The sequence below is a fragment of the Methylobacterium sp. GXF4 genome, assembly GCF_000272495.1.
In the GTDB taxonomy this organism is placed as follows: Bacteria; Pseudomonadota; Alphaproteobacteria; order Rhizobiales; family Beijerinckiaceae; genus Methylobacterium; species Methylobacterium brachiatum.
This window is the reverse complement of sequence record NZ_AKFK01000010.1, coordinates 1-54,930: the sequence shown is the minus strand read 5'-3', so window position 1 is coordinate 54,930 and position 54,930 is coordinate 1. Positions and strand designations below refer to the sequence as shown.

The window sequence follows — 54,930 nt, the reverse complement described above, 5'->3', positions numbered from 1 at the left end:
AGTACGAATGGGACGAGGCCGCCGGCCGGCGCGGCCTGGAGGATTCGCTGGCCGAGATCGAGGCCGCGCAGGTGCATCCGAGCGGACGGCTCTTCGGCATGCTCTGCCCGGCGCAGGTGGACACCTGCACGGCGGAGTTGATGCGGGACGCCCATGCCGAGGCGGTACGGCGCGATCTGCGCTTCCACACCCATGCGGCGCAATCCCTGTCGGAGTTCCACGAGATCACCCGCCGCACCGGGATGACGCCGATCGAGTGGCTCGACGATCTCGGAGTGCTCAGCGAGCGCACCATCGTGGGCCACGGGATCTTCCTGGACGACCATCCCTGGACACACTGGCACAGCCCGGGCTCGGACATGCGGCGCCTGGCCGAGCGCGGCGCTACGGTCGCCCATTGCCCGACGGTCTTCGCCCGCCGCGGCATCGCGCTCAATCATTTCGGCCGCTACGTTCAGGCCGGCGTCAACATGGGCATCGGCACCGATGTCTACCCGCACAACATGCTCGACGAGATGCGCCTTGTCTCGTACCTCGCCCGGGTCGTCGCCGAGAACCCCCGCGACACCCGCGCGGCGGACGTGTTCCACGCCGCCACAATCGGTGGGGCCCAAGCGCTGGGGCGCTCCGACATCGGCCGGCTCACGGCGGGCTGCAAGGCCGATTTCGTGCTCGTGGACTGCACGCATCCCGCCATGCGGCCGTGCCGCGACCCCGTGCAGTCGCTGATCTATTCGGCCGCCGACCGCGCAGTACGGCAGGTCTTCGTCGATGGCCGCGAGATCGTGCGCGACGGTCGCGTCCTGACGGTCGACTACGCCGCCGCAGCCGCAGCCCTTGAGGAAGCGCAAGGTCGCGCGCTCGCGCAGATCCGGCAGCTCGACTGGGCGGGGCGCGGCCCCGACGCCATCGCACCACCGACCTTCCCGGGGCTGTGAGGCCTCGGCGCCGCGAGCTTCAGGCGGGCCGCACGTTCCAGAAAGTCGGAAACCCGTCGAGGATCCCGGTGAGGCCGGAGCGATAGGCGGTCGGCTGCAGGTACTGGCCAAGGGGATAGTAGGGCACGTCCTCCATGGCCTGGAGCTGGATGTCCCGGCAGAGGGCGGCGCGCGCCGCCTCGTCCGGGGCCGTGAACCACGCCTCGCGCAGGGCTTCGATCCGCGGCGTCGTGGCCCAGCCGGCATAGCCGGTCTCGCCGGTTCCCCGCAGGGCGATGTAGCCGGCGGGATTGAGCCAATCCGTACCGGACCAGTTCGTGACGAAGGCGCTCCAGCCGCCCTCGGAGACCGGCCCCTTGCGGTTGCGCCGCTGCAGCATCGCGTTGAACTCGACCGCGTAGACCTCGACATTCATGCCGACGCGTTGCAGCAGGTCGGCGGCGACTTGGCCGAGTGCCAGGAGCGGCGCCGAGTTCGACGGCACCATCAGCAGCACGGTCTCGCCGGCATAGCCGGCAGCCTTGAGGTCGGCGCGCACCTGTGCCGGATCGCGTGGCGTCGTGAGCGGCGCGAGCCCGTCCGTCGAGGCCATCGGCGTGTCGGGACAGAAGAAGCCGAGCGGCACGTGGAACAGGCCGGGATTGTCGGCGCCCACGACGCCCTGCATGCAGGAGGTCTGGTCGATCGCCCCCCAGAGCGCCCGCCGGATGGCCGGGTTGTTGAAGGGCGGCTGCAAGTGGTTGACCCGCAGCATCGTCACGAAGCCGGTCGAATCGAGTACGCGGGTGCTCACGCCCTTGGCCGCTTTCAGCAGACCCAGTTGGTCGTGCGAGGCGTATTCCTGCCAGTCGGCCTCGCCGGCGATCAGCGCGGAGGTCGCCGTGGAGGTGTCGCCGATGACGCGCCACTCGACTCGGTCGTAGTGAGCGACCTTTGGACCTGAGGTCCAGGTGAGCGGGCCGTCCTTGCGGGGCACGTAGCCCTCGAAGCGGGTGTAGACGGTCCGGTCACCGGGCACCCGCTCGTCCGCCTTGAAGCGGAACGGCCCGGAGCCGATGAGTTCGGGCACCTGTTGGAACGGGTCCGTGACGGCGAGGCGCTCCGGCATCATCGCGCAGACCGGCACCGAGGCTTTGCCCAGCGCGATCGGCAGGAGCGGGAACGGGCGCTTGAGGTGGAACCGAATGGTCCGATCATCGGGCGCCGACAACTCGTCCGTCGCCTCCAGGAGCGAGCCACCGAAGGGGTCGCGCTTGGCCCAGCGCCGCAGGGAGGCCACGCAGTCGCGGGCGAGCACACGGGTTCCGTCGTGGAAGAGGAGGCCGTCGCGCAGGGTCAGATCCCAGCGGCGCCCATCCGCCTCGACACGATGGCCATCGACCATCTGGGGCGTGGCGCGGAAAGAGGCGTCCATGCCGTAGAGCGTGTCGAAGACCATGTAGCCATGGTTGCGGGTGATGTAAGCGAAGGTCGTGACCGGATCGAGGGTCACGAGGTCCTGCTGCGGGATGAAGCGCAGGGTCGAGGCGGTAGCCGCCCGGACCAGGGCTGGAGCCGCAACCGCGTTGGCGACCACGGCGCCCGCACCCTGCAACAGCGTCCGTCGCTTCATGGAAGGCTTCCCGATCTATCTCGGCGTGATCGTTGTGCGTTGATCCCAGCCTGGACCCACCGAGCGATCCAGCTCGCGGGCGCTTGCAGGAATGGGGCCGAACAACGGCACTTGGATCAGGAGAAAATGAATTTCGGTCATTCCAAGCGTTAAGGCGCGATCAAGCAAGCCTCACACAATGATCGGGCGTGCTGTGGGATAAGATGAGGCGTCAAAACACTACCTTTACTGCGCCGGCATACGCCGCCCGCGCAATCCCCAACTTCTCTGGACCTAACTGTTCCTCTCTATCGGCCGGGTTCAAAGCCAACGGTCAGATCACCTGCGTGACGTCATCCAAGCTGTGCCGACCTCAGAAGTCGTGTGCGCTTGGCGCGATCCGATCCAGACCGCATGCGCTGCCGGTCACGTTCTTGCGGATGGGGCCTTCGCGCGCTGCGCTCTCAGGGTATCGGCGATGACGACACCGGTGCGCAGCACGTGCCGATAGGCAATGGCGCCCGCTTCCGTGGCATCGCGCGCGTCGAGAGCCGCGAACAGATCGCGGTGTTCCCGAGCCGATTCCGCCCAACGGCTGCCAGTCGAGAGCGCCCGCAGGCGTGCCCATTGGGCCCGGGCCTGGAGCGGCGCGTGAGCCTCGGCCAATGGCCGGTTGTGGGCAGCGGTCACGATCGTCCGGTGGATCTCTTGGTTGAGGGCGAAATAAGCGTCGAGCACCTTGTCCCGGTGCATGCAATCGAGCTGCGCCTGCTTCTCGCGCAGTTCGTCCAAGAGGGCGTCGGAGATCCGAGTCGCGGCGAGTTCCGCGGTCAGCCGCTCGATGCCCGCCAATGCCTCGAACAGTTCGAGGACCTCTTCCGGCTCCCAGTCCGGAACGCGCGCGCTCCGGTTCTGATGCAGCTCGACCAGACCCTCTGCCGCCAGGAGCTTGAGGGCTTCCCGCAACGGCGTGCGGGAAACCCCAAGCGCGATCGAGAGGTCCTTCTCGACCAGGGGTGCGCCCGCCGGCAGCACGCCGCGGACGATCATGTCCTTGAGCCGGCTGGCTGCCCGCTCGTGTAGGCCGGTTCGCGGGAGCGGGGCGGCCGGGACAATCAGGGCCTTGCGGGGGCGGCCCCTTGGGCGTGCGACATCGTCCATCGGTTTTCCAACTCCACGCGACCGCTCTACCGCATCCGAGCGCCGGGCCCGTGATCCATTTTTGGCGTCTTTGCGGTGCCGTAACAGGCATTTGCGCAAATTGCATGCAGCATGCAGAAAATACCTTGTTGGTCGGACGCGCCTGGATGATGCTCGCCGCATCGGAGACATATGCGATGGCGGAACCGAACGGGACGACGCGTCTGGGCATGCTCACGCCCTCGTCGAACAGCGTGCTGGAGCCGGTGACCGCGCATCTACTCGCCGGCTGCGCGCAGGTCAGCGCGCATTTCTCACGCTTCCGGGTCACGCAGATCGGCCTGTCGCAGGCGGCCCTGGGGCAGTTCGACCCCGAGCCGATCCTGATGGCGGCCGAGCTGCTCGCCGATGCCCGGGTGGCGGCGATCCTTTGGAACGGCACCTCCGGCGCGTGGCTGGGCTTCGACGCGGACGAGCGCCTGCGCGACGCGATCGAGGACCGGACCGGTTGCCCCGCCTCCACCGCCGCGCTCGCCTTCCGCGATCTGTTCCGCGCTCGGGGCTATCGCCGGATCGGTCTCGTGACGCCCTATACGGGCGACGTCCAGCGGCAGATCCAGGCGAATTGGGGGGCGGCCGGCCTCGACTGCGCCGCCGAGCGCCATTGCGGCCTGTCGGAGAATTTCGCCTTCGCCACGGTCGGCCCGGAGGCGATCGCCCAGATGGTCCGCGCGGTGGCGGCCGAGGGCGTCGATGCGGTGGCGATCGTCTGCACCAACCTCGCGGGCGCGGCGCTGGCCCCGGCTTTGGAGGCCGAACTCGGCGTGCCGGTCCTCGACTCGGTCGCCGTCACCCTCTGGAAGGGCCTGGACCTCGCCGGCTGCACCCATGCGGATCTCGCCGCGCGGGGCCGCGTGTTCGCGGAGGCCCGACCGTGAGCGCCCCGGCCGGAGGCGGGACCTCCCTGATCCTCGACGGGATCACCCAGCGCTACGGTACGGTGCTCGCCGTCGACACCGTGACCCTCGACATCAAGGGCGGCGAACTCGTCGCCCTGCTCGGCCCCTCCGGCTGCGGCAAGACCACCCTGCTGCGCGCGGTGGCCGGCTTCCTGAAACCCACGGAGGGGCGCGTCATCATCGGGGGGCAGGCGGTCGATCACCTGCCGCCGAACCGGCGCACCGTCGGCATCGTGTTCCAGAACTACGCCCTGTTCCCGCACATGAGCGTGGCTGAGAACGTCGCCTACGGGCTCGCCGCCCGGGGCGTCGGGCGTGCCGAGCAGAAGGCGCGCGTGGCCGAGATGTTGGCCCTCGTGCGCCTGGAGCATCTGGCCGAGCGCTACCCGCGGGCGATGTCGGGCGGTCAGCAGCAGCGCGTGGCGCTCGCCCGGGCGCTCGCGGTGCGGCCCTCGATCCTGCTCCTCGATGAGCCCTTCGCGGCCCTCGACAAGAATCTGCGCCTCGACATGCAGATCGAGATCAAGCGCATCCAGCGCAGCGCCGGCACCACCACGCTGATCGTCACGCACGACCAGGAGGAGGCCCTGTCGATGGCCGACCGGGTCGCGGTGCTCAATGCCGGCCGCCTGGAGCAGTTCGCCCCGCCGACCGACATCTACGACCGCCCCGAGACGCTGTTCGTCAATACCTTCGTGGGCACGGCCAACGTCCTGCACGGTCAGCTCGCGACCGGGCCGGATGGCGGCCGCGCGGTGGCGCTCGCCTGCGGCGGTCTTCTCCCCACCGTCACCGCCCTGCCGGACGGGACGCGCGTAGCCGCCTGCCTGAGGCCCGAGCACGTCGCCTTCGAAACGGATGGGGAGGGACTCGATGGCGTCGTCGAGATCGGCCTGCCGCTCGGCGCCACGCTGGTCCACGAGATCCGCTTGGACGGCGGCGCACGCCTGAAGACTGCCGAGGCCCGTGCGGCGGGCGCCGGCCCGCGATCGCCCGGCGCGCGCGTGCGCCTGCGCCCGACCGCGCCGGAGCGGGTCGGCGTCTTCCCCGACCCCCGCCACTGAAGCCGAGCCGCCCGGAGATTCCGACCATGATCCTGCACCGCCGCAGCCTCCTCGCCGGCGCCTTAACTCTCGGCGCGACGCAGGCCTTCCCCGGCCTGTCCCACGCGCAGGCCCGCAAGCTCGTCTTCGCGACCTTCACGGGCAGCTGGGAAGAGGCCCACCGGGCGGTGCTGGTCCCGGCCTTCCGTAAGAGCACGGTCGGCGACATCATCCTCGATCCGATGCTCTCGGTCGATCAGATCGCCAAGGTCCAGGCGGCCCGCACCAACCCGCCGATCGACGTGATGCTGCACGATCCCGGTCCCGCGCTCACGGCGATCGCCCAGGACCTCGTCGAGCCCTATCCGGTGGCCCAGTCCGCCCACTATGCCGACCTGATCGCGGATGCGCAGGAGCCGATGGGCCCGGCCCCGTTCTTCCAGATCGTTGGGCTGACCTACAATCCCGAGAAGGTGAAGACGCCGCCGACCTCCTGGGCCGATCTGTGGAAACCCGAATACAAGGGCCGGGTCGGCATCACCAACCTGAACTCGACGCTCGGCACCGGCTTCCTCGTGGAGATCGCGCGGATGCACGGGGGCTCGGAGACCAATGTCGAGCCAGGCTTCAAGGCGCTGGAGGCGCTCAAACCCAACCTCGCCGCCGTCGCCGCCAATCCCGGCGCCCTGGCGGCGCTCTACCAGCAGGAGCAGGTCGATATCGGGCCTGGCAATTTCAACGCGATCCAGATCCTGAAAGCCCGCGGCGTGCCGGTGGAGTTCGCCGCGCCGAAGGAGGGCATCATCGCCTTCAAGACAACGATCCACATCGTCAAGAACACCCCGGTGAAGGATCTGGCCTTCAGGCTGATCGAGGCCGCCCTCTCGCCGGAGGTGCAGGCCAAGCTGATGCAGAGCCCCTATCTGATCGTCCCGACCAACCGGAAGGTGGCGATGGACGGCGAGGTCGCGAAGGTTCTGGCCAAGGACGCCGAAGATCTGAAGCGCAAGGCGGTGTTCCAAGATTGGGCCGCGATCAACCACAGCCGCGCAGCCTGGATCGAGCGCTTCAACCGGGAGATCCGGGTGTGACCGCGGTCTTCGCGCCGATGGTGCCTGACCCGGTCGCGGCGCCGGGCCGCCCGGGCCGTCCCTGGATGGCGGCCTACGACATCCGCCTCGCGCTGCCGCTCGGGGCGTTCTTCCTCGTTTTCTTCCTGGCGCCGTTGGCGCTCTTGGTGCTGGTAAGCTTCTACACCGATCCAGTCATGACCCGCTTCGGCCTCGACCAATACGCCCGGTTCCTGCTCGACCCGTTCTCCCTGCAGGTACTCGGCGCGACCCTGTGGCTCGGCGTCGAGGTCACGGCGCTCACGCTGCTGCTCGGCCTGCCGCTGGCACTGCTCCTCACCTGGGCGCCCGCCCGGCTGCGCGGCCTGCTGACCTTGATCGTGCTGCTGCCGCTGCTTACGAGCGTGGTGGTGCGGACCTTCGCGTGGATCGTGATCCTCGGGCGTCAGGGCATCGTCAACGCGAGCCTCCTGGCCCTCGGGCTGACCGACACGCCGCTGAAGCTGCTCTACACCGAGGGCGGCCTCGTCCTTGCGCTGGCGCAGGTGCAGATGCCCCTGATGGTCCTGCCGCTGGTGACTGCCCTGTCACGGATCGACCCGAACCTCGCCGACGCCTCGGCGGCTCTCGGGGCTGGGGCGTGGCGCACCTTCCTCCGGGTGACGCTCCCGCTCTGCCTGCCCGGCATCGTGGCCGGCTGCCTGCTCACCTTCGCGGCGGCGATCACCGCCTTCATCACCCAGTCGCTGATCGGCGGCGGGCAGATGCTGTTCATGCCGATGTACCTGTACCAGCAGGCCTCGTCGCTCAACAATTGGCCGTTCGCGGCGGCGATCGCGATCGTCTTCCTCGTGGCGGTGCTGGCCTGCGTGACCGTCTTCAACCTCGTGGGCCGCCTGTCGCGCGGCTACGCGCAAGCCTGAGGGCCGCCGATGAGGACGAGCATGCGGCGCGACTTCGACTGGTTCAGTTTCCACGCTGCCGTGCTGCTGCTCGCCGGGCTCTGCCTCGTCCTGCTCGTGGCGCCGACCGTGATCGTCGTGGTGGTCTCGTTCACCAGCGGCTTCTCCCTGCGCTTCCCGCCGCCCGGCTACTCCCTGCGCTGGTACGCAGCGCTCATGGAGGCGGAGCAGCTTCGGGCCGCCGCCTGGAACAGCCTCGTGGTGGCGGGGTGGACGACCCTGCTGTCGGTGGTGCTGGGCACCGCCGCCGCGCTTGCCATCGCCCGGTCGCCGCGGCTCTCAGCGCGGCTCCTCGACAGCCTGTTCCTGTCGCCGCTCGTCCTGCCGGCCCTGGCCTTCGGGCTCGCCGCCCTGATGCTGTTCAGCCTCGCCGGTATCCCGGTCTCGCCGTTGACCCTCGTCCTCGGCCACACCGTGGTCTGCGTGCCCTTCGTGGTTCGCACCACCGTGGCGGCCCTGTCACAGATGGACCCGGTGCTGCTCGAGAGCTCGACCTCTCTGGGCGCGTCACGCCTGTACACGTTCCGCCGGGTGACCCTTCCGCTGATCCGGCCCGGCATCCTCGCCGGCGGCTTCATCGCCTTCATGGCGAGCTTCGACAACGTCCCGGTCTCGCTGTTCCTGCGCGACGCGGCCACCGACATGCTGCCGATCCGGATGTGGCAAGATCTGGAGGGGCGCCTCGACGTCACGGTGGCGGCGGCTTCCAGCCTGCTGATCCTGGTCGCCGTGGTGCTGGCGGTCGTTATGGAACGGGCCGCCGGCCTGTCCCGCCGGTTGGCCGGCTAAGGACGACCACCCATGCGGATCCTGCTCCTCAACCCCAACACCTCGGCGGCCATGACTGCCCGCATGGCCCAGGCGGCCGAGGCGGCCCTCGCCCCCGACGTCCAGATCATCGCTCTCACCGCGGCGACAGGCTTGCCCTACATCGCCAGCCGGGCCGAGGCGCAGCTCGCCGGCGCGGCCGTGCTGGAGACGCTGGCCGCGCATCACGCCGGCCACGACGCGGCGGTGATCGCTGCCTACGGCGATCCCGGGCTGATCGCGGCGCGCGAGTTGTTCGACCTGCCGGTGGTCGGCATGGCCGAGGCCGCGATGCTGACCGCCTGCCAGCTCGGGGCGCGGTTCGCGATCGTGACGTTCTCGCCCGCGCTGCTGCCCTGGTACGAGGATGCCGTGGCGCTGGCCGGTCTGTCGGCGCGCTGCGTCGGCCTCTATGCGGTCCGCCGGCCGTTCCAGGTCGTAACCGCGGTTCAGGACGAACTGCGTCCGGAGATCCTCGCGCTGGCCGAGCGCGTGGTCGCGGACGGGGCCGATGCGGTGATCCTGGCGGGAGCGCCGCTGGCCGGTCTGGCCACCGTCCTGCGCCGGGCGGTGCCGGTTCCGCTGATCGATCCGCTGGCGGCCGCTCTGGGCCAGGCACAGGCGCTGGTGCGGCTCGGGACACGCCCGCCCATGGCCGGGCGCTTCGCCCGTCCGCCTGCGAAACCCGCCACCGGTCTGACCGGTCCGCTCGCTCGGTGGATCGCGCATCGCGAGGGAGAGGCATGACCCGGACCGATCGGATGGGCGATAGCGGTCCGCTCTGGACCCTCTCGGCGACCGACCTGTGCCGCCGTTACGCGGACGACACGGCGAGTCCCGTCGCGGCCGCGCGGTCCTGCCTGGAGCGCGCCGAGGCCGTGAACCCGACCCTCAACGCCCTCGTCGCCATCGATCCCGATGGGGCGGAGCGCGCCGCCGCGGCGAGCGCGGCGCGCTGGCGGGCGGGCACCCCGCTGGGCCCCCTCGACGGCGTGCCGGTCACCATCAAGGACAGCCTGAACGTCGCGGGCTTCGCGACGCGCTGGGGCAGCCGGCTCTATGCGGACCATAGGGCCGACCAGGACGAGACGCCGGTGCGCCGCCTGCGCGTGGCCGGGGCGGTGATCCTCGCCAAGACCAACGTCCCGGAACTGACCGTCCAGGGCTATACCGGCAACCCGGTCTTCGGCGTCACCCGCAACCCGTGGGATCCGGCCCTGACGCCGGGGGGCTCCAGCGGCGGCGCAGTCGCGGCGGTGGCTGCCGGGATCGGGCCGCTTGCGCTCGGGACGGATGCGGGCGGCTCGATCCGCCGGCCCGCCTCCCATACCGGCCTCGTCGGTTTGAAACCCACCACCGGCCGGGTGCCGCGCCGGGGCGGCCTGCCGCCGATCATGCTCGATCTCGAAGTGGTCGGACCGATGGCCCGCACGGTCCACGACCTCGCGGCGGCGATGCGGATCCTCGGTGCGGCCGATCCGGATTCCGTCGCGCCGAATGGCTTCGGCCCGTTCGGGACCCCTGCGGTGCCGGAGCGCCCGTTGCGGATCCTCTACGTCCCGGCCTTCGGGACCGCCCCGGTCGATCCCGAGATCGCCGACAGCGTCGCCGAGGCGGCCGGGCGCCTGGCCGGCCTGGGGCACCGGGTCGAGACCGGCCGTTTCGACGCGGCGATAGCCATCACGGAGGCATGGCCAATTCTCGGCCAAGCCGGCATCGCCTGGCTGATGCGCGCGCATCCGGGCCGGAGCGACGCGCTGGGTCCCGACATCCGCGCCCTGGCCGAGGCCGGCGCGAACCTGTCGGCGGGCGATCTGTTCGACGTGCAGCGGATGGCGCTGGCCCTGCGCCAGGACCTCGCCGCGCTGTTCGCGGGCCACGACCTTATGATGACTCCCACGGCCGCCGCGCTGCCCTGGCCGGCGCAGGAGACCCACCCGGACCGCATCGCCGGCATGCCCGTAGGTCCCCGGGGTTCGGCGACCTTCACGGGCTTCGTCAACGCCGCGGGCTGCCCCGGGATCTCCATCCCGTGCCGCCCCTCCGGCGCGGGGCTGCCGATCGGATTTCAGCTCGTGGCGCCCTGGGGCGGTGACGAGACCCTCGTCGCGGTGGCCGCCGCCTACGAAGCGGCCCAACCCTGGTCGATGCTCTGGGCGGGCACCGAACCATGACGGGCCTGTCCATCCACGCCGTCGATGCCGCGACCGGTCGAGCGGCCGAAGGTCTGCGCGTGCGCGTTCTGACCGTGGGCGCGCGCGGTGCGGTGATCGCGGAGGGCGAGATCGGGGCCGATGGCACGCTCGCGCATCCAATCGTGCGAACGCGGCTCGCCGTCGGTCTCTACGAGGTCGCGTTCGACATCGGGGATTTCATCGGGGAGGCTGGCGGCGATTTCCTGGATATGGCGTCGATCCGCTTCCGGATCACCAATCCCGCCAGTCATTGCCATTTGCCCCTGAAGTTCACCGCGTTCGGCATAGCCTTGTTCCGCGGCTGCTGAGGCAACACAAGCAACACGCGTGGGACTGGCCTTGGACACCGGGACGGCTCGCCCCGCGCCGCACAAAATATGCGCGCCGATAAACCGGTTTCGAAAAGGACGTCGACGGACATCTCCCCCGAACCCGGTGTGGGTGCGGTGTGTCCGCTTCAGCCTCTTCGCCACTCCAAACCGGACCAGCGGCTTTCGGCCAGACTCCGTCACCCCAATTTGGCAGCGTACGCATAACCAGACATTCGGCTTGGCGCCCATTCCGGACATTCGACGGCTTTCAGTTGCACCTCTAAAGCGGACATCCTGACCCGCCGGCGGTGCGCATCTCCCACTAAAGCTATGTTCTGGAAAAGGACGATACTGACGACTTCGAACTAGTGCGCAAGTCCTAATTGACCGATCAGGTCGTAGGGATCTACGCGTAGCCGCGGCGCGCAATTCGAAGGTGCGTAATAACGGGGGTCGGCCTTGCAAATTGCGCCACCTGCCAGACTGTTTTGCTTTTGGACCTTATTGTAGGCTAATTACCGCCTAGATTGGCGCGCAAAAAATCCTCAATGCAGCGACGGCGCTTGATATACAATTTAGATTTATTGTCATCTAGATCGATATGTTATATTTATATCACACTGGGTCATGTTCACTGATTTCTGTCTGTAAAGCATTGATTTTAGCAGCCAGTTTCTATCGATTTGTAAATTGAGATTGCAACAGAGGAATCAAGACAGTGCTGCAAGCTGTTACGCAGCAATTTGCCGCCGCCTTTTGCTTGGCGGCCTTAGCGGCATGCGGGGTCACGGTTCCTGCTAAATTCGTATCTGAGCCGCCGGGAGAGAGGCGCCTGCCGGATGGGCGCCCAGAATTGTCCGAGAACGGCAAGATCGAAAGTGCGATCATTTCGAATATTAGATGTGAAATCCGTCGCGGCCTTTACAGGTCGATCAAATTCGGGACGATGCCTTATCTCCAGCGCTGGGGAACGAAGGTCACTCTTACCATCACATTCGACGAGTTGTCTGGTCTGACCCCGAGTCTGGCGCGCATCAGCCCTCTCTTAGGCTCCGAGGTGTTCTCGCTCGCATTTGGCGCGTCAGCTACCGCCCACGCTACTCGCGAAGAGAAGATCACGTTCACGCTAGCCAATCGCAGCTTGCTAAAACAAGCCCAAGACCGTGATGTTCAGGGAATTGGGAACAACTGCGATCAACTTGAAAATGGCGCATTTGTCGAAAGCGATTTACAAATCGATCAGTTCATTTTCGACAAATCTTCCATCGCGTCCGGTGGAGAGGCTACGACGAGTGTCATCAGCCATCCGCAATTCAGCGTTTTTCAAGAAACAATTACCTTCGTAGCGTCGATCGGCGGAAACGTAACTCCCTCGTGGAAGTTCACGAAACTAACAGCGAACACCGCGACCTCGCTGGTGAATGCGACCCGAACGGTGACAAGTGTTGTCCTGATCACGCTCGGCCCGCTTGAAGATCAATTTTTAGCACAAGCACCCGAACTGAATGGAGAGGGCACGGCGCAGCACCAAATCGGTTTGATTGGCGGATCGGTAGGGTCGTCGATCATCAGTCAAATGCCGCGCTAATCAGCGTTGCCCGACCCATCTCGAATCTAGAAAAAATACTGGAGATGATATCATGTCAAACGAGTGTGTCGGCAAACCGGACGGGACCAAATGCGGCGGCGGCATCTGCATCGGGGGGCAGTGCTATTTCCGCGTGGTCGAGATTCAGTGGTTGGCCGCCTGCACCGATGGTCAGCCATGCGGTTACGGGAATAAAGGTATCTGCGTTCAGGGGCAGTGCCTTTATACGAGAAGCGCCATAGACGAATTTAAACTCACCATCCGCCCAATCGAATAATCAATGCTTAGTCATTTCACCAACGGTCTTGCTACCGCTAGTATTTTGATGTATGCGCCGGCTCACAGCGCATGGTCCTTTTGCACTAATGGACGCCTTTTACGATGATCAGAAGGGTGCATCGCACAGGCGATCGGATCACCCCCGCCAAGGACCCCGCCCCTCGACAGCCTGGTCCCATGACAAAGAGCGTCGAAGAGCAACACGCGGAGGCCGAAGCCGCCCTGAGCGCCGTCGAGTGCAACGGGCAGCGCAATGCGATGGGCGAGCGCGAGTTGTGGCGGGCGGATCATAGCTTGCTGGCGACGCGGGTCGACAAGCTCGAACGCCGCGTTAGACGCGAGGCATGCGGCGGAGTCCACGTGACGCGCGTTGATCCCACCCAATTGAAGTGGTCCGCCCTTTGGTATGGCTTTTGAGCCTAGAGGATGGACGACAGCTTTCGAGCAGCATTTGATCCGATGCGGGGAAATTCATGCGGCTACGAAGTGCTGGATGAACGACCGGCGAGTTTCGAGATTGAGCCGATCTAATTGAACGGCGAGGATAGGCGCATCACCGTCATAGTAGCAGCGGAACAAGCGTCCGCCTTCGAGATCCGCACGGTCACGCATGAATGACTGCGTTGAGTCGGTAGCAGGCCTGCCGCTTGTCTGGAGGCCCCGCCTCGAAGCAGCCGTTCCGCTTTCGGCCAGCTCCAGCCGCGTGAGCGGACGCCCTCGAACGGCTGGGTTGGGTCGGTAGCGGGAAGACCGCTTGGGTAGGATTGCTTACGGTGCGCGGCGGGGCAGATCCTGTGGCAAAACGGACCTCGCAGCCGGAGCCATTCACAACCGTTCCAGATAGTTGGAAAGGTCGACCCTGAGTGAACTCCACAAGCTCGGACTATCGCTCGCAGAGCTGAAGTGATCCTGAGTTGGACCCGGCGTTCGCCCGCCGCGTTGGCCGTTGTGGTCGCTCGCATCAACCGAACGGCTCGAGTGGTCAGGTCTGCCAAACAGACACTGAGCCAAGAACGGCGAACACGAGGCGGGAAACGATGTCAGGGAACCGGCGACTTTTCGAGGACGGGTTACATCTGCTCCACGAAGCGCATCGGCAGGGGGCGGCACAGGCGGCACGCAACTACAAGACGTCGACGCTGCCAAAGCTCAAGCAGATGCTCGAGGCGGGATCTAAGCAGAACATCGTTCAGCAGAAGCGGTTGGACGAAGTATTTGAATTAATCAGCATCAGGCCCGATCCCAAACAAGATCCAGCCATGCAGGGCATCTGCGATCTCAACGAAGCAGAAATAGCCAAGCACAGGAGCGCCGCCGACCGCGATCTCATCAACATTGAGTACGGTCAAGTTGCGGCTCATTTCTACATCGCCCGGTATGGGACGCTACGTAGTGCTGCACAGGCGCTCGGACACGCCAAAGCCGCCAAGCTTTTAGATCGTACGCTTGTCGAGACCCGCGCGATCGATCAGGCTTTCACACAGCTCTACAATCATCTACTGGCACGCCGCACCTCGACTAGCTATCCGGACGAGACCGCGCTCGCCACCACGGCGTACATGCACCCCCGCCTTACGGTTGGGCTAGCGCTTGGCGGTATCTTGGTTGCGGTCGCGCTCTTGGAAGCAGGGCGATCCAAGCGACGCTGAAGGGCGGACGCAGCATGGCTCTTATGTGGGGCCTGCTGCCGTCTGCTTCAGGGGACGGGCGAATATATCTCGAATGGCCGGGTTGGGTCGGTAGGAGGCAGTCTGCTTTTCCGGCCTGCCTTCCCCGAAGCGGTCATTCCGCTTCCGGCCAGCCTACGCCATGCCGGATCTCCGATGGGCGCAAAAGCGGTCGTTCCGCTTTGCGCCCATCCAAGCCATTTAATCTTCTGACGTTGTATCCCGTAAGCGGACCTTCGTGCGCCGCTGCGAGCCATTCACATTAGGATCGCGAACTGGCCGAGGTTGAAACCGCTAAGCTTACCTCCGACTGACCGAGGGCATTTCGACCTGTATCCGGCTCGAAAAATTCAGATGTAGGCTGAGGCGAGGGCCGGCGAGCCTTCGAGGGCGTGGGCGAGCACTTCCAGGCCGTGCGTGATCTGCTGCCGGGTTGAGGGGCCGCCCAGACAGAGACGGACCGCTTCCGGCGGCGTCCCCGCGACGCAAAACGGGTCGCTGGCGATGACGCCGAGCCCGGCCGACCGACCTTGGCTGGCGAAGGCCGAGCGCGTCCAACCCTCCGGCAGCGTGATCCAGACGTGGAAGGCATGCGGATCGGCGGTGTAGGTCCCGGCGGGAAGCATCGCGGTTGCGATGCGTTGGCGCGCGGCCGATTCCTCGCGAACGAACTGCACGATGGCCTCCGCCGTGCCGTCCATGATCCACCGCGTCGCCAGGGCCGTCGCGATCGGTGAGGCCATGACCGTGGCCGTGCGCAGGGCGCCGCCCAGTGGCAGGGCGGACCGGGCGCTCGGGGCGACCAGGAAGGCGAGCCGAAGTCCGGCACCCAAGCACTTGGCGAGACCTGCCACGTAATAGGTGATCTCCGGCGCGAGTTCCGCAAAACTCGGCGGCGGGGTCGGGCAGATGCGGGCGTAGGCGTCGTCCTCGATGATGGTGACGGCGTATCGCCGCGCAACCGCGATCACAGCCTCGCGCCGCGTCCTGGGCAGGGTCGCGGTGGTGGGGTTCTGTAGCAACGGGTTCAGGTAGATGGCCTTCGGTGCCACTTTGGTGCAGGCGGCGGCGAAAGCATCAGGATCGACGCCGTACCGGTCCATGGGCAGATCGACGAGGCGAAGGCGCAAATGCGCCGCAAGCGCGCGGATGCCGGGATAGGTGATCCGCTCGGCGCAGATCGTGTCGCCCGGCCGGGCGACCTGCCCCAGGATGCTGAACAGGGCGCTGTGCGCCCCCGGGCAGATCAGCAGACGCTCCCGGGACGTGACGACCCCGCGGCCTTTCAGCCAGCGCAAAGCCGCCTCCTTGTCCTCCTCGGTCCCGCCGAAGCCCTGATAGCGCAATAGGTTGGTGAGATTGCCGGACAGATCCACGAGTGCGGCCTGCATCCGGGCTTGCAGGGCCGGCGTGTCAGGCTCGGGGGGCAGGTTCATGGTGAAATCGACCGGACCGATCCGACGCGCGGGCGCGGCGGCAGGCGAACGGGGCGGGCGAGCCGGATCGACCACGAAGGTCCCCTGGCCGACGCGCCCCTCGATCAGTCCGCGCTTATGGGCCTCGACGTAGCCGCGTGAAACCGTCGTGAAGTTCAGATCGAGCGCCTCGGCGAGGGCGCGCTGGGTCGGGAGGCGCGTCCCCGCCGTCAGGCGCCCCGTCCGGATGTCGTCGGCCAAGGCCTCCGCAATCGCGAGGTAATGAGGCTTGCCCCACCGCTTTAGATCCGGCGTCCAGGCGCCGGTCCCTCCAATCTGCGCGTTCAGTCGTTCGTCTCGCTCGGGCGAAGTCATGCGTGGCGGCCCAGATCATGATGCGATCAATGCTTGATTGTATGGTCTGCAATAGCCGTACCGCGATCAAGCTCCGCAGGACCATTCTCCGGCATCCATACAATGCCGACAATCTTCGATCCGCAAACAGCCATCCTCTGGTGATTGTGTACTCATATTTCGCTCAATAACTAGGCGGCAGGCGCAAGGCCTAATATACTCGAGCCAGCTGCATTGATCGCATTATTGTATGAATATCGCTCCGACACCTTGTATGGCTGATTGATCGAAGTCCTCTGGCACACCGCTTGCCATGAATGGTTTACGGCCGCTCGAAGTTCAGTCTTCCGCGGTCCAATCCTTCGAGGAGAGAAATCAATGCCTGCTGTGAACCGCGAGCATCACAAGAAGGGCGACTTCCTGGTCGATTACGAGGAGAAGGTCTTCGAGGACGTCAAGGCCGAGCCGGGCCAGAAGGCGCTGGTGACCTTCCATACCGTCGCGTTCGAGGGTTCGATCGGCCTTGTGAACCTGCTCCAGGCCACGCGCCTGCAGCGCAAGGGGTTCGAGACGTCGATCCTGCTCTACGGTCCGGGCATCACGCTAGGCGTCCAGCGCGGCTTCCCACGGCTCGGCGACGAGGCCTTTCCGGGCCACCTCAACTTCAACAACCAGCTTGAAAAGTTCATGGCCGAGGGTGGCAAGGTCTATGCCTGCCGGTTCTCGACCCAGGCTCTCTACGGCCACGGCGAGGCCGCCTTCATCGAGGGCATCCGCATGATCAACCCTCTCGACGTCCTCGACTGCATCCTCCTGCACAAGCGCGACAACGCGGTGATCATCGACACCTGGACCGTCTGATCGGCCCTTTGGCTTCCAGTCCGGGACGTCGCATCCGGCGGCCGCGCGCGACGTGGCCGCCGTTCACAGCCGGAGGATCGCCCATGTCAGACAGCCGGATCGTGCGGGCCGCCGCCGTCCAGATCGCGCCAGACCTCGACCGGCCGGAGGGCACTCTGGAGCGGGTGCTCAATGCCATCGATGAGGCCGCCGCCAAGGGCGCGCGCTTCATGGTCTTTCCCGAGACCTTCGTCCCCTATTACCCCTACTTCTCGTTCGTGCTGCCGCCGGCGATGCAGGGCGCCGAGCACCTGCGCCTCTACGAGCGGGCCGTGACGGTGCCGGGACCCGTGACCCAGGCGGTCTCCGTCGCCGCACGCCGTCACGGGGCGGTCATCGTGCTCGGGGTCAACGAGCGCGATCACGGCTCGCTCTACAACGCGCAGCTGGTCTTCGACGCCGACGGGAGCCTCAAGCTCAAGCGCCGCAAGATCACGCCGACCTATCATGAGCGGATGATCTGGGGTCAGGGCGACGGCGCCGGCCTTACCGTGGTCGATACGGCGGTGGGGCGCGTCGGCGCGTTGGCCTGTTGGGAGCACTACAATCCGCTCGCCCGCTACGCCCTGATGGCGCGCCACGAAGAGATCCACGCGGCGCAGTTCCCGGGCTCCCTCGTGGGCCAGATCTTCGCCGACCAGATGGAGGTGACGATCCGCCATCACGCCCTGGAGGCGGCCTGCTTCGTGGTGAACGCCACGGGCTGGCTCACCGACGAACAGGTGGCGCAGGTCTGCCCGGACGAGCGCCTGCGCGGCGCCTGCCACGGCGGCAACTGCACCGCCATTGTCTCGCCGGAAGGCAAGCACCTCGCGGAGCCGCTGGGCGCTGGCGAGGGTATCCTGATCGCCGACATGGACCTGGCGCTGGTGACCAAGCGCAAGCGGATGATGGACTCGGTCGGCCACTACGCCCGGCCCGAACTTCTCAGCCTGCTCCACGACGACCGCCCGGCCTCGTTCGTGCACCAGCCGATCCGTTCCCAGACCGATTTCCGGAGTCTCGACCATGAGCAGCAGCCCGCTTCCGACGAGCCTTCCCGCGTTCCCGCCGGTGGTGGCGGGCTTGGTCGGGATGCCGACGGAGCGCCTGATCAACGCATTGCAGTCCTACGGCGTTAGGCTCGCCGACAGCCGCGCCGGGGCGCCGAGCCGCCGCGGCGGGGCCGGTCCGTCGGACCACAAGGCCATGACCATCGCGGGCCGGACCGTGATGGTGCCGGTCCACACCGAGGCCGCCTTTGATTCGCCCTTCCTCGTCCGCCGCCCGGACGACAACGGGGTCTCGGTGATCGAGCATGACGGCGTGGTGATCGGGCAGGCGACCTTCCCGGGCAAGCCGCGCTTCTACGCGCTCTCGACCTTCGACGGCGTGCCGTATTCGAAGATCGCCGTTCTGCACGGGCGGGACGTGCTGGCCACCACCGTGCTCCAGACCTGTATCCGCTACGCGAGCCGCACGAAGACTTGCCAGTTCTGCTCGATCGGCCAATCGCTCGCCGCCGGTCGCACCGTCGCGCACAAGACGCCCGAACAGCTGGCCGAGGTCGCCCGCGCAGCGGTGCTCCTCGACGGCGTCAAGCACATGGTCATGACGACCGGCACGCCGAACGCGACCGACCGGGGCGCCGCCGTGCTCTGCGAGAGCGCCTTCGCCGTCAAGGCCGCGGTCGACCTGCCGATCCAGGCGCAGTGCGAGCCGCCGGATGACGACCGCTGGTTCGAGCGGATGAAAGCGTCGGGCATCGATGCCCTCGGTATGCATCTGGAAGCCGTCACGCCCGAAGTCCGGGCCCGGATCATGCCCGGGAAGGCGAGCGTGCCGCTGGAGCGGTACTACGGGGCCTTCGAGGCGGCCGTTCCCGTCTTCGGGCGGGGCCAGGTCTCGACCTACATCCTGGCCGGGCTAGGCGACGCCCCGGAGGCGATCCTGGCGATGGCCGAGCGCCTGATCGGGATGGGCGTCTACCCGTTCGTGGTGCCGTTCGTGCCGATCTCGGGCACCCCGCTGGAGAGCCATCCGGCGCCCGGCCCCGATGTCATGCACGGCATCCTCAAACCCCTCGCGGACATGCTGGTCGGCGCGGATCTTCGTTCGACCGACATCAAGGCCGGATGCGGGCGCTGCGGCGCCTGCTCGGCGCTCTCCACCTACGAGCGCGCGGGGGCGGTCTCATGATCTTCGAGCCCGTGCCGCCCTATTGGCCAAGCCACTTCCGCATCAAGTTCGCCACGAGTTCGTGGGAGCGGAACGCCTGCGCGGCGCTCCGCCGCCAGGTCTTCTGCACGGAGCAGCGCATCTTCACCGGGGACGACCGGGACGCCGTCGACGCGCACGCGATCCCGATCTGTGCCCTCTCGACTCTCGGCGGCGACGCCGACGCGGTCGTCGGCACCGTCCGCATCCACGAAGCGTCGGAGCGTGCCGGCGCATGGTGGGGATCCCGCTTGGCCGTCGCCGGACCGTTCCGCGGCACCGCTGCCCTGGGAGCCGGGCTCATCCAAGTCGCGGTCTCCTCGGCCCATGCGAGGGGCTGCACGCGGTTCCTGGCCCACGTGCAGGATCGGAATGTTCCGTTGTTCCAGGCCCTGCATTGGACGAGCCTCGACGAGGTCGAACTGCACGGGCGACCGCATCACCTGATGCAGGCAGACCTCGCGGCCTACCCGCCGATGCACGACCCCGAGCACGGGCTCGTCACGTTCCACAAGGCCGCGTGATGTCGTCGGGCTTCGACATCCAGTCCTTGGCCGGCCAGATCCGTGACGCGCGCGGAGTCGCGCACAAGCGCGACATCGATGCCGTGGTCGAGCGGCTCGGGCTGAACAGCCGGCACGACGCGGTGCCGGTCGGCGACGATTGTGCCGCCATACCGGATGGCGACGGCCACCTGCTGTTCGCCATCGAGGGCTTCCTCGACAGCTTCGTCGCGGCCGATCCGTATTTCGCTGGCTATTGCGGCATCATGGTCAACCTCAGCGACATCGCCGCCATGGGTGGGCGCCCGCTCGCGGTAGTCGACGCGCTGTGGAGCCGAGATGCCGCGGCCGCGGACCCGATCCTGGCAGGCCTGTCCGACGCAGCGGCACTGTACGGCGTCCCGATCGTCGGCGGTCACACCAATACGCGCGCTGAAGCCGGCAACCTCGCGGTCGCCGTGCTCGGCCGCGCTGGCCCGCGCCTGCTCACGAGCTTCGACGCGGCGCCCGGCGACGACTTCGTCGCGGCGATCGACCTGCGCGGACGCTTCCGCGACCCATACCCGTACTGGGACGCCTCGACCGGCACGGCCGGCGAGCGTCTGCGCGGTGATCTCGCGCTGCTGCCGGGCTTGGCGGAGAGCGGGCTCTGCCGGGCGGCCAAGGACATCAGCATGGCGGGCGTCGTCGGCACTGCCCTGATGCTGCTGGAATGCTCGCATGTCGGCGGCATCATAGACCTCGACGCGATCCCGCGGCCCACCGGTGTCCCGCTCGACCGGTGGCTCACCGCCTTCCCAAGCTTCGGCTACCTTCTGAGCGTGCACCCGGACTGCACGCCGGACGTCCTCGCGCGGTTCGCCGAACGGGATATCGCGGTCGCCACGGTCGGTAAGCTCGATGCGAGCCGGGTCGCCCGGGTTCGCGATGCCTCCGGCGGAGAGGCCGTGGTCTGGGACTTCACGATCAGCCCGCTGATCGGTTGTGGCCAGGATGGCGCGGGTGTCGTCCGATGACGCCCCTGCGCATTGCCATCCTGACCCACTCCACCAATCCACGGGGCGGCGTCGCGCATTGCCTCGCCCTGGCCGAGGCCCTGTGCGCGCTCGGGCATGAGGCGGTGGTCCACGCGCCCGATCCGTCGGGGCGCGGCTTCTTTCGCGCGGCCGCCTGCCCGACGGTATCGGTAGCCGCAAAGCCGATCGCCGGCGCAACGGTCGACCTCGTGCGGGCGCGCATCGACGATTACCTGCGCCACTTCGCGTCCCCCGCCGCCTGTGACTTCGACGTCTTTCACGCCCATTGCGGCATCGGCGGCAATGCCCTCGCGACGCTGAAACACCGCCGCTTGATCCCCGGCTTCGTGCGCACGGTCCACCACGTCGACAGCTTCGCCGACCCGGTGCTCGCGACGTGGCAGGATCGCTCGATTCGTGAGGCCACGCACCTGCTCTGTGTCAGCCGCACCTGGGCCGACCGGATCGCGACCGATCGCGGTGCGGAGATCGGTGTCGTCGGGAACGGCGTGGACTTGGCGATGTACCAGGAGGCGCCGAGCGAAGCCGATCTGATTGTGAGGGAGCGCTGGGGCCTCGGTGCCGGGCCGGTCGTCCTGAGCGTCGGTGGCTTCGAGGCGCGCAAGAATACGGCCGGGATCATCGAGGCTTTCGCGCTCTTGCGTCGACGCCATCGCCAAGCGCAGCTCGTGGTCGTCGGCGGCGCATCGCTCCTCGATCACGCCTCCTATGGCGCCCACTGCCGCGCCACTCTGCAAGCCCATGGGCTTGCGATCGGGCGCGGCGAGGCGGTGATCGAGACCGGGCCCGTCTCGCAGGAGGAGATGCCGGCCTTCTATCGCAGAGCGGCCGTCCTCGCCTTTCCATCCTGGACGGAGGGTTTCGGGCTCTGCGTCCTGGAGGCGATGGCCTGCGGCACCCCGGCGATCGTCTCTCGCCTGCCGCCCTTCACCGAGTACCTCCGGAGTGACGACGCCCTCTTCGTCGATCCCGGCGATCCCCGGGCCATCGCCGACGCCATGACGGCCGCCCTGGCCCCGATGACGCGCGCGAGGCTGCGGGTTGCCGGTTCGACCCGGGCCGCCGCTCATTCCTGGGGCGCCTGCGCCGAGCGTCACCTCGATACTTACGCGGCCTGCGCCCGCGTCGAACGGGAGCCGATCCATGCCTGAGATGCACTTCCACATCCGCTGGCCCAATGGCCGGCGCGAGGCCTGCTACTCGCCCTCCCTCATCGTGAAGGATTTCCTCGCGGTCGGCGAAAGCTACGCCCTCGACGCCTTCGTTGAGAAGACCCGCACGGCCCTCACAATCGCGAGTGAGCGGGTGCGCGAGAAATACGGCTTCGCGTGCTCGTCGGCGATGGCCCAGCTCGCCCGGATCGAGACCGCGGCGAAGCAGCAGGACCCCGGGGGCCTCGTCACGGTCGAGACCTTCGAGTCCTGAACCCGGCGCCTTCCTCGAAGCATCGCGGAGTTAGAGCCATGACGTCCACGCCCCGTCACGTCCCCGTCGCCATCGTCGGCGGTGGCCAGGCCGGTCTCTCGGTCAGCTATCACCTGAAGCAGCGTGGGATCGATCATCTCGTCTTCGAGAAGGCATCCGCGGCGCACACGTGGTCGAGCCAGCGCTGGGACACGTTCTGCCTGGTCACGCCGAATTGGCAGTGCGACCTGCCCGGCCATCCCTACGACGGGCCGGATCCGGACGGGTTCATGAAGAAGGATGAGATCGTCGCGTATCTGAAGAACTTCGTGGCGAAGGTGAACCCGCCGATCCGGGAGGGTGTCGCAGTCACACGCGTCGAACGGCGCGACGACGGGACCTTCTCGGTCCAGACCTCGGACGGCGACTTCACGGCGAACGAGGTCGTGGTCGCCTCGGGCGGCTATCACACCCCGATCATACCGCGCATGGCCGAGAAATTGCCGGGGTCGGTCACGCAGATTCACTCGAACCAGTATCGCAACCCGGCCCAACTGCCGGAGGGCGAGGTTCTGGTGGTCGGCTCAGGTCAATCCGGCGCGCAGATCGCTGAAGATCTGCATCTCGCCGGTCGCACAGTGCATCTCGCGGTAGGCGACGCGCCACGCTGCGCCCGGTTCTACCGCGGCCGCGACGTCGTCACGTGGCTCGCCGATATGGGCTATTACGAGATGACCGTCGACAACCATCCGCTGCGCGACGGCGTCCGCGACAACACCAACCACTACGTGACCGGGCGCGACGGTGGCCGGGACATCGATCTGCGTCGCTTCGCCAAGGAGGGCATGAAGCTCTACGGTGTCCTGGAAGATTTTGAGGATGGCAGCCTACGCTTCCGCGACAATCTCAAGCGCTCACTCGACGGGGCCGACCGCACGTACAACGGCATCAACGCGGCCATCGACAAGTACATTGCCGAAAACAACGTCGATGCTCCGGTGCAGGCGCACTACACCCCCGTTTGGGAGCCGGGCGAGCCCATCACCCGTCTTGCCCTCGAAGGCTCCGGCATCACCGCGATCGTCTGGTGCATCGGTTTCACGCCGGACTTCCGATGGCTCGACGCGTCCGTGTTCAACGGAGCGGGAAACCCCAAGCACAAGCGTGGCGTGACGCAGGAGGACGGCGTCTATTTCATCGGTCTGCCCTGGTTGAATACCTGGGGCTCGGGCCGCTTCGGCGCAGTCGGCCGCGATGCCGAGTTCGTCGCGCAGAGGATCCAGACGCACCTCGGCGCCGAGCGGTTCGCCCTGAAGTTCGCCGTTTAGATGAAGCGCTCCCGAAGCGGCCGCTGGTACGGCACCGATGGCTGCCTCAGCCGGTGTTTGAGACAGCCTCGCCATCGCGTTATCTCGGGCGCGGGTTGATCAAGCCTCGAAGCCTGATGCCGCGCGGCCGCTCACCTGCGCGTAGGAGAAGGCCTGCGCAGCTAACCTTCAGGCATCGTGGCGTTGGATTGTCCCTCCAGCATGCTGCCCGCCCCACATGGGATATGCCGAACCTCTGTGTAGACGGTCTGTTTGAGAACAGGCCGTGGAAAGCGCTGGGACATCGTTCGTGAGAGTTGATTGCTCAAGCGCCCGATAGAGGCACGGCTAAGTCCTAAGCGGTCGTCCTTGCTGGCATCTTCTCTATGCCTCAGCCGTGCGAGCGAGCGAGCTCCGGCATGCTTCGATCCGGCCGCCGACAAGCGTGCTTTCGCAGCAACATGAGCGCACCCCCTCGTATCGCTCGTCATTTTTACAGTAGACTCAAAGTCAAACAATGACACACTTATAGTCGATATGGGAATGCGTACAAATTGATCGCGTTTCCATACAACTAAGACGCTGAAGTCCAACAAAACAACCGATCGGTATCTGCGCCGGGGCTTTTCGGCGAACGGGAACGCTCGGCCTGCGCCCGGCAAAAAGGGGATTGAGGATGCTGAACAGGATCACGGCAACGCTCGCGGGCGCTGCGGCCGTCGCGTTGAGCGCGACGGCCGCCTTCGCCCAAGCCACAACGATTCCGGGCGAGCAAGTCGGCCTCGCCGCCGGCGCGCCGTTGCCCGAGGGCCTCTACGCGGTCGACACCTTCATTTACCGTCGCACGGATCAGCCCTTCTCGCCCGACACCGCGATCAACGTCCCGTTCCTGCTCTGGTCGACCCCGCTGACACCTTTCGGCGGCCGCATCGAAGCGCTCGTCGCTCAGCCCACCGTTTTCGCCTTCACCCGCAACGGCGCCGGCCAGCGAAACAAGGATATCTCGATCAACGTCGGCACCCTCCTTGCCGGCATCTGGGCGTTCGACCTCGGCAACAATTTCGGCGTCAGTTTCCTGGGCGGCGTTCACTTGAACGACCTCGATGCCGGTCGCGGCTCGCTCGGGACCGGTTTGGCTGGAACGCCGGTGCTGCCGCAATTCTCTTCGAACACGTACAGGTTCGGCGTCGCCGGCAGCTACACCGGCGACGGCTGGAACATCACCGCCAACCTGACCGGCAACGTCTACGACACGCCCGGCCGCTTCGGCGGTCCCGTCGGTGCAGCGATCGGCCCAATCCGCCTCTCGGATGCAATCCTGCTGGATCTGACCGCCACGAAGAAGTTCGGCAACTTCGAGATCGGCCCGGTCGCCTACGGTGTCTACAACTTCGACACCAGCCAGTTCAGCGCCGCGAACGGCAATCGCGGCCGCTTCGCCGTCGGTGGCCTCATCGGTTACGATTTCAAGGCCTTCACCGTTCAGGCGTATGTGGCACGCGACGTGGTCACCGGTGCCCAGTACACGAACGCGCTCGGCCGGACCCGAGACAATTATTCGACCGACGGCTTCGTCCGCTTCGTCGTCCCGCTCTACACCCCGCCGGCGCCGGCTGCGGTGGTAGCCCCGCTGATCCGCAAGGGCTGACGCCAAGCGCTCATCCACCACGATCCGCACGCGGCCGTGGTGCACACGGAATCGAAGTGGAAATCCTTCCCAGGGTCCACGCTTCGATAGGGGCCGAGCGGCCCGGTCTCAACAGCTAAACCCGCTCGGCCCCGCTGGCACACGGGGATGGTACAAAGTTGCCGAAACGACCGTCGTGACAGAGGCTGTGGCCCTGTACCAAATAGGCTGGATTCATCGATTATTTTTGGCCGCAAGTACTTGGACGGCCAACACTCGCTTTGCTTGGAAGTTTGTCCGATACTAGCTATACCGATATCGGCCAAGCCCGGTCTACCGCTCGGCTCTTATAGTTGCCGTATTGCCCCTCTCTGCGCGACCGGGAGCAAATAACGGGTCTGCATGTTCGACAACGGCCACATCATCCGCGAGGGACAGGTTTCGACTCTACGAATGGATCCAACCCCTATGAGAGAGTTCATGGGGCCAGTATCCCAAGATGCTCGCCACCAAGCCGCATTTTTCCGCGAGGTCTTCATATCTGCAGGCGTGCCAGTAAAACTCAGCCGGCGCGCACAGATCCTGCAAGTCCGACAGCCCAGATCACTGTCAAATTCGCATCGCCGGATCAGGATTGCCCGCAGAGCCTGTAATTTTTCGGTGTGAGGCCCGTCACCCGGCGAAACGCTGTCGCTAGATGGCTCTGGCTTGAGAAGCCCGTATCCAGCGCGATCGAGGTGACGGTGAGATCGGTCGAGAGGAGCAGGTTTTTGGCCCGCTCCACCCGGCGTGACAGCACGTATTGATGGACCGTCGTGCCCCATTGCCGGAGACAGGAGCGGGACAAGGAGCGTGCGGATACGCCGACCTCGCCCGCGATGGCCTCGAGGGACAGATCGTCGGCAAGGCGGTCCTCGATCAGGTCGCGGACGCGCCTCATCTCGCCGCAATCGAGCACCTGCCTGTCTGGGCCCCGCCGCGATGAGCGGCCGTTGGCTGTGTAGATCCGAACGAGTCGCACAACCATGGCGTGGACCAACTCGTCGACGTAGAGCGCCGACGAGGGATCCGGCTCCTCCCGCATGATCTCCAGGATAGCCAGCGCCAACTGCTCCAAGAGCGGGTCGGACGTCCCGAGCGGAACGTCGAGTTCGACGCGTGGGGCGGTCGCGCTGCACATCTGGCGCGCGGTCTCGTCGATCAATCCCTGGCGGAGATGCATCGCCAGCATCTCTGAGCGCCCCCGTCTCTGCCATTCGCTCTCGTCATGGGCCGGGATCAGGTGGAACTGGCGGGGACGCAGCGTGTGCGTTTCGGTCATGCCGCCGCGCCCGATGCGCCGGCGGATCTGGGCGGGACGATTGACGCAGTAGCCGAGGCAGGGGTTGCCGACCGGGTCGAGTGTCCCCGTCCAGGGCTCTACGGCGACGTGCTGCGCGTGGATGTCCCGCCAGCCCCGCCCCGTGCTGCGGGCCAATGCAATGTTCTTCGGCCAGGAGCCGATGTCACGCGTCTGCATCGTCGTGACCGTCATGGCCTCAATCTCACTGATACGCCCCGCCGGCGCATCCTCGCCTCACGATGTCCGGAATCTGTTCGAACCCGGCATGAATTTGGAAGAACGCCCTCAGAGGCTAAGCGCAGTCTAGTGCTCGAACAAGTCATCGACCGAGAAGATCCAGGCATCTAGCTGCCTGTTCATCGGCAGTATTGGCTTATTTTTCGAGCAGATCGCTCGCTTCTCCGGCAGGATGCTTGGCCGGACGGGGCGGGCGGGGAGACCAAGCCCGATGTCCTCACTGTTCAGCGAACTCCGGGTTCGCGACGTCACGCTGCGCAATCGCATCGCGGTCTCGCCAATGACCCAGTTCTCGTCGCCGGACGGACTCGTGAACGACTGGCACCTGGCGCATCTGGGCTCGAAGGCGGCAGGGGGCGCCGCCCTCGTCGTGGTGGAGCAGGCGGCCGTCTCGCCGGAGGGCCGCATGTCCACCCAGTGCGCCGGTATCTGGAACGACGCGCAGGGCGAGGCCCTGGCGCGCATCGCCCGCTTCGTGGCGTCCGTCGGGGCGGTCCCTGGCATCCAGCTCGGCCACACCGGCCGCCGGGGCTGCGTCGAGCCTCCGTGGAAGGGCGGCGGCCATCTGCCGGACGACCATCCCGACGCGTGGGAGATGATCGGCCCCTCCGCCGACGCCTTCGGCGGAGCCATGCCGCGGGTCCCGCGCGCCATGACGCACGACGATATCGCGACGGTGACGCGCCAATACGCCGAGGCTGCGCGCCGCGCGCGGGAGGCCGGTTTCCAGTGGCTGGAGATCCACTGCGCACACGGCTTCCTGCTGTCGAGCTTCTTCTCGCCCCTGGCCAACCGGCGCACCGACGCATACGGCGGCGACTTCGCCGGGCGCAGCCGGTTGCTCATCGAGGTCTTCGAGGCGGTACGCTCGGAATGGCCCGAGCGGCTGCCGCTCTCCATGCGGTTCGGCGTGACGGAGTTCGCGCCCGGCGGCCAGACCATCGACGAGTCGGTCGAATTGGCCCGGCTGCTCGCCCCTCGGGGCCTCGACCTCGTAGACGTTTCCTTCGGCGGCAACTCGGGCCGCGCCCAGACGCCGTGGGACGAGGAGGGGTTCATGGTCCCGGCTGCGCAACGCATCCGGGAGGAGGCGGGCGTCCTGACCGCTGCGAACTGGAACCTCGCCGATCCCGTCTTCGCTGAGGCGATCGTCAAGGAAGGTCAGGTCGACCTCGTCATGCTCGGCCGGCCGATGCTCGCCAACCCCCATTGGCCCGTCTACGCGGCGATGGTTCTTGGCGAGGCGCGTCCTTACGACATGCTGCCGGTCCAGTTCAGCACGTGGCTCAACAAGTATCAGCGTAGCCGCGTCAACAACGGCTTCGGCCGCGTGGTCGCCGACGCTCCGGGCGATGCGCCGAAAGCTGCCGAGTAATCCTCGATCTCACCCCTGTTTGTCCCACTGCTCTGAGCCGGAGTGCGACTGATGCCTGTCCAACGAACACCGACCGCGGCGCCGAACAACGACCTGCCGCAAGCCCGCCTCGGCTGGATCATGGCCGCCATCCAGACGCTCATCTACGGCAGCTTCGTCGGCACCTTCATCGTCTCGCCCGCCACTATGACGCGGCCGATCGCACCCGGGATGGCCGTGACGGTCGGCACCGTCGGCGGTCTCCTCGCCATCCTGTCCACCATGATCCTGACGGGGCTCTACGTCCTGCTCGCCAACCGTCTCACCGCGCGCTGAGGAGGCAGACACCATGCGAAGGTCCATTCTTGCCGTCTCACTTATCCTAGGCGCCATTGCCCCGGCGCTCGCTGCCGAAAGCGGCGGCCTCAACCCCGCAGCAATCGGAATGTTCGTCGGCATTGTTCTCGTAACGTTGGGCATCACCTACTGGGCGGCGCGGCGCGCCCATTCGGCCGACCAGTTCTATGCCGCGGGCGGTCAAATCTCCGGCTTCCAGAACGGCATCGCCCTGGCCGGCGACATGATCTCGGCCGGCGCGCTCCTCGGGCTTGCCGGTCTGATCTGCTCCTCCGGCTTCGACGGCCTGATCTTCGCCGTCGGCTATGCGACCGGCCTGCCCTTCGTCGTCTTCCTGGTGGCCGAGCGGCTGCGGAAGCTCGGGCGCTACACGGTGGCCGATGTCCTGGCGACGCGCTTGTCGGAGACACCGATCCGCATCTTCACCGCGATCGCGACCCTCATCATCGTAATGTTTTACCTCATCGCCCAGATGGTCGGGGCGGGCCAGTTGATCCGGCTGCTGTTCGGGCTCGATTATCTCTATGCGCAGATCCTCGTGGGCGCGTTGATGATCTGCTACGTGATGTTCGGCGGCATGGTGGCGACGACCTGGGTTCAGATCGTCAAGGCGGCGCTGCTGCTCACGGCTGGCATCGCGATCTCGCTGCTCGTCCTGGCCAAGTTCGGCTTCGACTATAATACCCTCGTCGCCCGGGCCATCGCAGTGCACCCAAGGCACGCTGCGATCATGATGCCGCAAGTCTATTCGGGGAGCGTCTGGCAATCGGTCTCACTCGGCATGACACTGATGCTTGGGGCGGCGGGCCTCCCGCACGTCCTGATGCGCTTCTTCACCGTCCCGGACACCCGTGCGGCCAGGGTGTCGGTCTTCTGGGCCGTGATGTGCCAGAGTGGTTTCTTCGCGCTCATCTTCATAATCGGGTTCGGAGCGCTGGCCATCATCGGCGGAGATCCGGCCTATCTCGACGCCAAGGGCGCTATCCGCGGTGGTGGCAACATGGCCACCGTTCATCTATCCCACGCGCTGGGCGGCGACACGCTCATGGGCCTCGTCTCCGCCGTGGCCTTCGCCACGATTCTGGCGGTGGTCGCGGGGCTGACGCTGACGGGCGCCTCGGCGGTCTCGCACGACCTCTACGCCCGCATCATTGGCCGGGGCCGGGCGACGGAGCGCAGCGAGATCCGGGCCTCGCGGCTCGCCACCGTCGGCCTCGGCATTCTGTCGGTGCTGCTCGGCATCGCCTTTCAGACCCAGAACGTCGCCTACATGATCAGCCTCGCCTATGCGGTGAGCTGCAGCTCGACCCTGCCGCTTCTGATCCTGGCGCTGTACTGGGGCGGGCTGACGACCCGGGGGGCGATCGCCGGCGGCGTGATCGGCCTCGTCGGCGCCGTCGCCCTCACAGTCCTCGGGCCACCGGTCTGGGTGAAGGTGCTCGGTAACGCCGCTCCGATCTTCCCGCTCGATCCCCCGACCATCGTCACGATGCCGCTGGCGTTCCTCACGGCCTTTGTGGTCTCGGTCATGGATAGGAGGCCGGCATCGGCGTCGGCCATATCCCCCGCGGTCTGATACAGATCTTGCACGGCCTCGCGTTCTCGACTGATGCGAGGCCACGTCAGACGCCCGCGATCTGTAACCAAAGCTGTAATTCGTTCGTGTGCCCTTGAGGGAGCTGGGTACTTCCGCTTCGCCGGCGCGAATCTCCCAAAGCGGAACTTCAGTTATCGGCCATGTGCCGTCGGCACCTGCGTCCCTCAGGACGTGTCAGATGGGTGGATATCTGCCGGTCTGCTTCCGAGCGGCCGAAGCATCAGAGCGGACGTCGAGGTCCCGCCTGCTCCCAACGCTTGGCAGGCATTGGCAGCGTCCGCTCGAAGGCTATGCAGCAAACCCGATTTGTACCCGCGCTTGACGAATTTCGCGCGCGGGCGATTGACCAAACATCCGCCCATACTCACGGGTGAACTGCGGCACGCTCTCGTAGCCCACCGCATAGGCGGCGCGGCCTGCGCCGAACCCTTCCGCTAGCATCAGCCGCCGGGCCTCGATCAAGCGTAGCTGCTTCTGGAACTGGATCGGCGAGAGCGAGGTCACGCCCCGGAAGTGCAGGTGAAACGACGATGGGCTCATACCGGCCACCGCCGCCAGCCGCGCGATGGACAGCGGCTGGGCGTACTCCGTCCGTAGCACGGCCACCGCGCGGGCGACGTGCTCGGCATGGCCGCCGGGTCAGCCCAGCGCGCGCATGGCTGGTCCGTGCCGGCCCAGCATTAGCCAGTAGTGCAACTCCCGCACAAGCTGCGCCTGTAGCACGCCGATGGATGCGGGACGATCGAGCAAGCGCATGAGGCGCAAGGCCGTGTCGGCCGCTTCCGTCTCCGTAGGATCGACGGCGACGGAATGGACCGGCCCCGGTGGCGGGGTTCCGTCCACCTGCGCTAGCAGCTCGGCTAGCACGGCGCTATCGAGTTCGAGCACCAGGGAAAGGTAAGGCCGCTCCGCACTGGCTTCCGTGATTTGACTGACCGTTGGCACGTCCGCCGTGATCAGCAGTGAGGCTCCCCCGCTGAACGTGAACGCCTGGTTGCCTGTCGTGACGTGCTTGCTGCCTTGCAGGACGAGGCAGACCAACGGCCGGTTGATCGCGTGAACCAGGCCGCTCGGGGCGGCAGCCCGTACCAGGGTCAAACCGGGGATGGCGGTAGCGGTCAGTTCGCCCGCGCCTGGATAGGCGCTGGTGAAGCGGTCAACAGCCTCGCGCAGGGCTTCGCTCATGCGGCCATCCTAGCTGCACCACCGCCTGCGCACAAAGCCTACAAGAGGATTAGGCAAGAAAGCACGAGGTTTCGGCAACGACGATCGGGCCCTCTGGCCGCATCATGGTCGGGCAACAAAGGAGTATCCGACCATGAGCAAAATCGCTCTCGTAACCGGTGGCAGCCGGGGTCTCGGCCGCAACACCGCCGTCAGCATCGCCCGCCACGACGGCGACGTGATCCTGACCTACCGCACCAACAAAGAGCAGGCAAAGGCCGTCGTCGCCGAGATCGAGGCGCTGGGCCGGAAGGCGGTGGCCTTGCAGCTGGACACCGGCACCGTTGCGACCTTCCCAGCCTTCGTGGAGGCGCTACGCGCCAGCCTGACGCAGACCTTCGGCCGCGATACACTCGATTACCTGGTCAACAACGCCGGGCACGGCGAGATGGCCGAATTCGCCGCCGCCACCGAAGCGCAGTTCGACCAGCTGTTCAACGTCCATGTGAAGGGCGTGTTCTTCCTCACCCAGGCCCTGTTGCCGGTGCTGGCCGACGGCGGACGCATCATCAACTTCTCGTCCGGCCTGACCCGCGTGTCGTTCCCCGGTTTCTCGGCCTACTCGGCGGCCAAGGGCGCAGTGGAGGTCCTGACAGTCTACCTCGCCAAGGAGCTGGGCGCGCGCGGCATCACCGCCAACACGGTCGCCCCCGGCGCGATCGAGACTGACTTCCTGGGCGGCGCGGTGCGCGACATCCCAGACTACAACAAGGCGTTTGCAGGCATGACGGCGCTAGGCCGCGTCGGCCTGCCCGACGACATCGGTCCCATGGTGGCCAGCCTGCTCGGCCCGGACAATGGCTGGGTCACCGGTCAGCGCATCGAGGTCTCTGGCGGTCAGACCATCTGAGCCGCGACGATGGGTGCCGCACGGCGGCACCCGCATTCGTTCACAGGGACGCTGCTCCATGCCCAAGCTCATCATCCATTCGCCGGCTGGCACCTTCGACGCCGCCGATCGGCAGCGGGTCGCTGGCCCACTGACAGCGCTCGGCCTCGACTGGGAGGTACTACCGCCCTCGCCGATGTTGCGTAGCACCGTGTGGACTTACTTCGCCGACTATGCGGCAGATGCCGTATTCATGGGCGACGAACTCGCTCGGCTGCCCGTCGTGACGCTCCAGATATACGTGCTGGCAGGAGGATTGGATGCTGCTGGCAAGCGCCGGCTTATTGAAGGCGCAACCGCCATCCTTGATCGGCGGCCGGACGGCGCAGCGGTCGCCCCGGTGTACGTCGTCATTCACGAGGTTGCCGAGCAAAATTGGGGCATCTTCGGAAAACAGGCCGACCTTACCGCGCTGCGGGCGAGCGCACCGGATGCGCCGGCGATCTGATGTTCAAGCAATCCCTTAGACGATGGCGTTTCCCAGCTTAAGCGGAGAACATCATGATTTCACCCTACACGATCAACATCTCTGACGAACGGCTCGCGACGATCAGAGCCAAGATCGAGGCTTACGACTGGAGCCAGCTGCCGGATGCGGGGGGCTGGTCAGCGGGGGTCGGGGTTGATGACCTCAAGCGGCTCGTCGCGTATTGGAGGGATAGCTACGACTGGCGTGCGGTCGAACGGCGCCTCAATGCACTCCCCAACTTCACAGCCGACGTGGAAGGCGAACACCTCCACTTCGTTCATGTGAAGGGCGACGGCTCCGAGCCGCCCGTCCTACTTCTCCACGGCTGGCCGGGCTCGTATCTTGAGTTCGAGCGGCTGTTGGAGCCGCTCGCAGCGGACGGGCACGATGTTGTTGTCCCCTCGCTTCCAGGCTTCGCGTTTTCCAACCCGATCACGCAACCAATTGGCCCGCGGCAAGCTGCTGCGCTCGTGCATGGGCTGATGGCCCAACTGTTCGGCGACGCGCCGTATTTCATTCAAGGGGGCGATTGGGGCCACGGCATAGCGGCCTGGGCAGCGCATGATCGACCGGATGCTCTGCTCGGCATCCATATCAACATGATGACCGTGCGTGCGGAGGACGCCGCTCCGACGACCGACGAGGAGAAGTCTTTCGCCGCCAAGCGGGCCGCGATGGCCGATCGGGAGAGCGCCTATTTTCACGAGCAGGCGACCCGTCCGCAAACGCTCGGCGTCGCGATGGCCGACAGCCCGGTCGGAGTGGCGGGCTGGATACTCGAAAAGTTCGGCAAGTGGGCCGATCTTCCGACAACCGCCGACGGCGACCCCGACATCTGGAGCAAGTTTTCCGAGGAGGAGCTCCTCACCAACATCATGCTCTACATCGCGCCGGCATCGTTCGTGACTGCAACCTGGATCTACTACGGCAGCCGGCTTGAGGGATCGATGATGCTTCCGGCCAGCACCCGCATCCAGGTGCCGACCGGCGTTGCGGCGTTCCCCGATCCGGTGTTCTCGCCGCCGCCTCGCTCATTCGCGGAGAAGACCTACAACGTCGTGCATTGGACCGACATGCCGCGAGGCGGGCATTTCGCCGCGCTGGAAGAGCCGGAACTGATGCTAGCTGACCTCCGCGCCTTTATCGCGACGGTGTCGGGAACGCGCTTCTGAAGGTGGAGATCTCCGCTTCCGAAGCGCGGCGCGTGGCGCTGGCGGCGCAGGGCTCGAATGCTCTGAGTTGTCACGACCGCATCGGTGCAAGTTTTCCCCAAACCGCTTCCCGAATGCCATTCTCTGAAATGGCCAAGCGACGATAGCGAAACGGGACGCTTTCCGCGCGTTGAAGGACCGCTTTCGGGGAGGCCTTGTGGTTTCGGCCCGGCGATGAAGGGTCGATAGCGGGAGGTCCGCTCAGGGTGGATTGCTACTGTTCTGGTTTCGGGAAGGGGTTCGAAGAAAGCGGACGGTCGACAGTTGGCTGGAATTGGGTGACGGCGGGCGAACGCAGCCGGGACCTCGTCGCGCGGGGCGACCGCGCGCACATGGGCGACCCGGGCGTCGAGGCGATCCTCTACCGGTTGATCGACGATGCGCGCCGGCAGCTCCTCAGGCGCGTGCCGGCCAATGCGAACGACCCTAAGCCCGGCCTTGCCGGCTGGCGGAGCGTGCCGCGACCAGGGCGCGTATCCCTGCGGCGACGGTGTCGGCGACAGGATTGTAGACGAGCATGCCGAGGTCGGGCCGCCCATCCACCGCGAAAGCCGAGTATTCCAGCTCGATCTCGCCCAGGGTCGGGTGCCGCAGGCGCTTGACCCCGTCCCCGTGGACCCGGACGTCGTTCTCGTGCCAGAGCGCCTCGAACTCCGAGCTCGTGCGGCAGAGCTCCTCCACCAACTGGCCGACCTCCGAGGTGGCCCCGGCCCTCGCCGCGTCGGCCCGGAACGTGCCAACCACGAAGCGCGCCACGCTTTCCCAATCTTGCTGCGCGCTCCGCACCCGCAGGTCGCCGAACATCCGGCGGAGGATGTTGCGCTCGCGGAACGGGACGGTATCCCAGTCGGTCAGCACCACGGCGGCGGCCGGGTTCCAGGCGAGGACGTCCCAGGTGGCGGTCTTCACCAGCGCGGGGCTCGCCTCGAGCGTGTCGAGGAGGCGCTGCAGGCGCGGCGTCACGCCTTCGACCGGCCTGTAGCGGACCTCGGGCGGCCGCCCAAGCCCCAGCAGGAACAGGTGCTCGCGTTCGGGCTCCGTCAGCATCAGCCCGGACGCGATGCGGTTGAGCACGTCCGCGGAGGGGGCTCCGCCGCGTCCCTGCTCCAGCCACGTGTACCAGGTTGCACTGATGTTGGAGCGTTGGGCGACTTCCTCCCGGCGTAGGCCCGGCGTCCTTCGGCGCCCGGAGAACCCGAAGGCCGCTGGGTCCAACTTTGTCCGCCGGTCTCGGAGATAGGCCCCGAGCAGGTTCTCCGAGGTGGACGGCATCGCGAGCCTGTTGGTGATTATACCCGGATAAGGTCACTACTTTAACCGGATGCCGGCAAGCGCGACAGTCGGCTTCCTCGCCCCTTCGGACAAGCCCCCATGCGCATATTTCTGACCGGTGCGACCGGCTTCATCGGCTCGGCCATCGTTCCCGAACTCCTCGCCGCCGGCCATCAGGTTCTCGGGCTGACCCGCTCGGAGAGGGGCGCCCGGGCCCTTCGCGACGCCGGGGCCGTGCCGCATCTCGGCAACCTGGAGGATCTGGACAGCCTGCGCCGCGGCGCCGCCCAGGTGGACGGAGTGATCCACACCGCCTTCGACCACGACGACTTCTCGAACTTCGCCGCCAATTGCGAGAAGGACCGGCGCGCCATCAAAGCCCTCGGCTCCCCCCTCAAGGGCTCGGATCGGCCCCTGATCATCACCTCCGGGACCGGCTTCGGGAGCCCCGCCCCGGGCCGGCCGGCGACGGAGGACGTCTTCAACGCCGAGCATCAGAACCCGCGCATCACGTCCGAGCTGGCAGGGGCCGCGCTGCTGGAGACGGGCGTCAACGTGTCGGTGGTGCGGCTCCCCCAGGTGCATGACAGGGTCAAGCAGGGCCTCGTCACCTACCTCGTCGAACTGGCGCGCCGGAAGGGCGTCTCGGCCTATGTCGGGGACGGGACGCACCGGTGGTCGGCCGCTGCCGTACTCGACGTCGCCCGCCTTTACCGGTTGGCTCTGGAGCAGCGGGAGACAGGGGCACGCTACCACGCCGTCGCCGAGGAGGGCGTCCCGACTCGCGCCATCGCGGAAGTCCTCGGTCGGGGGCTGAACGTGCCGGTCAGGTCCCTTCCGCCGGAGGAGGCGGCCCGGCATTTCGAGTGGCTCGGCGCATTCGCCGGTGTGGACATGTCGGCCTCGAGCTCGTGGACGAAGGCCCGGCTGGGGTGGCACCCGACCGGGCCGGGGCTGATCGCCGACCTCGAAGCGATGCGGTACCATGAGGCCGCTCCCTGACAGCGGCTCCATGACCCCCTGACCGGGACGCTAGACCTGCCGCATCCCGCCATCGACGCACAGTTCGGCGCCCGCGATGAAGCTCGCCTCGTCGCTCAGCAGGAACAGCGTGGCCGCCGCCACCTCCTCCGGGCGCGCCATGCGGCCGAGGGGGATTGGTGCGATCAGCGCGGCCCGCCCCTCCTCCGGCACGCTAGCCATCATGGCGGTGTCGGTTGGGCCGGGGGCCACCACGTTCACACGGATACCCTGCGGGGCCAGTTCCGCTGTCCACGTGCGCGCGTAGGAGCGCAGTGCCGCCTTCGTCGCGCAGTAAGTCCCGTAGGGCGTGATGCCTGCGGCATCGGCAATTGATCCCATCAGCACGACCGACCCACCCCGCCCCATCGCGCTCAGCGCCGCCTGCAACCCGAAGACGGTCCCACGGACGTTGACTGCAAAGTGCCGGTCGAAATGCTCGGGCGTCCCGTCGCGCAGGGTTGCCGGTTCCGAGATGCCCGCGTTGAGGACCAACGCGTCGATCCGGCCATATGCCTCCCTCACCGTCTCCACGACGCGGTGCAAGTCCTCTTGTAGGGCCGCGTCCGCAATGAGACCCCGCGCACCACGCCCGATCCTAGCGGCGGCGGCCTCGACATCGTCGGTGCGCCGCCCGGTGAGCACGACCGACGCACCCTCGACCGCCAGCCGCTCGGCGACCGCAAGGCCGATCCCCTTCGCTCCGCCGACCACGAGAGCAACCTTGTCCACCATGCGCGCCATTTCGGAATCCCTTCGTCTACGAGGGGACATGTGATACACAACGTATATCTGCTATCAAGAACGCACTTAGGGTGGCCTAGATATGGCCGACGATACCGACCTCGAGGCACTGTCCGAGTGCGCGCTCGCCAACATGGCGCGGGTGCGCCCTGTGCTGGACAAGATCGCCGACAAGTGGACGATCCTGATCCTCACGGTGCTCTGCCCGCGGCCGTCGCGGTTCAACGCGATCAAGCGGCGGCTCGACGGCATCACGCACAAGGCGCTGGCGGACGCGCTGAAGCGGTTGGAGCGCAATGGTCTGGTGACCCGGACGGTGCTGCCGACCGCACCAATCGGTGTCGAGTACGCGATCACCCCGCTTGGCCATTCGCTGCGCCAACCCTTCGAGGCGCTCTGCGCATGGGCACTGACCAACGAAGCGGCGATTGAGGCGGCCAACCACGAGCATGACTGCTTCAAAACGAAGCCGTGAGGAAGCGCGCCGTGTCAGGCAACGCTTCGAGCTCCACGGTGACGTCAAGGCAGACCTTTAGGAACGCCTGCTTCTGTTCGGAGATACCTCGGATCGAGACACCGGCGAGGTCTGCTGAAATCGTGTTGCGCTCGCAGCCAGACACTGGAAAGGCGCAGTAGGCCTCGTTGATGGCCCGAGCACCTGCCGTTGTGCGCTGGTCAAGCCGATTGACTGTGCTCCCGGGCATACGCCGCCGGCGGCAAGCCCACATGGCGGGAAAACGCCACGCTGAACGTGCTCGCGGAGCCGTAACCCACTCGCACGGCCACCTCGGCGATGCCGCCGCCCTCGCGCCGGAGAAGGTCCTTCGCCAGGGCCATTCGCCAACCGAGGAGATACTCCATCGGCGCGACACCGACTGCGCGCCTGAAGCGCTCGAAGAATACGGAGCGCGAGAGCCCCGCCTCCTGCGCCAGCCCTGCGACGGTCCAGGCGGCGGTCGGCATCTCGTGCATCCTGCGCAAGGCCACGCTCAAGCGTTCGTCACCGAGTCCCCGCAGGAGGCCCGGTGACAGCGCGGGGCCGCCCATGGAGCGCAGCGCCTCGATCAGCATGACCTCCAGAAGCCGCTCCAAGATGAGGTCCCGCGCGGGCCTGCGCTGACGCGCCTCTTCGCCGACGAGGTACATGAGGGAGGCCAGCTTGGTCTCGCCTCGAACGTGGACGAGGCTCGGCAGGAGCGACACCAGCAGGCCTGCGTCGGGCGAGCCGAAGGTGCAGTAGCCTACGAGCATGCGGACGTCCGCCGGGCCGTCCTGCCGCCCGACCCGGAACTCGCCGGGCCCCACCTCGACCGGCATCGTCTCGGAGCCTTCGATCGGGGGCATGAGGCTCGACATCTCGAACGCGTCCGCAGCCGGGACAAGGAGGAAGTCCCCCTGCTCCAGGACTACCGGATCGCGGTCCCGGATCGTCAGGCGGCATGAGCCCTCCAGCGCGGCGCAGTAGAACGGACGACCGTGCTCCGCCCGGCGGACTCGCCAGGGACCCGAGGCGCTCACGGACTTGGAGAACGCGGCTCTGGGACGGAGCAGGGTGACAACGTCAGCGAGCGGATCGGACATTTCCGGACTTTCGCTAATGAGATCAGGACGCGCGATTGTAGATCGTCCCGCTGTCCGGATCTATCCATCGCTGGTCACAACCTGATGGAGCCGACATGCAAACCGTCCTGATCACTGGATGCTCGTCCGGGTTCGGTCTTGAGATCGCCCGCCTTTTTTTCGACCGGGGCTGGAACGTGGTAGCCACCATGCGTACGCCGCGCGCGGTGGATCTGCCCGCCTGCGACCGCCTGCGCGTCCTCGCCCTCGACGTCACCGATGCGACGAGCATCCGGCAGGCCATCGAGGCGGCGGGACCCATCGACGTCCTGGTCAACAACGCCGGCATCGGCTGGCTGAACGCGCTCGAAGGCACGCCGATGGAGGTGGTGCGCGAAATCTTCGAGACGAACACGTTCGGGACGATGGCCATGACCCAAGCCGTACTGCCGCAGTTCCGGGAGCGCCGGGCCGGTGTCGTCGTGAACGTGAGCTCCAGCGTCACCCAGAAGCCGCTGCACCTGCTCTCCGTCTACACGGCGAGCAAGGCCGCGGTGAACGCCTTCACGGAGTCCCTGGCCCTGGAGTTGAAGTCGTTCAGCGTGCGGGTGCGCCTAGTCATCCCCGGGCGGGCGCCTGAAACCGCGTTTGGCCAAACCGCACGGGCTCGCATGACGGCGGGCTTCCCCGAACCCTACGCCGGCCTGGTGCAGGAGGTGTTCGCGGCTTGGCAGCAGCAGCCCCCGGACGAGGTGACGCGTTCCGTCGACGTGGCGGAGGCGATCTGGCGCGCCGCGACCGACCCGGCCTGCCCGATGCGCCTGCCCGCCGGAGCCGACGCCGTGGCGCTGGCCGGCCAGGGCGCCTGACCGGCACTTCCCGACCCACCGGGATGGGCCGGCGCTCACCACGTGATCAGGGGCGACCGGCCGATCCAGGCGTCGGTCTCGACTTGGTCGAGAACGAAGCGTGCGACGTCTTCCCGGGCGACGGACCCGCCATGGAAGCCGGCGAGGTCGACGAGCGCGCGGACCGCGCCGCGGCCGGGCTTGTTGCTCAGGACGGTGGGACGGACGAGGACCCAGTCGAGGCCGCTCTGCCTCACGATGTCCTCCTGGCGGTCCTTGTCGACGTAGACATGGCGCAGGAGCAGCGGGAGGATCAGCTTGTCGAAGGCGAAGCCGCCATGCCCCCGGCTGTCGCCGGCGCCGATCCCGGTGACCGCGACCAGGCGCGCGACGCCTTCGTCCCTCATGGCGCCGACGAGGGTTCGGGTGACCTCGGACAGGAGCGTCACCTCCCTGTATGGGCTTGCCGGCGTGCCGAGCGCGCTCACCACCGCGTCCCGCCCCCTCAGCGCCTCGCGCAGCACCTTCGGGTTACGGGCGTCGCCCACCGCCAGCTTGGCGCCGGGAAGGCTTTTCGCCTTCCCGGGCGAGCGCACCAGCGCCGTCACGTCGTAGCCGCGCGCCAGGCTTTGGGCGACGATGAGCCTGCCTGTCCCGCCGGTGGCGCCAAGGACCAGGATCTTCGGTCGGGGTTCGCTCGATACGGTTTGCATGGCTGCCTCCGGGAAGCTGGCTGCTTCTCACGTGGCCAAAGTTAGCGATCCGCGGATGGGCGAATAGTCGTACGATATAGACGTACCGTTCCACTGCGAGACGGCTGGCGCACCTTGGCTGCCAACCTCGAAAAGCTTCGCGCGCTGGTAAGGGAGCACGAGCCGCTGATCGAGGACGCCCGCCGCACCTTCGATGACGCGCAGGCTTCGGGGCGCCGGCCCGTACTCACGTGCCGATGTAAGACGCCAACTCGTCGGGCGTGCCCTGCGGGAACGCCTGCTTCAGGTGGTCGAGGAAGGCCGAGACGCGGGCGCTGAGGAGCCGGCGGGACGGGTAGAGCGTCCAAAGTGCGATCTCTGGCCCCTCGACGTCGCCCCATTGGACCAGCCTGCCCGCGGCAATGTCGTGGCTCACGAGCGAGACGGGCAGGCAGGCCGCCCCGACGCCGGCCCGGACCGCGTCGCGCACCATGATCATCGACGACAGCCTGAGGACGGGCTCGAACGGGATGCGCGGTCTCCCGTCCGGCACCTTCACCTTCCAGGCATCTCCACCGCCCGAACCGCGCACCACCGCCGGAACCGGCCGGTTGCCCTGTGGCTGCCCGAGGGCTGGACTGGCCACGACGACCAGCCTGTCGCGCAGGAAGACGCGGCCGACCAGGCTTTCGTCCGTCTCCGGGTTGACCCGGATCACGACGTCGTAGCCCTCCTCGACCATGTCGACGGCCCGGTCATCCGTCGTGACCTCCAGCCGGACCTCCGGGTGCTTCACGGCGAACTCGGCCGCGAGCTTCCCCATGGCCACCTGTGAGAACAGGAGCGGCGCGCTCACCCGCAGCCGGCCGCGCGGATTCGCGCCGCCCGAGGCGATGGCCGCCGCGGTCTCGTCGAGCTCGGCCAGCAGCATCCCCGTCCGTTCGTGGAGGGCCCGCCCCTCCTCGGTGAGCGTCAGCGTGCGGGCGCCGCGTTCGAACAGGCGGAGTGCAAGCGCGCCCTCCAGCTCCGAGACCCGGCGCGACAGCGTCGCCTTCGGGCGTCCGGCCGCCCGAGCGGCGCGCCCGAACCCGCCATGGCGGGCAACGAGGTTGAAGTCGGTGAGGGCGAGAAGGTCCATGCGTTCCACCAGCGAGACGGACCGTCCAGATATAGCGTCTATCGGTAAGAACGTGGATCGCTAATTTCCGGCCTGTCAGCAGCAGCAACCCGGAGAAACTCCATGACCATCCTCGTCACCGGCGCCACCGGCACCATCGGCCGCCATGTCGTCGACAATCTCGCGAAGCGCGGTGCCGACGTCCGCGCCCTCGTCCGCGATCCGGCCAAAGCGGGACTTCCGGCTGGCGTGGCCCTGGCGCAGGGCGACCTGCTCGACGTCGACGCCCTTCGCGGCGCCTTCCAGGGCGTCTCCACGCTCTTCCTGCTCAACGCCGTGGTGCCCGATGAATTCACCCAGGCGCTGATTGCTCTCAACGTCGCCCGGGAAGCCGGGATCAAGCGGGTCGTCTACCTGTCGGTGATCCACAGCGACGTCTACGTGAACGTGCCCCACTTCGCGGGCAAGTTCGGCGTCGAGCGGATGATCGAGGCGATGGGCTTCGAGGCCACGATCCTGCGCCCCGCCTACTTCATGAGCAACGAGATGACGGTCAAGGACGTCGTCCTGCAGCACGGCGTCTACCCCATGCCCATCGGCGCCAGGGGTTTGGCCATGGTCGACGCGCGCGACCTTGGCGAGGTCGCCGCCCTCGAACTCATCCGCCGGGAGCGGGCCGACGGGCCGTTTCCCCTGGACCGGATCAACGTCGTCGGGCCCGAGACGCTGACGGGCGAGGGCGTGGCCGCGATCTGGTCGGAGGTGCTTGGCCGCCCCATCGCCTATGGCGGGGACGACACCGCCGGGTTCGAGCGGAACCTCCGGCAGTTCATGCCGGGCTGGATGGCCTACGACATGCGCCTGATGGCCGAGCGCTTCTTGACCGACGGCATGGTCCCGGAGGCCGGCGACGTTGAGCGTCTCACCACGCTCCTGGGCCGCCCGCTGCGCACCTACCGCGCGCTCGCCGCCGAGATCGCGACCGCCTGACGCCCAAGCGTCACTCAACCTCCATCAGAAGGCCCATCGTCATGATCTACTCGACCGCAACCGTCCCAGTGAACCCGGACGGGGAGGCTCCCCTGACCCGCACGCAGGCCTGGGCGGGCCTCGTCCTCAAGGCCCGCGACGCCCGCCAGTTCCTGCCGCCGGGGCTCTGCAGTCGGTGCGACGTCGTGGAGGAAAGTGCCACCCACCTCGTGCGCGAGGCCACCATCGGGGGTGTCGACCTGCGCGAGATCATCGCCTTCGAGCCCGGGGCCAAGGTGACCTTCTTCCAGGCCACCGGCCCGCGGGAAGGGGCCATCGTCAACGAGCTGTTCGAGGACGAGGAGGGCGCGCTGCAGCTTCAGTTCTACTGCTACCTCGGCCTGCGCGGGAAGGAACCGGGCGGTCCCGAGGAGCAGGCCGAGCAGGCGCAGTTCGACGGCAGCAAGGGCTACAAGGCCGCGCTGCTGTCGACGCTGAAGCGTACCCGCGAGCTGCTCGCCGAGGGCGCGCTTTAAGGTCGCCGAGGCGGGGCCGCCAAGTGCTTGGGGCGGATACCGGCCGGCCTCAGTCGGTTGCCGACCGGTAGGACCGCAGTTCGTCGATGATGGAGCGGCGAGACGGACGCCAACCGAGTTCGCGCTCCGCCTTCTCCCCGGAGATGACCTGATCGCACGCTATGGCGTCGGCGAACGCCCAAAGCACCGAACGCGCGTCTTCGAGCGTCCATGCTTCCACCCGCCCCCCGGCACCAGCCGCCTCGCTTGCCGCTCGCGCGATTTCGATGAGAGTGGTCGCCGCTCCGTGGACGCCGTTGAAGACCGAACCTGCCGGTGCCCGTTCGAGCGCGAGCGCGTAGAGGTCGGCGAGGTCGTCGGCGTGCACCGTCGTCCAGCGGTTCCGTCCGTCGCCGACGTAGCGCGCCACGCCGTGCTCCGCAGCCGCGCAGACCATCATCATCGCGGTGCCGCCCCGGTTGCCGTAGACCCAACCCGGCCGGATCACGACCGGGTGGATCCCGTCGCCTGCCGTGTCGAGGATCTCCCGTTCGAGGGCTTCGCGGAAGCGGACGAGTTCGAGCGCCCTCAGCGGACTGCCCTCGGTCGCGGGTGTGTCGCCGGTCGGTCCGTAGACCAGGCAGCCACTCGTATAGATGAACCGCTTGGACGTTCCGCGGAGCTCGCCGATGATCGCGCACGCCGCCGTCTCGTCGTAAGCTGCCGTGTTTGCGTCGCCCGGCGAGGCGGCATGGACGACCGCATCACTGCCTCGCCAGCCAGCCCGCAAGTGGAGGTTCCCAGCTTCTGCAAAGGGTGGGTGCTCCCGCTCCATCCGGAATGGCGGGGACGTCAGGACGCCGGAGAGCCCCGCCAAGCCTCGACCGCCTGCCCCCCGAAGATGGTCGGCATCGGCAGGTTGAAGATGAAGTAGGGGTTGAGGCTCGGCGGCCGCCCCGCCGCGTCCAGGCGGCCCTGCTGCTCGGGGGACAGTTTGATGTCGAGCGCGCCGATGTTCTGAACGAGCTGCTCCGGGCGGCTCGCGCCCACGAGGACCGACGAGACGCCGGGCCGACGTGCGACCCAGGCGAGCGCGACCTGTGCCATTGGCCGGCCGTTCTCCTCCGCCACGGCCCGCAGCACGTCCACCACCGCGAAGTTGGCCTCCGTGAAAAGCATGCCGCCGAACGGGTTGTCGCCGTTTAGCCGCCCGTCGCTGCCGCCGACAGCCGCGTCGCCCCCACGGTCCGGGAGCGACCCCGCCGGCCCGGCTTCGGCGAGCTTGTCGCGCCCGTACTTGCCCGTCAGCAGGCCTGCCGCCAGGGGGCTCCACGGCACCAGTCCCATGCCGAGCGCCCGGCCAGCGGGCAGTACGTCGAGTTCCACCCCGCGGTCGACCAGCGAGTAGGCGTATTGCAGGCCGACCGGCTCCGGTAGGCCGTGGGCGCGCGCCAGGGTGGCGATCTGGGCCGCGTACCAGGCCGGGGCGTTCGAGAAGCCGTAGTAGAGGATGTCGCCGCGCGCGACGGCATCGGTCAGGGCGCGCAGCACCTCCTCGGGCGGCGTGGTCCGGTCCCAGACATGCGTCCAGTAGAGATCGATCCAGCCGGTCTTGAGGCGGCGCAGCGAGCCTTCCAGGCCCGTGCGGATGTTGCGGGCGCTGTTGCCGCCCGCGAGCGGCGTGCCCTGCGCGCGCGAGAAGCCGGACTTCGTCGCGATGACGAGACGGTCGCGCAGCCCGCGCTCCGCGACCATGTCGCCGAGCATCGTCTCGCTCGTGCCGCCCGAATAGACGTCGGCCGTGTCGATGAAGTTGCCGCCTGCCTCGACGTAGCAGTCGAAGATCGCGCCCGCAGCGGTCGCGTCGCAGCCCCACCGGCCCGCGCCGAAGGTCATGGTGCCGAGGGCGAGCGGACTCACCGCCAAGCCCGAGCGTCCCAGGGTCCGATACTGCGTCAGGTCCATCGTCGCGCCTCTCTGTTGAAGCGCGAGAGGTAATCCGCGACCGGCGCCGCGATTAGACGCTATACTCGGCAAGGGCTTATGAGCATGGCTCAGGAATGCGACGCGGTACCCTCGACGATCTGGCGGCCTTCGCGGCGGTGGCGCGCCATCGCAGCTTCACCCGGGCGGGGGCCGAGATGGGGCTCTCGGCCTCCGCCCTCAGCCACACGATGCGGGCGCTGGAAGCGCGCTACGACGTGCGGCTTCTCGCCCGCACCACGCGCAGCGTCGCACCGACCCCCGCCGGCGAACGGCTGCTGCGCTCCGTCGCCCCCGCGCTCGACGAGGTCGCCCGGGGCCTCGACGCGCTGGCCGACTGGCGGGGCGAGCCCTCGGGTAGCCTGCGCCTGACGACGTTTCCCTATGCCGCCCGGACCATCCTCGAACCGAGGCTGCCCCGCTTCCTCATCGACCACCCGGCCGTCTCGGTGGAGGTGATCGTCGACGACCGGCTGACCGACATCGTGGCGGCGGGCTTCGACGCCGGCATCCGGTTCGGCGAGTCGGTCGAGCGGGACATGGTCGCGGTGCGCGTCGGGCCAGACCTGCGCACGGTGGTGGTCGGGACTCCGGACTACTTCGTGCGCCACCCGCGACCCGACACGCCGGCCGACCTGGAGGCGCACCGCTGCGTGAACTACCGCTTGGTCGGCGGAGGTGGCCTGCTGCCATGGGAGTTCGCCCGCGACGACCGAGAGGTTCGGGTCCGCGCGAGCGGCCAATTGATCGCGAACGACGGGAACCTGGCGGCGGCCGCCGTTAGGGCCGGGGCCGGGCTCGGCTACATGCTGGAGGACGAGGTCGCCGACGACATCGCGGCCGGCCGTCTGATTCAGGTGCTCGATTCCTGGTGCCCGCCGTTCCCTGGCTGCCATCTCTATTACCCGGACCGGCAGGTCACACCGGCGATGCGAAGCCTGATCGAGGCCCTTCGCTGGTAAGGCGGGGCGTCCCGGTAAGGCCGCCTCGCCTTTCGGGCATCCAAGCGTTGCGTCAGTCGCTGGCGACCTCCGCCGCGAAATCGCGGTATGCCTCGGCAACGGCGGTACATGCGCGATGAAAGCCCATGGGTGCCCGAAGGGACTTCACGCGGTTGAACGACCGAACTGGCTTGTCTGTCTTGAATCGGTCGTGCGGGCCCCAGGAAGGTCGCACGTCCTTCGGATGAGCCCCACGGGGTCGCTAATGTGCCCGTACCTGCTGTTGATCGAACACCCGGTAAATCGTTCATGCCGCCATCACCACCGGCACCTCGTCGACCCTGGTGGTGTAGCGGGGCGAGCGCATCTCGAACTTGGTCGACCATTCGCGCTTGGGGTCGAACCCGGCGCTGCCCGGCACGACGACTCCCCGCCCGAAGCGCCGATTGCAGGCATCGAGGGCACCCATCAGCGCCGCCCCGTGCTCCCGGTCTAGTTGCCCCAGCCCCGGGAAGGCCCGCTGCGAGGCCGCCAGGGGCACGAGATCCGTGGTGACGACACCGGCCTTGGAATAGCGGTAGCCGTCCCTCCAGGTCTTCCGGACGCCGTGCAGGCACGCCTTAACGAGCACCAGGGTATCGTTTGACGCCTCCGGCAGGGTCACCACCGACGAGACCGAACGCTGCGGCCGGTCCCGGTCGTGTTCGGAGGTGTGGAAGAAGACCGCGACGTGATCGGTGCCGAGGCCGCCAGCGCGCAGCTTCTCGCCCAGCCTAGCGGCGTGAGTGGCCACGGCTTGCTCCATGGTGGCGAGGTCCTCGACCCGGTCGGAGAAGCTCCGGGTTACCGCGCAGCCCTTCCGGGTCGGGGCGACCTCCTCCAGGTCGAGGCAGGCCATGCCACGCAGTTCCTGAACGAGTCGCTCGCCCACCACCGTCATCGCCTTGCGCACCGCCCGGGTGTCGAGGTCGCGCACGTCGGCGACGCTCTCGCAGCCCAGGGCCTCCAGCTTGCGGGCGTTAGCCGGCCCGACGCCCCAGATGTCCTCGGGCGGGATGCGGGCCATCCAGTGGTCGTACTGGACCGGATCGGTCAGGTCGCACACCCCGCCGAGCTCGGGCACCTTCTTGGCCACGTGGTTGGCGAGTTTCGCCAGCGTCTTTGTGGCGCCGATGCCGACGCAGGTCGGAATGCCCGTCCACGCCCGCACCGTCTCGCGCATGTCCCGGCACAGGGTCACTCGGTCGGCCTCGCGCACGTCCGAGAGATCCAAAAAGCTCTCGTCGATGGAGTAGATCTCGATGCGCGGCGAGAACCCCCGGTAGACCGTGTTCACCCGGGCCGACATGTCCCCGTACAGGGCATAGTTCGAGGAGTAGACCCGCACGCCCTGCGACTTGCACATGTCGCGGATCTTGAAGAATGGCTCGCCCATGCGGATGCCGAGCGCCTTTGCCTCCGGGGTCCGGGCAATCGCGCAACCGTCGTTGTTCGACAGCACAATCACGGGCACCCGGGCCAGGCGGGCGTCGAACACCCTCTCGCACGAGCAGTAGAAGCTGTTGCCGTCGGAGAGGGCGTAGGCCCGGCTCATTCCGCGCGGCGCCTCGGGTTGATCGACCCCGACACCACGCCCCACACCTCGACAACCGCGTCCGGGGCGAGGCTGAACTCGGGAAAGCGCGGGTTGGCGAAGGACAGAATGACCCGCGGGCCCTGGCGCCGCCAGACCTTGAACGAGCGCTCTCCGTCGATGTCTACGACCACTACGTCGCCGTTACGCGGGGTCAGCGACCGGTCGACCACCGCGAGGTCGCCGTCGTGCAGGCGGGCCAGGAGCATGCTGTCGCCCGCCACCCGGACGAGGAATGTCGCCGGCCGGTTCGCGATCAGCAGCCGTTGGAGGTCGATCTCTTCCTCGACGAAGTCGTCCGCCGGGCTGGGGAAGCCCGCGCGGACCGCCCTGGCGAGGATGGGGACCGGGGTCGGCAACCCGACCGTGACACCCAGGACCTGCATGCGCGCGCTCCACGAATCCACAAAGAACAAAAGTGGAACACAGGCCCGTGGTTCCTCCAAGCGGTTAAGCTTGCAACATCGCCGTTCCCTGTATGGATGTGGATAACCCGACGTGATGCTTGACCGTGCGGGCACGGGGACATGCCCTTACCCGAACGACGGGCAGTTCCGGGACCGGGGCGACACATGCGGCGTACGACCCTAGCCATCGCGTTGCTGACGTTCGCTAACTTACCAGCACGGGCCGCCGGAGACTTCCCCCTCGCGTCCTGCAAGGGCTGGAACGGGACGGTGGTCGAGCGCGACGGCATCGACACCACCCACGCCACCATGCGCGGGATCGTCACTAAGGCGGACTTGCAGGAATACTGCGAGCGCGACCCCGGCGGGGAAACCAAGCAGTTCGGCGGCAAGCTGACGACAGCCCAGTGCGTCGCGAACTATCTGCGCAGCGAGGGGCGGGCCACCATGGCCGCGCAGGCGAACTGCAAGGCAGGTACGGTTAGCTACCGGTACGGCGACCGCCAAGCCGCGAAAACCCGCTTCCCGCTTGGCCCGGACGGCGACACCTCTTGCGCATCGGGTAACCCGCCGATGATCGAGCAGTTCAAGATGCTGTGCCCCGCCGCAGCAAAAAGATTGAAGGTGGAATAGGGCGCGACCATACAGGGAGGGGCGAAAGACCACTCGGCGGGGCAAAACCTCGAACGACGATTTCGGCCGCGTCGCCCCCCTTTTGGCGACCGGCATTTCGGCTGCGGAGGACCACGGTTACAATTCGAAAAGCCGGCGTGCCCTGCGGTCACATCCGGGATCAATGTCGGACCGATCATCGCAAATGAGCCCACCGGTTCGGGCCGGCCGCGCCTAGTGCCGGGCGAGGCATCGAGCGGGGAGGTTCGGATGAAGGCATTGCGAGTGACAGGGGCATGGCTCGCGGTAGCCGTCGCTTCCATCGTCCCGCCTTTCGCACAAGCCCAGGCCGGCCAGGGGACCGTGGCGTGCCGCGACGAGATCGGGTCCGCTGCCGCCAAGCGTCTCGTCACGCAGTGTTTCGATGCCTCGCCGGCCACGCACCCGCCGTGCAACGTCGTGAACCCGTGCGCGATGATCCGCGAGGAGATCGCGCGCAGTTGCAAGCTGTTCGAGGCGTCGGGTCCGCTACCAGCGGACCTGTGCGCCACGGGGCGTACGCCGTGACCGGCGCGTCGGAGGTCGTCCACTTGGCCTGGGGCTCGGCCAGGGCCGACTCCGTCAGGCAGGCCTTGCGGATGCAGGGCCGCGCGGAACGGGTGATCGCACTGACGCACGTCCTCGACGTGGGGCCCATCGAACCATTCGACCCCGAGGCGCGCCGGATTTGGTTCGCCGAGAACACGCGGCCGGACGACGAACCGGAAGGGGAGCCCACCGATCCGGAGGTACCCTGGGCGGAGGCGACGGACCCCGGCGTCCATCCGGTCTACTGGGTCTGCCTGACCGACGCGGCGGAGCACGCTTGCTTCCTTCGGTTCGTCACCCGCATGGCCGGGCGCCCCTTCGACATCGTCGAGGTGATAGGCTCGGACTTCCCCCGACCGGGTGCCGCCTCAACGGTATGGTCGTTGGGTCAGTTGCGTCCCGAGGAGATGGTCGCGGCCGATCTCGTGAGCGGGAGAAGGCCCTTCACCGAAGCCGAGAACGAACCGGCCACGGCCCGCTGGGCGAAACTGCGGCGGGAAAACGCGCCGCTGCGCATCGTTCGGGACGGGTACTTGGTCTCGGCGCCCCTGACCCATTTCGACGACGTCCTGACCGGGTTCGCCACCGGGGAATGGAAGTTGCTGATCAAACTGGTCGCCCGCGTGATCGGTCATCTCGACGACGGCTCAGACCAGCCGGGACAGGGATGCAGCTACGAGCTCCTATTCGCGCGCATCCTGGCGCTGGGGCAATCCGGAGCGCTGGAGGTTACCGGTTCGGGACCGGGTATGCGGGACTACAAGGTTCGGAGGTTTGCGGACGGTCACGGGATGGTGCACGCGCCCGGACGTCCGATGACCTAGGATGGCCCCCGTCGGTCGTGCCCGGCACCCCACGTCGATGATTGGCGGCCTCGGTGGGCGGCTTTGGGCCTGAAGCCAGGCCGCGGGGCCGCGGTGACCTTGGAAGCCGTGTCGGCCGACCTCACCTTGGACGGATGACCAGCGAATTCGACGTGATCGTCGTGGGGGGAGGCGCCGCCGGCATCGGTGCGGTTCGGAGGCTCGTGGACAGTGGCGCCTCGTGCCTGCTTCTGGAAGCCTCCCAGCGGCTAGGGGGGCGTGCCTATACCCAGGACCTCGGAGGTTATCCTCTCGACCTCGGCTGCGAGTGGCTCCATTCGGGCGACCGCAATGCGTGGGTCGGCATCGCCGAGGCATCCGGCTTCCCGGTCGACCGGAGTGACCCGCCGTGGTCGAAGGCGCATCCCTCGCTGGCCGACGACAAGGACGACCAAGAGGCGGCGTGGAAGGCCTATGGCGATTGGGAAAAGCGACTCCGTACGGTCGCCTCGGGCAGCGACCGTGCCAGCGATGCCCTGGAACAGGGCGGTGCCTGGAATGGCTACGTGCGGGCCATCGCGGGCTTCATGAGCGGCGTCGCGCCCGAGGACATCTCAGCGACCGACTACCTGGCCTACGACGACGCCTCGACCGGTAAGAACTGGCACTTGCCGCTCGGCTACGGCACCTTGGTCGCCGCCAGCTTGCCGTCCTCGGCGACGGTCCGGCTGGCCACGCCAGCCGAACGCATCGACCTGACTGGGGACGGCGTCGAGGTGACCACCCGCGCGGGTACCATCCGCGCCAAGGCCGCCGTTCTTACGGTCTCGACCGCGGTCCTGGCCGGCGACGCGATCCGCCTTCCCCGCGGCATCGACCCTTGGCGAGAAGCGGCCGCCGCCCTTCCCCTCGGGCGCAACGAGAAGATCTTTCTGGAGATCGAGCGCGACACCGCGTTCGGGCCGGACTCGCATGCCTACGGCAACCTGGAGGACCCGAGGTCGGCGGCCTATTCCATACGACCCAACGGCTGGCCGGTGATCGAGGCCTTCCTCGGTGGCGAGGGCGCGCGCATCCTGGAGGAGGAGGGCCCGGCCGACGGCTTCGCCTTCGTGACGGCGCAGTTGGCCGCCCTGTTCGGCAGCGACGTGGCGTCGGCGATCCGGCCGCTCGCGGCGACCTCGTGGAGCCGGATCGCGTCCATAGGCGGCGCGTATAGCTGCGCGCTTCCTGGTCGCTCGCAGGCGCGTTCGCGCTTGGCGCAGCCTTTCGAGAACCGGCTGTTCTTCGCTGGCGAGGCGACGCATCCCTTCGACTTCACGACCGCCCACGGTGCCCACGACAGCGGGCAACGCGCCGCCGACGAGGCCTTGGCTGCTCTTCGGGACAGCCATGTCCTGGATAGGCGGGATCCCCCGTTCGCAGCCTGACCGGCCAGATGGTGACCTCGTTTCCCCGGGGACGGCGCAGTCGCCGCCGAAGAGGGGTGATGCTCCCGCCCAGGCATCATGGTTGCTTGCTGGAGATCCTGGTCGGCGATGCTGCGGCCATCTGCCATCGGACGGGCACCCCACCGTGCCATGGCGCACATAGCCTTGGAACGGCGCACGCCCCGAGCTGTTGAGGTGCCATTCCCATGCGACATGAGATTTCGGATGCGTAAGATCGCACTCGCTTCCACGGCTTTGCTTGGCCTCGGGCTCTTGGCATCGGCACCCGCAGAGGCCCGCGGCTGGGGCTACGGCGGTGGCTACGGTTACGGCCATGGCGGATACGGTTATGGCGGCGGATATCGCGGCGTGGGCTTCCGCGGCGGCTACGGCGGCTACGGACGCGGTTACGGCTATCGCGGTTATGGCTATCGCCGCGGCATCGGCCCCGGCGCAGCCATCGGCCTCGGGATCGCCGGCCTCGCCGCAGGTGCCATCGTCGCGAACTCGTACGGTGGCTACGGTTACGGCTATGGCCGCCCGGTCGGATATTACGGCGGCTACGGCTATGCTCCGGCTTACGGATACGCTCCAGCTTATGGCTACGGATACCCCGCTTACGGCTACGGATACTGAAACATCACTTCGAACGGCGGGTCGCAGGCTTCGCCATAACGTCTAACGACAGAGGCGTCCGACGGACTGTCGGGCGCCTCTTTGCGTATGGGAGCATCCTGCGAGCGTCGACTAGAGCCCGATGCGTCCACTAGGTGCGTCGCCTTCAGGTCGACGAGACCATTTCCCCTGGTGTCGGTTCGGCCCCGGCGGCACCGGGTTCAGGCCCGGACGGGGACGCCGGCACGGTGGCGCTGGAGGCCGCGACGAGTGAGCCGATCACGCCAAGCAGCGCGAGCCGCTCCGGGCTGTCCGCCTCGGAGGAGAGGAAAGTCGAGAGTTCGACGCGGGACGGTCTCCCGCCTGAGGGACCGTTCGGCTCATGGAGGACGAACACGTCCGTCGGGTTCTTGCCGACGCACAGGAACCAGTTGTCGCCGTTCGATGCGGCGTAGATAAGTTTGCGCGCGATGGTCATAACCTCGACGGCCTCCTCGTTCACGAGGTCAACTAGGGCTGGGGATCAGACATGTCCGACGAGAAGGACCGTACCGACGAGGCACCCGAACCGACCGAGGACCTTGGGCTGCCGACGCCGCCGAGCCCGGGACGCGTCCCGCCTCCCCATTTGCCACCGCCTCCAAAGGACGACACCCCGCCCGCGGAACCGCAGACAGACGGCTGGCCATGAGGTCGGCGGCGCTTGAGGGGTGTGGCCTGCCCCACGTGATCCCGCGCCCCTCGGGAGGGCCGTCTCAGGCCATCAGGCGGTGGGTGTTGTCGGCGACGAGTTCCCTGTAGCGGGCGATGACGTCGCTCTGACTTCCCCCCGCCATCAGGGTGTTGGCGGCCTCCATCGCGGCGACCACCTTCTCGCCGACCATCGAGACCATCTCAGCCTGGCCCTCGGCGCCGCCCCAGGCGATCCGCACCAGCCGCAACTCGATGACCTTCTGCGCCTCCACGGTAAGCAGGAAGGCGGCATAGAGGGGGTTCAGCATGGGGGCTCCGGCCTGACGATATACGTGGGCAACGCCTGGCCGTGGGCCCGGTCCCTGCGGATGATGACGCAGGACGCCTACCGTTCGCGGGCGGCGACGCCCGAGCCCGGCGACGTGGCGGTGTCCTCGGAGATACCCGACCGGTTTGTCGGGACGCGGCCGGCAAGCCGCCAAGCCGCAACCCCTACGTCTTCCTCGACCTGCCCTTGTCGCGCATCTTCGGGGGTCAGACCGTACGGGCTTGGTAGATGCGCTGCTCTCGACCAGACATGCGGACGCGTAAAGTGCCTGCGGGACGCTGGGACCTTGCCTATCCCGCGACGCACCTCCCGAGAGCGCATCGGCTTTCACGCCTATGCGGAAAGCCTGAGGATCACCGCGGACGATCCGACGATGTGGGCCAGGGTGACCAGGACCGACCCGGTATGAAGCACGCCGAAGCGCCTGCGATTGCCTACATCGCTCGCCGCGTTGATGGCCGGCATGAGAACCTGCCGCGCCAGGAGGGCCGTGAAGGCGATGAGCCCGAGGATGAGGGCGGAGGTCCCATCGAGATTGGCCGTCAGCGCCGCGCCGGCGAGGGCGCACCCTATGACGAAGGCGTAGAAGTGCGGGAAGGCGCGCCGCAGTAGCGGGCCTGCGGCTTCGGCAGGCAGGGCGCTGAAGAGGAACGAGGCGAAGCCGAACGAGTACAGGACCATTCCCCCGAACAGGAGGGCTGTCAGGAGGACGGCCGCTTGGGAGAGCATCGTTCCAGACCTTTTATTCAAGGATCGCCCTTGCGGGCGGGATTGATTTCGCTCGGCTCGACCGGGTCGCGTGTCGGTGGTGGCGCACGAGGGGGTTTCGGGGACGACCCTATGCGTCATCGGACGTTGGCGACACTCGTTGGCCCCGCGTCATTCGCGCCCCGGCCCGTCTGGGAGCGCCCCGCCGGCAGCAGGCGCCCTGGAACGTTGCGTCGCGCGACTCCGAGGGTAACGCGTAACGGGTCACGCCATGCGCTACGCGTTACGGCTTCGAGTTGAGGGCCCGAGGCCAATGGCTGGGTGGCGTCTTCCTCGTACGACTGCCATGCCCGGGCCTACCGCGGACATCGGGCGGTCGCTTGCGCTATGGATGGGCATGCCGCTTCCCGCCTGAACGGATCGTCTGCCTGACCGAGGAAACGGTCGAGACCCTGTACCTGCTGGGAGAGCAGGACCGGATCGTCGGCGTGTCCGGCTACGCCGTCCGCCCGCCCCAGGTCCGTCGCGAGAAGCCCCGGGTGTCGGCCTTCACCAACGCCGACATCCCCAAGATCCTGGCACTCGCGCCGGACTTGGTCCTGGCCTTCTCGGACTTGCAGGCCGGCATCGTCGCCGACCTCGCCCGGGCCGGGGTCGCGGTCCACCTCTTCAACCAGCGGGACGTGGCCGGCATCCTCGCCATGATCCGGACGGTGGGCGCCCTCGTGGACGCAAGGGACCGGGCGGAGGCGCTGGCCCGCGGCTACGAGGAACGGCTGGTGACGGTCGCCGGACAATCGCACGGACGCCCGCGGCCCCGTGTGTACTTCGAGGAATGGGACGAGCCGCTGATCTCCAGCATCGGATGGGTATCCGAGCTCGTGCGCATCGCGGGCGGCGACGACGTATTCCCCGAACTCGCCCGGCAGCCGGCCGCCAAGGACCGCATCGTCACGCCGGAGGCGGTGTTGGCCTCACGGCCGGAAGTCATCCTGGCGTCTTGGTGCGGGAAGAAGGTAGTGCCGTCCCGCATCGCGTCGCGGCCCGGCTGGTCGTCGATGCCGGCGGTCGCGGAGGGACGGATCGTCGAGATAAAATCGCCGCTCATCCTCCAGCCTGGGCCGGCTGCACTCACCGATGGGCTCGACGCCATTCTGCGTGCCTTAGCCGCCCCGATGAATCGTCCGACTGCGCCGATCTCAGTTCAAAGTCATACGTAAGGAATGGGCCATGACATGCTGATGTCATGGCCGCCGCTTTTAGGGCCGCTTCGCCTTCTGAGCTGACTTCGCCTTCGGACATCGGAAGCCGCAGGGTGGAAGGTCCGCAACGAGGCACATTCAGACGAGGGCCTAGGCCGTAACAAAGGTCTGCTTCTTCGTTTTAAACGCTGGAAGCGGATGGGCCGGTTTCGGCCAGCATCGGCCGTTGTGAGGGAGCCGCGCGGACGTCTCAGATGGGTGGATTTGCGACTGTCTG

Annotated in this window: 57 protein-coding genes (1 of these 57 only partly in view); 39 read left to right on the top strand and 18 right to left on the bottom strand. The window is 67.3% G+C overall.

Annotated elements, in window-relative coordinates:
* Positions 1–938: the 3' portion of an amidohydrolase family protein gene (locus tag WYO_RS01830; protein WP_007558336.1), read on the top strand. 529 nt of this gene lie to the left of the window's left edge; the window shows 938 of its 1,467 coding nt (coding positions 530–1,467); the start codon falls outside the window, past its left edge; it ends in the stop codon at positions 936–938.
* Positions 939–957: 19 nt separating this feature from the next.
* Here WYO_RS01830 and WYO_RS01825 read toward each other — a convergent pair whose 3' ends face one another.
* The gene (locus tag WYO_RS01825; protein WP_007558335.1) at positions 958–2,550 is read right to left on the bottom strand and encodes an ABC transporter substrate-binding protein; all 1,593 of its coding nucleotides are present in this window, start codon (positions 2,548–2,550) and stop codon (positions 958–960) included.
* Positions 2,551–2,955: 405 nt separating this feature from the next.
* On the bottom strand, positions 2,956–3,690 hold the full coding sequence (locus WYO_RS01820) for a GntR family transcriptional regulator (protein ID WP_007558333.1): 735 nt from the start codon (positions 3,688–3,690) through the stop codon (positions 2,956–2,958).
* A gap of 176 nt (positions 3,691–3,866) precedes the next feature.
* Between WYO_RS01820 and WYO_RS01815 the strand changes: the two genes are divergently transcribed.
* The 11 genes from WYO_RS01815 to WYO_RS01770 all read left to right on the top strand — a co-directional run bounded on the left by WYO_RS01815 (position 3,867) and on the right by WYO_RS01770 (position 14,532).
* Entirely contained in the window at positions 3,867–4,607 is a 741-nt protein-coding gene (locus WYO_RS01815) for an aspartate/glutamate racemase family protein (RefSeq protein ID WP_039901969.1), read from the top strand.
* The gene (locus WYO_RS01810; protein ID WP_007558330.1) at positions 4,604–5,692 is read left to right on the top strand and encodes an ABC transporter ATP-binding protein; all 1,089 of its coding nucleotides are present in this window, start codon (positions 4,604–4,606) and stop codon (positions 5,690–5,692) included. Before WYO_RS01815 ends, WYO_RS01810 begins: the two co-directional genes overlap by 4 nt.
* Before the next feature lie 26 nt (positions 5,693–5,718).
* On the top strand, positions 5,719–6,762 hold the full coding sequence (locus tag WYO_RS01805; RefSeq protein ID WP_007558328.1) for an ABC transporter substrate-binding protein: 1,044 nt from the start codon (positions 5,719–5,721) through the stop codon (positions 6,760–6,762).
* A 17-nt stretch (positions 6,763–6,779) separates the two neighbouring features.
* Positions 6,780–7,664, top strand: coding sequence for an ABC transporter permease (locus WYO_RS01800; RefSeq protein WP_039901967.1), 885 nt, complete (start codon positions 6,780–6,782; stop codon positions 7,662–7,664).
* Between the two features lie 9 nt (positions 7,665–7,673).
* Entirely contained in the window at positions 7,674–8,492 is an 819-nt protein-coding gene (locus tag WYO_RS01795) for an ABC transporter permease (RefSeq protein ID WP_007558325.1), read from the top strand.
* Positions 8,493–8,504: 12 nt separating this feature from the next.
* Positions 8,505–9,257 carry an aspartate/glutamate racemase family protein gene (locus WYO_RS01790; protein ID WP_007558323.1) on the top strand — a complete coding sequence of 251 codons (753 nt, stop codon included), beginning with the start codon at positions 8,505–8,507 and terminating at the stop codon, positions 9,255–9,257.
* Entirely contained in the window at positions 9,254–10,684 is a 1,431-nt protein-coding gene (locus tag WYO_RS01785; RefSeq protein WP_007558321.1) for an amidase, read from the top strand. The genes WYO_RS01790 and WYO_RS01785 overlap by 4 nt, the downstream gene beginning before the upstream one ends.
* Positions 10,681–11,013: a hydroxyisourate hydrolase gene (locus WYO_RS01780; protein ID WP_007558320.1), complete on the top strand. Its 333-nt coding sequence runs from the start codon at positions 10,681–10,683 to the stop codon at positions 11,011–11,013. Before WYO_RS01785 ends, WYO_RS01780 begins: the two co-directional genes overlap by 4 nt.
* 721 nt (positions 11,014–11,734) lie before the next feature.
* Positions 11,735–12,604, top strand: a complete 870-nt coding sequence (locus tag WYO_RS30605; protein WP_007558317.1) for a hypothetical protein — start codon at positions 11,735–11,737, stop codon at positions 12,602–12,604.
* 456 nt (positions 12,605–13,060) lie between these two features.
* Positions 13,061–13,300 (top strand): hypothetical protein, encoded by a 240-nt coding sequence (locus WYO_RS01775; RefSeq protein WP_007558312.1) that lies wholly within the window; start codon positions 13,061–13,063, stop codon positions 13,298–13,300.
* Between the two features lie 620 nt (positions 13,301–13,920).
* Positions 13,921–14,532 carry a DUF892 family protein gene (locus WYO_RS01770; RefSeq protein WP_007558309.1) on the top strand — a complete coding sequence of 204 codons (612 nt, stop codon included), beginning with the start codon at positions 13,921–13,923 and terminating at the stop codon, positions 14,530–14,532.
* Positions 14,533–14,900: 368 nt separating this feature from the next.
* Here WYO_RS01770 and WYO_RS01765 read toward each other — a convergent pair whose 3' ends face one another.
* Positions 14,901–16,340, bottom strand: a complete 1,440-nt coding sequence (locus tag WYO_RS01765) for a PLP-dependent aminotransferase family protein (RefSeq protein WP_007558306.1) — start codon at positions 16,338–16,340, stop codon at positions 14,901–14,903.
* Positions 16,341–16,697: 357 nt separating this feature from the next.
* On the opposite strand from WYO_RS01765, the gene WYO_RS01760 reads away from it, so the two are divergent.
* The 9 genes from WYO_RS01760 (at position 16,698) to WYO_RS01720 (ending at position 25,314) form a co-directional block, all read left to right on the top strand.
* Positions 16,698–17,180 (top strand): MSMEG_0572/Sll0783 family nitrogen starvation response protein, encoded by a 483-nt coding sequence (locus tag WYO_RS01760; protein ID WP_007558304.1) that lies wholly within the window; start codon positions 16,698–16,700, stop codon positions 17,178–17,180.
* Between the two features lie 83 nt (positions 17,181–17,263).
* Complete coding sequence (locus WYO_RS01755) at positions 17,264–18,340, top strand: Nit6803 family nitrilase (protein WP_007558302.1); 1,077 nt, start codon at positions 17,264–17,266, stop codon at positions 18,338–18,340.
* Complete coding sequence (locus WYO_RS01750; RefSeq protein WP_007558301.1) at positions 18,294–19,397, top strand: MSMEG_0568 family radical SAM protein; 1,104 nt, start codon at positions 18,294–18,296, stop codon at positions 19,395–19,397. The genes WYO_RS01755 and WYO_RS01750 overlap by 47 nt, the downstream gene beginning before the upstream one ends.
* Complete coding sequence (locus WYO_RS01745) at positions 19,394–19,939, top strand: MSMEG_0567/Sll0786 family nitrogen starvation N-acetyltransferase (protein WP_007558299.1); 546 nt, start codon at positions 19,394–19,396, stop codon at positions 19,937–19,939. Before WYO_RS01750 ends, WYO_RS01745 begins: the two co-directional genes overlap by 4 nt.
* Complete coding sequence (locus WYO_RS01740; protein WP_007558297.1) at positions 19,939–20,934, top strand: sll0787 family AIR synthase-like protein; 996 nt, start codon at positions 19,939–19,941, stop codon at positions 20,932–20,934. Before WYO_RS01745 ends, WYO_RS01740 begins: the two co-directional genes overlap by 1 nt.
* Positions 20,931–22,106, top strand: coding sequence for an MSMEG_0565 family glycosyltransferase (locus WYO_RS01735; protein WP_007558294.1), 1,176 nt, complete (start codon positions 20,931–20,933; stop codon positions 22,104–22,106). Before WYO_RS01740 ends, WYO_RS01735 begins: the two co-directional genes overlap by 4 nt.
* Positions 22,099–22,380, top strand: coding sequence for an MSMEG_0570 family nitrogen starvation response protein (locus WYO_RS01730; protein WP_007558292.1), 282 nt, complete (start codon positions 22,099–22,101; stop codon positions 22,378–22,380). The genes WYO_RS01735 and WYO_RS01730 overlap by 8 nt, the downstream gene beginning before the upstream one ends.
* Positions 22,381–22,418: 38 nt before the next feature.
* Positions 22,419–23,687, top strand: coding sequence for an MSMEG_0569 family flavin-dependent oxidoreductase (locus tag WYO_RS01725; RefSeq protein ID WP_007558290.1), 1,269 nt, complete (start codon positions 22,419–22,421; stop codon positions 23,685–23,687).
* Positions 23,688–24,342: 655 nt separating this feature from the next.
* Positions 24,343–25,314, top strand: coding sequence for a transporter (locus WYO_RS01720; protein WP_007558288.1), 972 nt, complete (start codon positions 24,343–24,345; stop codon positions 25,312–25,314).
* A 607-nt stretch (positions 25,315–25,921) separates the two neighbouring features.
* On the opposite strand, the gene WYO_RS01715 is transcribed toward WYO_RS01720, so the two are convergent.
* Positions 25,922–26,827, bottom strand: coding sequence for an AraC family transcriptional regulator (locus WYO_RS01715; RefSeq protein ID WP_007558286.1), 906 nt, complete (start codon positions 26,825–26,827; stop codon positions 25,922–25,924).
* 256 nt (positions 26,828–27,083) lie between these two features.
* On the opposite strand from WYO_RS01715, the gene WYO_RS01710 reads away from it, so the two are divergent.
* From WYO_RS01710 to actP, 3 genes are all read left to right on the top strand, one after another.
* Positions 27,084–28,247 (top strand): NADH:flavin oxidoreductase/NADH oxidase, encoded by a 1,164-nt coding sequence (locus tag WYO_RS01710; RefSeq protein ID WP_007558284.1) that lies wholly within the window; start codon positions 27,084–27,086, stop codon positions 28,245–28,247.
* Positions 28,248–28,298: 51 nt separating this feature from the next.
* Positions 28,299–28,562 carry a DUF485 domain-containing protein gene (locus WYO_RS01705; protein WP_007558282.1) on the top strand — a complete coding sequence of 88 codons (264 nt, stop codon included), beginning with the start codon at positions 28,299–28,301 and terminating at the stop codon, positions 28,560–28,562.
* Positions 28,563–28,671: 109 nt separating this feature from the next.
* Positions 28,672–30,159 (top strand): cation acetate symporter, encoded by a 1,488-nt coding sequence (gene actP, locus WYO_RS01700; RefSeq protein ID WP_230368062.1) that lies wholly within the window; start codon positions 28,672–28,674, stop codon positions 30,157–30,159.
* A 309-nt stretch (positions 30,160–30,468) separates the two neighbouring features.
* On the opposite strand, the gene WYO_RS32455 is transcribed toward actP, so the two are convergent.
* Both WYO_RS32455 and WYO_RS32450 read right to left on the bottom strand, forming a co-directional pair.
* Positions 30,469–30,780, bottom strand: a complete 312-nt coding sequence (locus WYO_RS32455; protein ID WP_348270284.1) for an AraC family transcriptional regulator — start codon at positions 30,778–30,780, stop codon at positions 30,469–30,471.
* Between the two features lie 39 nt (positions 30,781–30,819).
* On the bottom strand, positions 30,820–31,365 hold the full coding sequence (locus WYO_RS32450; protein WP_007558277.1) for an AraC family transcriptional regulator: 546 nt from the start codon (positions 31,363–31,365) through the stop codon (positions 30,820–30,822).
* Between the two features lie 133 nt (positions 31,366–31,498).
* Between WYO_RS32450 and WYO_RS01690 the strand changes: the two genes are divergently transcribed.
* From WYO_RS01690 to WYO_RS01680, 3 genes are read left to right on the top strand one after another with little or no spacing between them, the layout of a single operon-like run.
* Positions 31,499–32,254 (top strand): SDR family oxidoreductase, encoded by a 756-nt coding sequence (locus WYO_RS01690; RefSeq protein WP_007558276.1) that lies wholly within the window; start codon positions 31,499–31,501, stop codon positions 32,252–32,254.
* 58 nt (positions 32,255–32,312) lie between these two features.
* Positions 32,313–32,741, top strand: coding sequence for a tautomerase family protein (locus WYO_RS01685; RefSeq protein WP_007558275.1), 429 nt, complete (start codon positions 32,313–32,315; stop codon positions 32,739–32,741).
* A gap of 53 nt (positions 32,742–32,794) precedes the next feature.
* Complete coding sequence (locus WYO_RS01680; protein ID WP_007558274.1) at positions 32,795–33,934, top strand: epoxide hydrolase family protein; 1,140 nt, start codon at positions 32,795–32,797, stop codon at positions 33,932–33,934.
* A 465-nt stretch (positions 33,935–34,399) separates the two neighbouring features.
* Here WYO_RS01680 and WYO_RS01675 read toward each other — a convergent pair whose 3' ends face one another.
* The gene (locus WYO_RS01675) at positions 34,400–35,245 is read right to left on the bottom strand and encodes a helix-turn-helix transcriptional regulator (RefSeq protein WP_007558272.1); all 846 of its coding nucleotides are present in this window, start codon (positions 35,243–35,245) and stop codon (positions 34,400–34,402) included.
* 99 nt (positions 35,246–35,344) lie between these two features.
* On the opposite strand from WYO_RS01675, the gene WYO_RS01670 reads away from it, so the two are divergent.
* Positions 35,345–36,247 (top strand): SDR family oxidoreductase, encoded by a 903-nt coding sequence (locus WYO_RS01670; protein WP_007558270.1) that lies wholly within the window; start codon positions 35,345–35,347, stop codon positions 36,245–36,247.
* Between the two features lie 30 nt (positions 36,248–36,277).
* On the opposite strand, the gene WYO_RS01665 is transcribed toward WYO_RS01670, so the two are convergent.
* A complete protein-coding gene (locus WYO_RS01665; protein WP_007558269.1) occupies positions 36,278–37,009 on the bottom strand; it encodes an SDR family oxidoreductase in 732 nt (243 codons plus the stop codon).
* Positions 37,010–37,091: 82 nt separating this feature from the next.
* Here WYO_RS01665 and WYO_RS01660 point away from each other — a divergent pair, with 82 nt between their 5' ends.
* A complete protein-coding gene (locus tag WYO_RS01660) occupies positions 37,092–37,484 on the top strand; it encodes a helix-turn-helix domain-containing protein (protein ID WP_007558268.1) in 393 nt (130 codons plus the stop codon).
* A 200-nt stretch (positions 37,485–37,684) separates the two neighbouring features.
* Here WYO_RS01660 and WYO_RS01655 read toward each other — a convergent pair whose 3' ends face one another.
* Positions 37,685–38,590, bottom strand: coding sequence for an AraC family transcriptional regulator (locus tag WYO_RS01655; RefSeq protein ID WP_007558267.1), 906 nt, complete (start codon positions 38,588–38,590; stop codon positions 37,685–37,687).
* Between the two features lie 95 nt (positions 38,591–38,685).
* Between WYO_RS01655 and WYO_RS01650 the strand changes: the two genes are divergently transcribed.
* On the top strand, positions 38,686–39,438 hold the full coding sequence (locus WYO_RS01650; protein ID WP_007558266.1) for an SDR family oxidoreductase: 753 nt from the start codon (positions 38,686–38,688) through the stop codon (positions 39,436–39,438).
* A gap of 35 nt (positions 39,439–39,473) precedes the next feature.
* Here WYO_RS01650 and WYO_RS01645 read toward each other — a convergent pair whose 3' ends face one another.
* Together WYO_RS01645 and WYO_RS01640 are read right to left on the bottom strand one after the other, a co-directional pair.
* Positions 39,474–40,130 (bottom strand): SDR family oxidoreductase, encoded by a 657-nt coding sequence (locus tag WYO_RS01645; RefSeq protein ID WP_007558265.1) that lies wholly within the window; start codon positions 40,128–40,130, stop codon positions 39,474–39,476.
* Positions 40,131–40,356: 226 nt separating this feature from the next.
* A complete protein-coding gene (locus WYO_RS01640; RefSeq protein ID WP_007558264.1) occupies positions 40,357–41,247 on the bottom strand; it encodes a LysR family transcriptional regulator in 891 nt (296 codons plus the stop codon).
* Positions 41,248–41,349: 102 nt separating this feature from the next.
* Here WYO_RS01640 and WYO_RS01635 point away from each other — a divergent pair, with 102 nt between their 5' ends.
* Together WYO_RS01635 and WYO_RS01630 are read left to right on the top strand one after the other, a co-directional pair.
* Positions 41,350–42,216, top strand: coding sequence for an NmrA/HSCARG family protein (locus WYO_RS01635; RefSeq protein WP_007558263.1), 867 nt, complete (start codon positions 41,350–41,352; stop codon positions 42,214–42,216).
* A 41-nt stretch (positions 42,217–42,257) separates the two neighbouring features.
* Positions 42,258–42,731 carry an SRPBCC family protein gene (locus WYO_RS01630; protein WP_007558262.1) on the top strand — a complete coding sequence of 158 codons (474 nt, stop codon included), beginning with the start codon at positions 42,258–42,260 and terminating at the stop codon, positions 42,729–42,731.
* A 49-nt stretch (positions 42,732–42,780) separates the two neighbouring features.
* Here WYO_RS01630 and WYO_RS01625 read toward each other — a convergent pair whose 3' ends face one another.
* Both WYO_RS01625 and WYO_RS01620 read right to left on the bottom strand, forming a co-directional pair.
* Positions 42,781–43,500 carry an NAD-dependent epimerase/dehydratase family protein gene (locus WYO_RS01625; protein WP_052311398.1) on the bottom strand — a complete coding sequence of 240 codons (720 nt, stop codon included), beginning with the start codon at positions 43,498–43,500 and terminating at the stop codon, positions 42,781–42,783.
* 62 nt (positions 43,501–43,562) lie between these two features.
* The gene (locus tag WYO_RS01620; RefSeq protein ID WP_007558260.1) at positions 43,563–44,675 is read right to left on the bottom strand and encodes an aldo/keto reductase; all 1,113 of its coding nucleotides are present in this window, start codon (positions 44,673–44,675) and stop codon (positions 43,563–43,565) included.
* Positions 44,676–44,770: 95 nt separating this feature from the next.
* Here WYO_RS01620 and WYO_RS01615 point away from each other — a divergent pair, with 95 nt between their 5' ends.
* Complete coding sequence (locus WYO_RS01615) at positions 44,771–45,655, top strand: LysR substrate-binding domain-containing protein (protein WP_007558258.1); 885 nt, start codon at positions 44,771–44,773, stop codon at positions 45,653–45,655.
* Positions 45,656–45,941: 286 nt separating this feature from the next.
* Here the strand turns inward: WYO_RS01615 and WYO_RS01610 are convergent, their stop codons facing one another.
* Together WYO_RS01610 and umuD are read right to left on the bottom strand one after the other, a co-directional pair.
* A complete protein-coding gene (locus WYO_RS01610; protein ID WP_007558256.1) occupies positions 45,942–47,228 on the bottom strand; it encodes a Y-family DNA polymerase in 1,287 nt (428 codons plus the stop codon).
* Entirely contained in the window at positions 47,225–47,653 is a 429-nt protein-coding gene (gene umuD, locus WYO_RS01605; RefSeq protein ID WP_007558248.1) for a translesion error-prone DNA polymerase V autoproteolytic subunit, read from the bottom strand. Before umuD ends, WYO_RS01610 begins: the two co-directional genes overlap by 4 nt.
* A gap of 186 nt (positions 47,654–47,839) precedes the next feature.
* Here umuD and WYO_RS01600 point away from each other — a divergent pair, with 186 nt between their 5' ends.
* The 5 genes from WYO_RS01600 to WYO_RS01580 all read left to right on the top strand — a co-directional run bounded on the left by WYO_RS01600 (position 47,840) and on the right by WYO_RS01580 (position 51,743).
* Positions 47,840–48,307: a hypothetical protein gene (locus tag WYO_RS01600; RefSeq protein ID WP_007558247.1), complete on the top strand. Its 468-nt coding sequence runs from the start codon at positions 47,840–47,842 to the stop codon at positions 48,305–48,307.
* Positions 48,308–48,556: 249 nt separating this feature from the next.
* On the top strand, positions 48,557–48,853 hold the full coding sequence (locus tag WYO_RS01595; RefSeq protein ID WP_007558246.1) for a hypothetical protein: 297 nt from the start codon (positions 48,557–48,559) through the stop codon (positions 48,851–48,853).
* A 23-nt stretch (positions 48,854–48,876) separates the two neighbouring features.
* On the top strand, positions 48,877–49,698 hold the full coding sequence (locus tag WYO_RS01590) for a DUF3658 domain-containing protein (protein ID WP_230368065.1): 822 nt from the start codon (positions 48,877–48,879) through the stop codon (positions 49,696–49,698).
* 134 nt (positions 49,699–49,832) lie between these two features.
* On the top strand, positions 49,833–51,107 hold the full coding sequence (locus WYO_RS01585; RefSeq protein WP_007558244.1) for an NAD(P)/FAD-dependent oxidoreductase: 1,275 nt from the start codon (positions 49,833–49,835) through the stop codon (positions 51,105–51,107).
* 225 nt (positions 51,108–51,332) lie between these two features.
* Positions 51,333–51,743 (top strand): hypothetical protein, encoded by a 411-nt coding sequence (locus WYO_RS01580; RefSeq protein ID WP_007558243.1) that lies wholly within the window; start codon positions 51,333–51,335, stop codon positions 51,741–51,743.
* Between the two features lie 145 nt (positions 51,744–51,888).
* Here the strand turns inward: WYO_RS01580 and WYO_RS01575 are convergent, their stop codons facing one another.
* The 3 genes from WYO_RS01575 to WYO_RS01565 all read right to left on the bottom strand — a co-directional run bounded on the left by WYO_RS01575 (position 51,889) and on the right by WYO_RS01565 (position 53,472).
* Positions 51,889–52,200 (bottom strand): hypothetical protein, encoded by a 312-nt coding sequence (locus WYO_RS01575; RefSeq protein ID WP_007558242.1) that lies wholly within the window; start codon positions 52,198–52,200, stop codon positions 51,889–51,891.
* Between the two features lie 277 nt (positions 52,201–52,477).
* Complete coding sequence (locus tag WYO_RS01570) at positions 52,478–52,723, bottom strand: hypothetical protein (protein WP_007558241.1); 246 nt, start codon at positions 52,721–52,723, stop codon at positions 52,478–52,480.
* 353 nt (positions 52,724–53,076) lie between these two features.
* Positions 53,077–53,472: a DUF4149 domain-containing protein gene (locus tag WYO_RS01565; protein WP_007558240.1), complete on the bottom strand. Its 396-nt coding sequence runs from the start codon at positions 53,470–53,472 to the stop codon at positions 53,077–53,079.
* A gap of 359 nt (positions 53,473–53,831) precedes the next feature.
* Here WYO_RS01565 and WYO_RS01560 point away from each other — a divergent pair, with 359 nt between their 5' ends.
* Positions 53,832–54,671 (top strand): cobalamin-binding protein, encoded by an 840-nt coding sequence (locus WYO_RS01560; RefSeq protein ID WP_007558238.1) that lies wholly within the window; start codon positions 53,832–53,834, stop codon positions 54,669–54,671.
* The last annotated feature ends 259 nt before the right edge of the window (positions 54,672–54,930 follow it).

Bases quoted from the DNA above. Each gene is read 5' to 3' on its own strand.
- WYO_RS01825 (WP_007558335.1), bottom strand. From the start codon at position 2,550: ATGAAGCGACGGACGCTGTTGCAGGGTGCGGGCGCCGTGGTCGCCAAC.
- WYO_RS01820 (WP_007558333.1), bottom strand. From the start codon at position 3,690: ATGGACGATGTCGCACGCCCAAGGGGCCGCCCCCGCAAGGCCCTGATT.
- WYO_RS01815 (WP_039901969.1), top strand. From the start codon at position 3,867: ATGGCGGAACCGAACGGGACGACGCGTCTGGGCATGCTCACGCCCTCG.
- WYO_RS01805 (WP_007558328.1), top strand. From the start codon at position 5,719: ATGATCCTGCACCGCCGCAGCCTCCTCGCCGGCGCCTTAACTCTCGGC.
- WYO_RS01800 (WP_039901967.1), top strand. From the start codon at position 6,780: ATGGTGCCTGACCCGGTCGCGGCGCCGGGCCGCCCGGGCCGTCCCTGG.
- WYO_RS01795 (WP_007558325.1), top strand. From the start codon at position 7,674: ATGAGGACGAGCATGCGGCGCGACTTCGACTGGTTCAGTTTCCACGCT.
- WYO_RS01790 (WP_007558323.1), top strand. From the start codon at position 8,505: ATGCGGATCCTGCTCCTCAACCCCAACACCTCGGCGGCCATGACTGCC.
- WYO_RS01785 (WP_007558321.1), top strand. From the start codon at position 9,254: ATGACCCGGACCGATCGGATGGGCGATAGCGGTCCGCTCTGGACCCTC.
- WYO_RS01780 (WP_007558320.1), top strand. From the start codon at position 10,681: ATGACGGGCCTGTCCATCCACGCCGTCGATGCCGCGACCGGTCGAGCG.
- WYO_RS01775 (WP_007558312.1), top strand. From the start codon at position 13,061: ATGACAAAGAGCGTCGAAGAGCAACACGCGGAGGCCGAAGCCGCCCTG.
- WYO_RS01770 (WP_007558309.1), top strand. From the start codon at position 13,921: ATGTCAGGGAACCGGCGACTTTTCGAGGACGGGTTACATCTGCTCCAC.
- WYO_RS01765 (WP_007558306.1), bottom strand. From the start codon at position 16,340: ATGACTTCGCCCGAGCGAGACGAACGACTGAACGCGCAGATTGGAGGG.
- WYO_RS01760 (WP_007558304.1), top strand. From the start codon at position 16,698: ATGCCTGCTGTGAACCGCGAGCATCACAAGAAGGGCGACTTCCTGGTC.
- WYO_RS01755 (WP_007558302.1), top strand. From the start codon at position 17,264: ATGTCAGACAGCCGGATCGTGCGGGCCGCCGCCGTCCAGATCGCGCCA.
- WYO_RS01750 (WP_007558301.1), top strand. From the start codon at position 18,294: ATGCCGACGGAGCGCCTGATCAACGCATTGCAGTCCTACGGCGTTAGG.
- WYO_RS01745 (WP_007558299.1), top strand. From the start codon at position 19,394: ATGATCTTCGAGCCCGTGCCGCCCTATTGGCCAAGCCACTTCCGCATC.
- WYO_RS01740 (WP_007558297.1), top strand. From the start codon at position 19,939: ATGTCGTCGGGCTTCGACATCCAGTCCTTGGCCGGCCAGATCCGTGAC.
- WYO_RS01735 (WP_007558294.1), top strand. From the start codon at position 20,931: ATGACGCCCCTGCGCATTGCCATCCTGACCCACTCCACCAATCCACGG.
- WYO_RS01730 (WP_007558292.1), top strand. From the start codon at position 22,099: ATGCCTGAGATGCACTTCCACATCCGCTGGCCCAATGGCCGGCGCGAG.
- WYO_RS01725 (WP_007558290.1), top strand. From the start codon at position 22,419: ATGACGTCCACGCCCCGTCACGTCCCCGTCGCCATCGTCGGCGGTGGC.
- WYO_RS01720 (WP_007558288.1), top strand. From the start codon at position 24,343: ATGCTGAACAGGATCACGGCAACGCTCGCGGGCGCTGCGGCCGTCGCG.
- WYO_RS01715 (WP_007558286.1), bottom strand. From the start codon at position 26,827: ATGACGGTCACGACGATGCAGACGCGTGACATCGGCTCCTGGCCGAAG.
- WYO_RS01710 (WP_007558284.1), top strand. From the start codon at position 27,084: ATGTCCTCACTGTTCAGCGAACTCCGGGTTCGCGACGTCACGCTGCGC.
- WYO_RS01705 (WP_007558282.1), top strand. From the start codon at position 28,299: ATGCCTGTCCAACGAACACCGACCGCGGCGCCGAACAACGACCTGCCG.
- actP (WP_230368062.1), top strand. From the start codon at position 28,672: ATGTTCGTCGGCATTGTTCTCGTAACGTTGGGCATCACCTACTGGGCG.
- WYO_RS32450 (WP_007558277.1), bottom strand. From the start codon at position 31,365: ATGAGCGAAGCCCTGCGCGAGGCTGTTGACCGCTTCACCAGCGCCTAT.
- WYO_RS01690 (WP_007558276.1), top strand. From the start codon at position 31,499: ATGAGCAAAATCGCTCTCGTAACCGGTGGCAGCCGGGGTCTCGGCCGC.
- WYO_RS01685 (WP_007558275.1), top strand. From the start codon at position 32,313: ATGCCCAAGCTCATCATCCATTCGCCGGCTGGCACCTTCGACGCCGCC.
- WYO_RS01680 (WP_007558274.1), top strand. From the start codon at position 32,795: ATGATTTCACCCTACACGATCAACATCTCTGACGAACGGCTCGCGACG.
- WYO_RS01675 (WP_007558272.1), bottom strand. From the start codon at position 35,245: ATGCCGTCCACCTCGGAGAACCTGCTCGGGGCCTATCTCCGAGACCGG.
- WYO_RS01670 (WP_007558270.1), top strand. From the start codon at position 35,345: ATGCGCATATTTCTGACCGGTGCGACCGGCTTCATCGGCTCGGCCATC.
- WYO_RS01665 (WP_007558269.1), bottom strand. From the start codon at position 37,009: ATGGCGCGCATGGTGGACAAGGTTGCTCTCGTGGTCGGCGGAGCGAAG.
- WYO_RS01660 (WP_007558268.1), top strand. From the start codon at position 37,092: ATGGCCGACGATACCGACCTCGAGGCACTGTCCGAGTGCGCGCTCGCC.
- WYO_RS01655 (WP_007558267.1), bottom strand. From the start codon at position 38,590: ATGTCCGATCCGCTCGCTGACGTTGTCACCCTGCTCCGTCCCAGAGCC.
- WYO_RS01650 (WP_007558266.1), top strand. From the start codon at position 38,686: ATGCAAACCGTCCTGATCACTGGATGCTCGTCCGGGTTCGGTCTTGAG.
- WYO_RS01645 (WP_007558265.1), bottom strand. From the start codon at position 40,130: ATGCAAACCGTATCGAGCGAACCCCGACCGAAGATCCTGGTCCTTGGC.
- WYO_RS01640 (WP_007558264.1), bottom strand. From the start codon at position 41,247: ATGGACCTTCTCGCCCTCACCGACTTCAACCTCGTTGCCCGCCATGGC.
- WYO_RS01635 (WP_007558263.1), top strand. From the start codon at position 41,350: ATGACCATCCTCGTCACCGGCGCCACCGGCACCATCGGCCGCCATGTC.
- WYO_RS01630 (WP_007558262.1), top strand. From the start codon at position 42,258: ATGATCTACTCGACCGCAACCGTCCCAGTGAACCCGGACGGGGAGGCT.
- WYO_RS01620 (WP_007558260.1), bottom strand. From the start codon at position 44,675: ATGGACCTGACGCAGTATCGGACCCTGGGACGCTCGGGCTTGGCGGTG.
- WYO_RS01615 (WP_007558258.1), top strand. From the start codon at position 44,771: ATGCGACGCGGTACCCTCGACGATCTGGCGGCCTTCGCGGCGGTGGCG.
- WYO_RS01610 (WP_007558256.1), bottom strand. From the start codon at position 47,228: ATGAGCCGGGCCTACGCCCTCTCCGACGGCAACAGCTTCTACTGCTCG.
- umuD (WP_007558248.1), bottom strand. From the start codon at position 47,653: ATGCAGGTCCTGGGTGTCACGGTCGGGTTGCCGACCCCGGTCCCCATC.
- WYO_RS01600 (WP_007558247.1), top strand. From the start codon at position 47,840: ATGCGGCGTACGACCCTAGCCATCGCGTTGCTGACGTTCGCTAACTTA.
- WYO_RS01595 (WP_007558246.1), top strand. From the start codon at position 48,557: ATGAAGGCATTGCGAGTGACAGGGGCATGGCTCGCGGTAGCCGTCGCT.
- WYO_RS01585 (WP_007558244.1), top strand. From the start codon at position 49,833: ATGACCAGCGAATTCGACGTGATCGTCGTGGGGGGAGGCGCCGCCGGC.
- WYO_RS01580 (WP_007558243.1), top strand. From the start codon at position 51,333: ATGCGTAAGATCGCACTCGCTTCCACGGCTTTGCTTGGCCTCGGGCTC.
- WYO_RS01575 (WP_007558242.1), bottom strand. From the start codon at position 52,200: ATGACCATCGCGCGCAAACTTATCTACGCCGCATCGAACGGCGACAAC.
- WYO_RS01570 (WP_007558241.1), bottom strand. From the start codon at position 52,723: ATGCTGAACCCCCTCTATGCCGCCTTCCTGCTTACCGTGGAGGCGCAG.
- WYO_RS01565 (WP_007558240.1), bottom strand. From the start codon at position 53,472: ATGCTCTCCCAAGCGGCCGTCCTCCTGACAGCCCTCCTGTTCGGGGGA.